The sequence below is a fragment of the Ruegeria sp. AK11 genome, assembly GCF_056541095.1.
In genome coordinates this window covers 1-48,373 of record NZ_JBQFXU010000015.1, presented here as the reverse complement: position 1 = coordinate 48,373, position 48,373 = coordinate 1, and the positions used below count along the sequence as shown (strand labels likewise).

Genomic DNA, 48,373 nt, shown 5'->3' with positions numbered 1-48,373 from the left:
TAAAGGGCTGATGCTACCCTGCGGCAGACCAACCCATCCCAACATCCAAACACGCTAAATAAGACCTCACCACCAAACCCACAACCAAAACCAAAAAACTCAACCAAGCCAATACCGCTATTGAACGGCTAATGGTTCAGCAGGTTCTTGAGGTATTCGCCGTAGTCGTTTTTGCCGAATCTTTGGGCGCGGGCTTCGAGGTCCTGGTCGCTGATCCAGCCCAGCGTATGGGCGATTTCGTCAGGTGATCCGGTTTGCAGGCCTTGCCTGTCCTGAAGCGTACGCACAAAGTTTCCGGCGTCCAGCAGGCTTGCGTGGGTTCCGGTATCCAGCCAGGCATAACCGCGCCCCATGCGGTTGACGCTGAGCAACCCGGCCTCAAGGTACATTTCAAGCAAGGTGACAATCTCAAGCTCGCCGCGTGCAGACGGTTTTACGGCGCGGGCCCGTTCAGGGGCAGAGCCGTCCAGAAAATACAGCCCGGTCACGGCGTAGTTCGATGGCGGCACTTGGGGTTTCTCGACAATCTGGGTGACGGCGCCAGCCTCGTCATAGGCCACGACCCCATAGCGTTCGGGATCAGCGACCCGATAGCCGAAGACAGTGCCACCCGTCTCTTTGGCGTCTGCCGATTGCAGGATCTCGGGCAGGCCGTGCCCAAAGAAGATGTTGTCGCCCAGCACCATGGCCGAGGGGGCACCATCCAGAAAGTCTTCTGCCAGAATATAGGCTTGCGCTAACCCGTCAGGAGAAGGTTGAACAATCCAGGTCAGGGACAGGCCCCATTGGCTTCCGTCACCCAACAGGCGCTGAAACTGCTCCTGGTCCTGCGGCGTCGTGATCATCGCGATGTCGCGGATCCCGGCCAGCATCAGCACCGAAAGGGGGTAATAGATCATCGGCTTGTCATAGATGGGCAAAAGCTGTTTCGAGACGCCCATCGTGATCGGATAAAGTCGGGTGCCTGACCCGCCTGCCAGAATGATACCTTTGCGTTTCTTGCCGTTCCGGGTCGTCATGTGCCGAGTTCTCCAAGGTCTTCAAGTATGCTGTGCAGGCCCGCCTTCCAATCCGGACGGGGCACGCCCAGTTCCGTTGTCAGTGTCGTGCAGTCCAGGCGGCTGTTCAGGGGGCGTTTCGCGGGGGTCGGGTATGCGCTGGACGGGATGTCTTCGACATTGCAGTCAATACCGGCCTGATCGAAGATCTCGCGCGCAAAATCGGCCCAGCTGACATCAGGGCCACCGCTGCAATGGTAAATTCCGGTCTTTTCATCCGGGTTTGTCAAAAGGGCACGGGCCGCGCCGATACAGGCCCCGGCCAGTGCCGATGCCGGGGTTGGACCGCCAATCTGGTCTGCGACGATCGTCAGGTGGTCACGCTCTTTGCCGAGGCGCAGCATGGTTTTGACGAAGTTATGTCCATGTGACGACACCACCCAAGAGGTTCGTATGATGGCATGGGGTCCGCCCGCCGCAATCACACCGGCCTCACCCGCCAGCTTGGTGCGTCCATAGGCGCCCAGCGGGCCGGTCGCGTGGTTGGGTAAGAACGGGGCCGTGCCCGCCCCGTCAAACACATAATCTGTCGAGACCTGAACAAACGGCAATCCGCGCCCGGCCGCAGCTTTGGCCAGCGCCGTGGGCGTGGTTCCGTTGATCAGCAGGGCAAGGTCTTCCTCCGCTTCGGCCTTGTCGACGGCGGTATATGCGGCGGCGTTGATCACCGCATCCGCGTCGGTGTTGCGAACCAGGGCCGCGCACCCTTCAGGATCGGCAAAATCCGCCTTGTCGCGCCCAAGCGCTTCAACCGAGATATCCCCGCCACACCGGGTCAGTTCCCGGCCCAGCTGACCGGTCGCCCCGAAGACCAGAAGTTTCACGCGCTGACCCCCAGCCGTTCGCCAACACCGGACCGGTTCTGTAAAGACCGCCACCAGTCTTCATTGTTCAGGTACCATTCAACCGTTCTGCGCAGACCTTCCTCTACCGTCACGGACGGGCGCCAGTTCATTTCGCTGCGCATCCGCGAGGGATCGATGGCGTAACGCGCATCATGCCCGGGGCGGTCTGTGACAAAGGTGATCTGGTCCGCATAGACCCCCTGCGGTTTCGGGCGCAGGTCGTCCAGGATCGCGCACAGCGTCTGCACCAGTTCCAGGTTGCTGCGCTCGTTCTCGCCACCGATGTTATAGGACCGGCCGACAGTCCCCTTTTGCACCACCAGCAAAAGTGCGTCGGCGTGATCCTCGACATACAGCCAGTCGCGGACATTCGAGCCGTCGCCATAGATCGGCAGCGCCTTGCCCGCGATTGCGTTCAGGATCACAACAGGGATCAGCTTTTCAGGGAAATGATAGGGCCCGTAATTGTTCGAACAGTTGGTCAGCACCACCGGCAGGCCATAGGTCTCGTGCCAGGCCCGGACCAGATGATCGCTGGAGGCTTTCGACGCGGAATAGGGTGACCGCGGATCATAGGGGGTATCCTCGGTGAACTGTCCGGTGGGTCCCAGGCTGCCAAAGACTTCATCGGTCGAGATATGGTGGAACCTGAAAGTGTCCGGTTTTCCTTGTCCGGCCCAATAGCTGCGCGCCGCCTCCAGCATGTTGTATGTGCCCAGGACATTGGTTTCGATGAAAGCCCCCGGCCCGTCGATGGACCGGTCAACATGGGATTCCGCCGCCAGGTGCATCACCGCATCAGGCGCATGCTCGGCAAACACCGCCTTCAGGGCTGCAGGGTCGCGGATATCTGCGTGAACAAAGGCATAGTTCGGGTTCTCTGCAACCTCGGCAACATTGTCGAGGCAGGCCGCATAGGTCAGCGCATCAAGGTTCACGACCTGATGTCCGTCCGCAATGGCACGCCGCACGACCGCGGACCCGATGAAACCCGCACCACCTGTCACCAACAATTTCATATTCTATCCTTCGTAAACAAACGGGCTGTCAAAATCGGCCAGCGCAGGCGCAATCCTGTCCTTGTCGCTCAGCACCGGGTTCCCCTGCAAGGGCCAATCAATACCACAGCTGTCCCAGCGCACACCCCCATCGGCATCCGCATTGTAAGAGCTGGTGCATTTGTAGCAGATTTCGGTGTCGGGCTCTAACGTCACAAAACCATGGGCAAATCCCGCCGGCACCCAAAGCTGCCGCCCGTTCTCAAAGCTGAGCTCGATGCCGAAAGATTGCCCATAAGTTGGCGATCCCTTGCGGATATCGACGGCGACATCATAAAGCGCGCCCCGGCCCGCGCGCACCAATTTGCCCTGCGCATGCGGAGGCGCCTGAAAATGCAGGCCGCGCAATGTCCCCACCGCGGACGACAGCGAATGGTTGTCCTGCACAAATTCCGGCAACACAACCCCAGCCTCCTCCAGCCGCGCCTTGTTCCAGCTTTCGGAAAAAAACCCGCGCAAATCCCCATGCCGCTGCGGGCGAATAACCAACACACCCGACAACCCCGTCTGCTCAATCTCCATAACACCTAACCTCAACAACCTGTTGCCTGTGTTGGGCGAGTATTGTCAGGCTGGGTTTCAATGCAAGGGTGTTGCGCAATTTGCTGCTTAGATGACCGCAGCCGGAGATGGCGGCTCGCTGCCTTCCTGCTCCCTCACCCCACTACGTCACCTGCTGGTCCAGCATCTCAAGCACGGCGTCGCGTTCCGACAGAACCAGCAGCAGTGCTAGATCGCCCGGTTCCACCTGTTTCAGGATCATCGCGGCAGCCTCGGACGGGGATGCGGCCCTTTGGATCTGGGTCTTGTCATACCCTTGTTTCAGGGCCGACTTTTCAATCAGGTCCGGTATCTCTCCCAAAGCGCGACCCCGTAGGTACCCTTCCAGTTCAGCAGCAACGACCACGTCGGGTTGGAAATTCAAGGCGGTTGCGGTGACGTCGCGAATGTCCTGGTCCGAGCGGTCTCCGGCATGGCTGAGCATGATGAACCGCCGTTTTGCCGGCAAGGCCGACAGCGCATCGCACACGGCAGAAATCGAATGCGGATTATGCGCGAAATCCACGAAAACCTGAGCGCCGTTGTGCTGGAATTCGTTGCAGCGACCCGGATTGTCCTTGGCATCCGGTTTGAACCCGGCCAACCCATGCCGCACCGCTTCAAGCGGCAGTTTCAAAGCCAGCGCAAGGCACATAGCCGCCAGAGCGTTCAGGATGTTGTATTTCGCGACCCCGCCCATGGTCAGGGGCACGTCGGACACGGCAATGACCGTATGCTCGGACCGGCCGTCAAAGAAGACGATGTTGCCCTGCGAGACATAAGCGCAGCATGTTCCCGCGTCGCGCGCCCGACGGATCAGATCATTCCCGGCATCCAGTGAAAACCACCAGATATTCGCCGCCGTGTTTTCGGCTTCGGCACGGACAAAAGGATCATCGGCATTCAGGGCCAGAACGCCGCCCTTGGTCAGTGTCCGGTGCACGGCGAATTTCGCCTGAGCCAGCTCGGGCACCGTGTTGACGCCGTATTGCCCCAGATGATCGTTCGCCACGTTAGTGACAGTGGCGGCCATGGCGGCACGCGTCGGCAGGCCGCGGCGCAGGATACCCCCACGGGCCACTTCAAGGCATCCGATTTCAAGCCGCTTGTCGCGCAGCAACATCCGCCCTCCGCCGGGGCCGGAATAGTCGCCGCGATCCAGAATATCGTCGCCCACCCGCACAAACTCGGTCGAGGTCAGCCCTGCGACCTTGCCCGAGGCGCGGGCGATCGCCTCCAGCAACCGGGTCGTGGTGGTCTTGCCATTGGTTCCGGTGATGAAGGCGACGGGGATGTTGTGAAAGGCGGGCCAGTCCACGTCATCCGGGGCGGGCAACGCGTCGACAGGCCAGGTTTGGCTGCCGGTTCCATGCCCGATGGAAATCTCATCATCGTCGCACAGGATATCCACACCATGCGCGTTGGCTGCCGCGATCAGGGCGATCAGCGCAGGATTGGCCTCCTTCGCCATGACGCCTTTGACATCCCGGATCATCTGATCAAAATCGCCCGGTGTGGCCTCCAGCAACTCTGCCGCACAGAAATGCCAGGCGGTCTGAGCCGCAAAGATCGCGGAATAAAGCTGATCCATCGGTGCCGAGATTGCCAGATTGACGCCTCCGGTAAAGGTACGGTGGGTCAGCGCCTGATCCTGCCAGCCAAGCGCATCCAGAACGCGCCGGGCATGTTTTTCCCAAAGTTCAATGACCTGCGCGGGGTCGATAACAGTGAAAAACACATCCATCACCGCGCCGGGGTGATCCCATAACAGGCCGGGGCCGGTCAGTCGCCGCGCGTCATCCACCTGAATATGATCAGCGGTCGCGCTTTCGATGGTCAGCGCGGTTTCAAGCTCTTCGATCCGGTCCATTCCGGTACCTCCGCTCAATCCGCGTCTTCGCTGATTTCACGCGCCAGTCTTACACCGCGTTCGTCCCGGATCAGGTTCTGATCGCTGTCGAACATGTCCTCGAACGTGGTGTCGGCAGGGCTGGTCCTGGGTGCTGCCTCGGTTTCAGAGGTTTCTCCATCGGAGTTGAAGTAGATGATCTGTTTCCAGCAGCGTGTGGTGTCATCTCCGAAGATCACCAGCAGATCGCCCGGTGCCGCCATCTCCAGCGCTGTGGTCACGGCCTCAACCTCATCCGGGATGATCGAGATTGCCTCATCCGGCGTCCCGCAATCGATCAGGGCCTGCCGCATCATTTGCGGCACCTCGTCATGCCCGCGACCCCGGCGGCGGTCATCGGCCTTGCAGATGAAGTGGTCAAAATGCCCGGCCAGCGCTGCGGCCCCATCAACAATGTCTTCATCGCGCCGATCACCGGGCATCGCAACAACGCACAGCCTGCGGCCCTTGACCTCCAACTGATCGGCCAAAGCGGCCATCGCCTTCAGCGCGGCCGGGTTGTGGCCGTAATCAAGGATCACCTTGAAGGGATGTTCATCATAGACATTCATCCGCCCAGGTGCCTGGAAATAACTGGTGTCGAAAGTGCGCAGTCCATGCCGGATATTGTCCAGATCGACCCCAAAGCTATAGGCCATCGCCGCTGCGACCATGGCGTTTTGCACGTTGAAGATCGCCTTGCCCTCAAGGGTGGCGGGGATCAGATGCGACCACAGAACCGGGATGTGAAGCCCTTTGTCATAGATGGTCAGCATGTCGCCATTCATGCCTTTTTCCAGCACGATGGCTTTGCCCCCTGTCTTGATATGTTCCTTGACCAGACTGTGACCGGGGTTGGTCGTGACATAGAAGATCTGATCCGCCCCGGCATAATCGGCCATTTTCAGACAATTGATGTCGTCGGCGTTCAGCACGGCCGTATCGGTCGCGCTTTCCACCACCACCCGTTTGACGACGGCCAGCTCCTCTACCGTGTTGATCCCGCCCAGACCCAGATGATCTGCCGAGACGTTCAGACAGGCCGCCACGTTCGAGCGTTGATAGCCCAGACCCGAGCGCACCAGCCCGCCCCGTGCGGTTTCCATCACCGCAAAATCGACCATCGGATCACGCAGGACGATCTGTGCCGATTTCGGGCCGGTCATGTCCCCCTTGACGCTCAGCTTGCCATCCACATAGACGCCGTCGGTCGAGGTCATGCCAACGATTTTGCCGCTGGTTTTCATGATATGACCCAGCATCCGCGACGTGGTCGTCTTGCCGTTGGTGCCGGTTATGGCCGCAATCGGGATGCGGGTCTGTTCATTGGGGGGGAACAGCATGTCGATGACCTTGCCCGCCACATCGCGCGGCTGACCTTCGGACGGGGCCACATGCATCCGGAAACCGGGGGCGGCGTTTACTTCGACAATCGCGCCACCGATATCCTTGTAGGATTTGGTAATATCGTCGATCAGGAAATCGACACCGCCCACATCCAGCCCGACGGCCATGATGGCGCGTTCGGCCATGTCTCGGTTGTCGGGATGCACCACGTCGGTCAGGTCGATGGCGGTGCCACCCGTTGACAGGTTCGCGGTCGAGCGCAGATAGAAAACCTCGCCCTCGGGCAAGACAGTGTCTTCCGTCACGCCTGCATTCTCCATCAAGCGATTAGCCTGATTGTCCAGCTCGAGCCTGGTCAGTACTTTTTCGTGCCCGATGCCCCGACGCGGGTCTTGGTTCACGATGTCGACCAATTCGGCAATCGTATGGGTGCCGTCGCCTATTACATGGCCGGGGACGCGTTTGGCCACCGCAACCAGTTTGTCGTTCACGACCAGCATCCGGTGATCAAAGCCGGTGATGAAGCTTTCAACCAGAATGGCGCGGCTGCGTGAATGCTCCTTGGCCTCGGCAAAGCCCGCCTCGACCTCGGCATCGGAATTCAGATTGATCGACACGCCGCGCCCATGGTTGGCGTCCAACGGTTTGACCACCACCGGAAACCCGATCCGCGCTGCCGCACGCACGGCCTCGCGGGCTGAATAGACCATGCGTTGCTGCGGTACCGGCAGGCCAAGATCGTTCAGCAGATTATGGGTGTCTTCCTTGTCACAGGAAATCTCGACCGAGATATGCTTGGTCTCGGACGTAATTGTCGCCTGAATGCGTTTCTGAAACTTGCCGTGTCCAAATTGCACAAGCGAGCCGGAATTCAGCCTGATCCACGGAATGTCGCGTTCCTGCGCCGCCTTGACCAGCGATCCGGTCGATGGGCCAAATTCCTTGCGTTGCGCCCGCAGCACAAAGCTGCGCAGTTCTTCATCCCAGTTGAAGTCCGGGTCGAATTCGTAATCCACCTGATCTTTCAGGGATTGCGGCAGCAGGTGCATCAGTAACCGCATCGCCAGATTGCCCGCATCCAGACCGACGTCGCGCTGGCGGTATTCATAGACCATATTGTACTGGCCCGGCTCACCTGTGCCGCGCGTACGTCCAAAGGTCACGTCGGACCCGGCCACGTTCTGAACTTCGATGGCGCAATGTTCCAGCACATGTCCCAGCCAGGTGCCTTCATCCTCGCGCAGGCGGCGGATAAAGCCGCCGGGTTCGCGATAGGAGCAGCCATGTTCCGCCAGACCGGGAAGCGCCTTGATCAAGGCGTCAATAAACTCGGAACCAATTTTTGCCGAGGGCCACTCTTCCAGAACACCCAGATCGATGACGTGGCGAATGACCGGAAAACTTGCCCAGACATTCGGGCCGACAAAGACATTGGTCGAGATTATTTTCATGAGGCTCCCCGTTGGTTAGCTTTTTGTTTTCCCCCCGCTGGCGGCCTCTTGACCGGACATGTCCGGCAATGTGCAGAACGCCAAATGCTCATCCGGCGGAAAAGCCTGGCGAGCCGTCAGATCATAACGGCACCCTTCGCCCAGAACGTCAAGCCGAAGTCCAAGCAGGCTCAGCGCTTCGCCGCGGCGCGCGTCCCACATCGATGAATGGGTCAGATGACTGGCGTCCACGACGGTAACCGATCCGCTGCCCACGACTTCAAGGACATTATCGGGTCCGATGAAGGCTGCCGTGTCTTCGTCGATACCCAGTCCGATCAAAAAAGGGTTGAAAGATGAAGCGGTTAGCAAACGTCCCAGCCGATTGCGTTGTGTGAAGTGCTGGTCGATGATGACGGCGTTGGTCAAACCCATGCCCGGAGCCAGCGTGATATTGCCCTCAGCCGGGGCCGAGTTGCTGCTGCCCCCGGCCACCATATGTTCGGACATGATCGACGCCCCGGCTGAAGTGCCGGCAACCGGCACACCGGCCGCATTCCGGCGGCGTGTTTTCTGCGCCACAAGCGTGCCACCCAGAATCGCCGACAGCCGCAGCTGGTTGCCACCGGTCATGAATATCCCTGTGGCGCGGTCCAGCATCTCGGCATAATCGGGATTGTCGCAATCGGCACGCCGCGAGATGGGCAGAAATTCGACTTTGCCTGCACCCAGTTCGGAAAAGATGCGATTGTAGTCCGGTCCGGTTTCTTCCAGCATCGAGGCTGTCGGGATCACGACAATATCGGCGTTCTCACCCCCTGAAAGCTCTACGAACTTGCGGTGAATCTGCATTTCCTTAACGCGGTCTTCGCCGCCGCCGATCGGGATGATGAACCCGCGCGGGGTCTCTGCATCAACGGGTGCAGGGCACATATCTTACTTACCTTCCGGTATAAAAGCAGCCAGCCATCGGGGCCACTCGGACGCTTAACCTGTTCATACATGCCGTGTCGGGCCATCTGACCCTATCGGACATGCCGTTCCCCCCCCCAGCGACATCACATGCCGCACGGCAGGGATTTCGTCAAGAACCACCGGTTTTGTGCCTGCTTCAGCCTGCCAGTGCCAAACCCTGCACGACAAAAGCGATCCCCCCGAAACATCAAAGCTCCGGGGGGATCAGATTGCCCGTCAGTTTGCGCGCTGGTTCAGATGTCGAATTTGACACCCTGCGCCAGCGGGAGCTCTGCCGAGTAGTTCACGGTGTTGGTCTGGCGGCGCATATAGGCTTTCCACGCGTCCGAGCCGCTTTCGCGTCCGCCACCGGTTTCCTTTTCGCCACCGAATGCGCCACCGATCTCGGCGCCCGAGGGGCCTATGTTGACGTTGGCAATACCGCAATCCGACCCCGCCGCAGTCAGAAACTGCTCGGCCTCGCGCATGTTCAGCGTGAACACACAGGATGACAGCCCTTGCGGCACATCGTTTTGAAGCTGGATCGCATCGTCAAAGTCGTCGTAGCCCATAACATAAAGGATTGGCGCGAAAGTTTCGGTTTTCACGACCGCGCTTTGGCCGGGCATTTCGACAATTGCGGGCTGCATATAGACACCCGCAGGAAGCCCTTCGGTTACACGTTCGCCGCCAAACACGGTGCCGCCTTCGGCCCTTGCGGCCTCCAGTGCGGATGTCATGGCGGCACCCGATGCCTCATCCACCAGTGGCCCGATCAACGTGCCCTCAGACAGCGGATTGCCGATGGCCAGACCGGCATAAGCCTTTTTCAGGCGGCCCACCAGTTCCTCACGGATCGAGTTGTGCACGATCAGACGGCGCAGCGTGGTGCAACGCTGACCGGCGGTCCCAACGGCCGAGAAGACAATGGCGCGCACGGCCATTTCCAGATCCGCCGAAGGGCCGACGATCATCGCGTTGTTTCCGCCCAGTTCCAGAATGCACTTGCCAAAGCGTGCCGCAACAATGGGCGCAACCGCACGGCCCATTCGTGTGGACCCTGTGGCCGAGATGATCGGAACATCTTCGCTGGCCACCAGCGCCTCGCCCAATTCCGCGCCACCGATCAGGACCTGAAGCAACCCTTCGGGGGCATCGCCAAACCGCACCAGCGCGCGTTCAAAGATCTTCTGGCAGGCCATCGCTGTCAGCGGGGTCTTCTCGGACGGTTTCCAGATCACCGGATCGCCACAGACCAGTGCCAAAGCGGCATTCCACGACCAGACCGCAACTGGGAAATTGAAGGCCGAGATCACCCCGACCGGACCCGCCGGATGCCAGGTTTCCATCATCCGGTGACCTGGGCGTTCCGACGCGATGGTCAGACCATAAAGCTGACGCGACAGACCAACGGCAAAGTCGCAGATGTCGATCATCTCCTGCACTTCGCCCAGACCTTCGGAGGTGATCTTGCCGGCCTCCCAGCTGACAAGCGCGCCCAGTTCGTCCTTGGCCGCGCGCAGCTCTTCGCCCAGCAGGCGGATCAATTCGCCCCGACGCGGGGCCGGCACAACGCGCCACGCCTTGAACGCGTTTTTGGCGCGGGCAATGATCGCGTCCATTTCGGTGGCCCGAGTTTCGTGCACTTCGGCCAGCAGGCAGCCGTCAATCGGCGACGTCACCTTCAGAGTGCCGCCCTTCAATGCAGCATCCGTCAGATCCAGATTTGCAAGCGTGGTTTGGGCTGTCATTACGATGTCTTTCATATCTCAGGCCGCCTTGTTCTGCCGGGTCACGTCACCAGCACGAAACAGCTGGCCAAATTCCGTATTCAGGAAGTCGTTCAGTTTAACCTGTTCCTGCCGGACGAACCCTTTCGAAGGCAGCGTGCCGGTGCGCATCAGGTCAACAACGCCCAGAATACCCGCAGCTGTGGTGACCTGAATGGCACTCCAGACCTGTCCGTTGATGGTGCGGGAAAAGCTCTTGTTGATCAGAGATTTCTCGCGCAGAACGCCGTTGATCATGCCCTTGGCCGTGCAATAGACCAGCACAACGTCCTGATCGGTGCGGGGCAGGGCGGTCTCGAAGATCTCTTTCAGCAGATCGCGGCGGCGTTCCAGTCCCAGATCGTGCAGCAACAGTTTCAGGATTTCACAATGGCCGGGATACCGGATCGTGCGATAAGACACGGCCCGCGCCTTGCCTTCCAGTGTTTCCGGGAGCGTGCCCAACCCGCCCGAGGTGTTGAAGCATTCGTATTCCACGCCATCATGACCCAGAATCTCGAAATCTTCCAGCGGCGCGGTCTTGACCAGTTTGCCGTTCACAATGGCGTCGCAGGGATTGCAGTACTCGTTGATCAACCCATCGGTCGACCAGGTCAGATTGTACTTCAGCGCATTGGTCGGATAAAGCGGCAGCGCGCCCACCCGCATATGCAGGCTGTCCAGCTCATCAAACTCCGCTGCAAGCGCGGCTCCGGAGATACCCACAAAACCAGGTGCCAGACCACATTGCGGCATGAAAGCCGTCTCACTGCCTTCGGCCAGCTGGCGTACGGCCTCGGTGGCCGCGACGTCTTCGGTTAGGTCAAAATAATGCGCGCCCGCCTCTTTGGCGGCCTTGGCAATGTTTGGGGTAAGAAAGAACGGTGCCGCTGAAACCACGGCGTTAAACCCGGTCAGTTCCTTTGCCAGATTGTCCGCATCCCGGGCATCAATCTGCTTTGTTCCAATCCCAAGCCTTGTGATTTCACCCAATGCTTTCAGGTCATGGTCGGCCACAGTCACTGTATAGTTTGGCGAGGCCCTCAGCAGCGTCGCGATCATCTGACCGATCTTGCCAGCCCCGATTACGCAAATATTCCAGGACATCAACGTCTCCGTAAATTTCTGTTCCTGATATTATGGTGCAAGGCTGGCCAGACATTTCATAGGCCGCAATTTGACGAAGTGATCGACTTATCCGACATTATGCCGGAATAATTGTCATTATGGCGTGACCGCCATCAGGGGTTGAAATCGGCCGGCACCCCGAAAGGAGGAGAGCCAACGCCGGTGCCCGTCAAGGAATGCAGAAATGCGACCAGGGCGGCGATTTCCACATCCGACAGCGTCACTGGCACAATGTCGATCCTGCTGCGCTGGCGTTCCATCTCGAACCGGTCGTCCCACACCACGAAATCCACCTCTTGCAGCCAGGGAACCTTGGGCAACGCAGCCATTTCGGGTTTCCATTTGGCAAGGCTGGTCTGTGGGTCAAGATGGTGACGGATCATGCTTTCGAGGTCCGTAAAAGCACCGTTATGCCCGTAGGGCGCAGTCAGGGCGACATTGCGCAGCATCGGAGTGCGAAAGCGATAGGCGTCTTCCAGGCGGTTGCTTTCCGCCATCCGGCCAACGTCCCGCGCATATGGGTCCCATTGCCGGGTCCGACCTGGCCCGAAAGGGGGCAAACCCAGCGCGTGAAACTCTTGGTCCGACATCAACGATCCCGCATGGCAGGTCGCGCATCGCGCTTTGCCATAAAACAGGTTCATCCCGTCTTTCTGGACGTCTGACAGCGTATCCCTGTCCCCGGCCAAGTACTGGTCGAATGGGCTGTCGGTGCTGCGCCATTCAATGGCCATGAAGGCCGCCAGCGCGTTGGCGATCTGGGTGATAGTGATGTCTTCGGTGGTCTCGATGTCGTCAAAAGCCGCGACTATGGCAGGGCCATAGCGCGGATCGGTCCGCACGCGTTTGGCAAGGATCGGCCAACCCTTGTCGATCCTGTCGTGAACCGCGCCGGTCACCTGGTTTTCGGCGACATTACCGGCCATCTCGAACTGAGCGGTCAGCGGGAACAAAGCCTGCGCTGCCAAAAGCGAGTTCAATCCCCCGGGCAGCCATTCCTGTGCAGGCGAATTGAACCCGTTGCCATAGATGTTCGAGATGCTCAGGCGGCCATCGTGGAAAACGGTATGAATGTCCTTTGCCCCGAGGTTCCACAACCCCGGCGCGTTTCGGGGAATGCGTTTGCGGATCCTGTCCGCGCCGTTGCCCGGTGTGCGGTCCGGCCCCAAACCCTGTCCGCCTTCGCCGATCCCCAGGGACAACCCGTCAGAGGTGCCGAAATCGGGGTGATGGCAATGGGCGCATGAAATGTTCTGATTGCCTGACAGGATCGGATCGTAAAACAGTTGATGACCGATAGCGGCCTGTTCCATATCAAATGGGATAAAGTCATCATCTGTCAGCGGGCGCGGCAGGTCCTGCGCCACCGCGGCCCCCGCCCAAACGAGGACAATCGCCCAATGCGCCAGTTTCTCTTTACCCTTTGTTTTCTTGCGACCCCGGCTCTGGCTGAGCTGGAACAGGCACGTGATATGATGGAGGCCGGAGAGTTTGAAGCCGCGCGCGCGGAACTGCTGCCCGCCGCCCGGTCGGGCAATGCCGAGGCCGAGGAACTGATCGGTGTGATGTACGGGCTGGGTCTTGGGGTCGAGCAGGACCATGAAAGGGCGTTTGAATGGTATCTGCGTGCCTCGATGAAGGGGCATCCGGGGGCGCAGTCGGGGGTCGGCTGGTACTATGAACTGGGTCTGGGAATGCCCGCGCCCGATCTGGTGCGGGCCTATATGTGGTACACGCTCAGCGCCATTGGCGGCGATCCCGATGCAGCGATCAGCCTTGAGGAAGTGATCAAGAAAATGTCGCCGGAGCAGATCGAGAAGGCGCATGTTCTGGTCAACGACTACAAAGGGTGGATGTACCCGTTTCGATAAGGGCCGGGCCACAAGGCCCGACCCTTCCATTTAGTTCAGGTCCGCATTGCGCGAGGCGTTCACGTCCGCCTCAGCCGCCGCGACCGCTTCGGTCAGCGCGGCAAAGATTTCATCACCACGGGCAACATTGGTCTGGAACCAGTCATAGACAGGCGAAGCCGCAGCTTTGAACGCTGCCTTCTGCTCGGGCGTCGGGACATAAAGGTCGCCGCCACCTGCGACGAAGTCCTCATATGCCTGGATCGACTTGCGCTTGGGCGAGGCAAAGGTGGCCTGTTGCAGGGCGTAGAACCCATCGACAACGACCCGACGCATATCTTCCGGCATCGCCTGGAACTTGGCGTTGTTCATCCACCACAGCGCACCCATATAGGCGTGCCCGTCCAGGGTGACATACTGCAGGCCGGCATCCGGGAACTTCATGCCCATGATGTCGGTGATGCCGTTCTTTGACCCCTCGACAACGCCGGTCTGGAAGCTGGTGAAGAGTTCCGGCCACGGGATCGGTGTAGGTGACGCGCCCAGGGCCTTGACCAGTTCCTGCGGCAGGTCGGCAACGACGGTGCGGATTTTCAGACCTTCCATGTCGGCAGGCTCGGCGACGCGGTGTTTTGTGTTGGCGAAGTTGCGCCAGCCACCGGTGTTGCCGATGGTCATCAGGCGGATCGCGCCACCGGAATCCTCAAGCGCCATGTCGCGCATGGTGCGGGTGAAATCGCCCGACAGAACATGCTCGGCGATCCGGTCATCGGCCATCAGATAGGGCAGGTCCAGAACCTGCACATAGGGGAAGATGCCCGAGGCCCCGCCCGAGGTAGAGATATAGATATCGATGGTGCCATCCGCCACGCCTTGCAGGCATTCTGCACCGTTCGAACACAGCTGGGTGCCGATGAACAGCTCAACCTCGATGGCGCCGTTCGACGCCGCCTCGACATAGTTCTTGAAAACGATCAGACCGTCGTAATCCTCGTCATTTTCGTTCGAATTGGCTGTGGCGCGCAGCGTATAGTCAGCGGCCGTCGCCGCGACCACAGACGCGGCCACAAGCGATGTGGCAATCGCCGCTGTTTTTATGAAGTTTCCGAGCATGCGTTTCCTCCCTGTGATACTCAGTCAGTTTGCAAATCCCGTTATCCTCGGGATCGTCATGGATAGTGCGGGGATGTAGGTGATCAGAAAGATCACGATGATTTCGACAGCCAGGAATGGCAGGATCGCCTTGGCGATTGTTTCGACCCGCTCCCGCGACACGGCGGCGGCCACGAACAGCACCAGCCCCATGGGGGGCGTGGCAAGGCCGACGGTCAGATTGACGCTCATGATGATGGCGAAATGGATCGGGTCTACACCGAGACTGGTGAAAATCGGGCCAAGGATGGGCCCAAGGATGATGATCGCAGGGCCTGCATCCAGAAACATGCCAACGATGAACAACAACAGGTTAATCAGGAACAACAGGATCAGTGGATTTTCCGACAGGCTGAGGATCAACGAGGCCAATTGTTCCGGGGCGTGGCTCAGGCTGACGACGGTCTTGAACGCCATTGCTGCGCCAACCAGCAGCAGCACCACAGCCGACGTCATACCTGCATTGCTCAGAACATCCGGAATTTCCCTCAGGGTCAGTGTACGCAGAACGAAAAATCCGATGATAAAGGCGTAGCCCACAGCAACAGCGGCGGCCTCGGTCGGAGTAAAGATGCCCCCCAGAATGCCGCCCAGAATGATCACAGGCGTCATCAGCGGGAAGAACGCCTTGAGGCTGGCTTTGCGCCGCTCATCCCATGTGTATTTCCGGCTGGCGACGGGAAAATCGTACTTGTCGGCCATGAACTTGATCATCACCATCAGGCCGACACCCACCATGATTCCGGGCACGATCCCCGCAAGGAACAAGGCGGCCACGCTTTCACCCATGACATAGGCATAGATGATCATAATGCCCGAGGGCGGGATGATCGGCCCGATCACCGAACTTGCGGCTGTGATGGCGGCGGCGAATTTTCGGGTGTAGCCCTGTTTTTCCATCGCCGGGATCAGCATCGACCCCAGGGCGGACGTGTCAGCCACCGCAGATCCCGAAAGGCCCGCGAACAGGATCGAGCTCAGCACATTTACATGCGCCAGCCCGCCGCGCAGATGGCCCATCAGGGCCTGGCTGAATTCGACAAGGCGGATGGTTATGCCGCCACGGTTCATCATTTCCCCGGCCAGCATGAAGAACGGGATGGCCATCAGCGGAAAGCTGTCCATGCCGTTGTAGACATTGCGATAAAGCAGGGTGATGTCATTCGTCTGTCCGTTCAGCCACAGCAGGATGCCGGGCGCCGCCAGAAGCGCGAAAAAGACCGGCAGGCCAATCAGCAGGAAAATCAGGAACGTAGGCAGGAACCAGATCAGCATCTATTCGGCCCCCATCGCTGCGTCGGGAATGTCCGGCAAAAGATGCGCGCCGCCAAGCAAGGTGACCACGGAACGCAGGATAAGCTCGATATTGACCGAGATCAGCAGAATGATGCCCACCAGCAGCGAAGCCATCATCCAGCTGCGCGGAATGCGATACCACTCGTCAAACCCAAGCGATGTCGGCAGGTACAGGGCGGCGGTGGCGAACCTGCCGCCAAAGCCCGTGACCTCGGACCAGCCGATATTGACCGCAACCAAAAGCACGGCCAGCGAGATCAGCAGGAGGAACAGATTGAGCGACAGGCCGAGCATACGCGGCAGAAACCGTTGCAGCATGTCGATAGCTACAAAACCGCCGCGCCGAAAGGCCGTCGGTGCCATCAACCCGGTCATCCACAACATGCAGAACCGCGCGGCCTCATCCGGCCAAGGCAGGGCGTTGCCCAGAACGTATCGGAAGAACACCTGAATCAGGATTGCGATGACCATGAATGCAATCGCAACAACGCCAACCGCGCGGCCCAGACGCAGCACGGTTTCGTTTACAAATGCAATCGGCGCAAGCACCGATGCCAGTCCGCCCATGCGGATCCTCCCTTGTTCAGCCGCAGGTGTGTCCCGCGGTCGTCAGATCGCGCTTAGTGCTGCGCGAATTGGCCCATTTTCCCGGCATAGAACGTCAGCGCGTCGCCGTCGCTCATGCTGGCCTTCAGGACTTTGCCCACCACGATCACGTGATCGCCCGCGTCGTGATAGGCATGTTGTTCGCATTCAAACCGTGCCAGACAATCCGACAGCAGCGGGGTGCCGTTTGCACAGCGCTCGTGCCGGATGTCGCGCAGGGCATGGGCATCTTTCGAGCAGCCAAAACACAGCTCAGCCTGCGCAGACGATAACACATGCACCGTGAAATGCGGTGCCGCGCGAAAATAGGGGAACCGGCGCGAGTTGCGGTCGCCGGCCCACATGATCAGTGGCGGGTCCAGCGACAGCGACGAAAAGCTGTTGGCTGTGATGCAGATCGGGCCATCACCGCTGTCGCATGTCACGATGGTAACGCCGGTTGCAAACCGACCAAAAGCATCCCGCAGGGTCCGGGTGTCGTCCTTATGTGGCACAAAGGTGTGGGTCATGTTTCTTGAGATTGCGTTCATCATGCTACCTCATGCCCCAGCGCCGCCTCGTACAGGCGGAACCAGGTTTCGCGATCAATTGTGACTTTCAGCGCGTCCGAGATGCGTTTGATACGGTTCAGGTTGTTGGTGCCCAGAACCGGCAGAATGCCCGCCGGATGAGCCAGCAGGAAGGCGACGGCCACAGCGGCCCGGTCTACACCGAACTCCTCCGCGATTTCATCAGCAACAACCCCGACGGGCGGGTTTCCGGCCATCAGCAGCCCACCCCCCAGCGGCGACCACGCCATAAGGTGGTGCCCATGCTGCTGGTGAAACGCCAGATCGCCATTGGTGAAAGGGGCGATCGCGCCCAGTGAGATCTCGATCTGGTTGGTGACCAGCCGGGTTTTCATCGCCGATTGCAGCAGGGTCCAGTCCCACGGGCGGAAGTTCGAAACACCAACCGCGCCCACCTTGCCACTGGCGACAGCCTCATCCAGCGCAGCCCCGGTTTCGTGGTGGTCCATGAACGGATCAGGACGGTGGATCAGCAGCAGATCGATGTGGTCGATGGCCATTTCCGACAGGGACATGTCGATGGATTTCAGGATATGCGCGCGTGAGGTGTCATAGTATTTGACCTTCGCATCGGAATGCCGCCCCACAGGTGCGACGATGTCACATTTGGTGACGATCTCCATCTTCTGGCGCAGGCCGGGATTGGCGCGCAAGGCGTTGCCCAGAACGGCTTCGGCCGCGTAACCGCCATAAATATCGGCCTGATCGAAGGTGGTGATGCCCTGATCAAGACAGGCCTGAATCTTGGCCTCGACATGCCCTGCCGAGGTGTCGCTATCGTCACCCAGCCGCCACATGCCATAGACAAGGCGGCTCATTTCCAGCGTCGGGGATAGTTTCACGCGTTGCATCAGCGGCGCACTCCGTTGCCCAGCGGTGTGGCCGGGGGTGTCTTGGGCACACGCCCGTAGGCTTCGGGAAGCGAGCAGGTTTTCAGATGCGGCATCACACGAGCACCGAAATGCATGGCCTCATCCATGTGCGGATAGCCTGAGAAGATGAACGCGCGAATGCCCATCTTCCGGTAATCTTCGATCTTTGACATGACCTGATCGGTTGATCCAACCAGTGCCGCACCACAGCCCGAGCGGGCGCGGCCGACGCCGGTCCACAGACCGGGTTCCACATACCCGTACTTATCCGCCAGATCACGATTCCTGGCCTGATGCGCTACGCCAAGCGACGTTGCATCCAACGCCCGTTCGCGGATCGCGCGGCCATAGTCGTCATCCAGTTTTGAAACGATGTAATCCGCGTATTCCTGCGCCTCGGCTTCGGTATCGCGAACGATCATGTGAACCCGCAAGCCATAGTCGAGCGTACGGTCATAATTTTCGGCCACTGCATGAACAGCTTTCATCCGCTCGGCCAGTTGATCCTTGGTTTCCGGCCACATCAGGTACACATCGCAATGCTCGCCGCACAGCTCCAGCGCCGAGGGCGAATAACCGCCGAAATACAGCAGCGGCCCGCCAGTCTGATAGGGTCGCGCCGGGTCGGTTGTCAGACCTGTAAAGTTGTAGACCTCGCCCGCATGGTTGATTTCCTCCTGCGTCCAGGCCTGTTTCAGGATCTCGACCACTTCGCGCGACCGTTGATAACGATAGGCACTGTCGGCCTTTTCGCCGGGAAAATCGGATGAAATGATGTTGACGGTCAGCCGCCCCTTCAACATGTGATCCAAAGTCGCGATCGTGCGGGCCAGCATGATCGGCTGCATCTCGCCGCAGCGCACAGCGGCCAACAGGTTGATCTTCTGCGTGATCGGCGCGCAACCGGCGACAAAGCTCAGCGTGTCCTGCCCAACCTGATACGATGACGGGCACAGGATGTTGCGGAACCCCTGCGCCTCGGCCTCCTTCACGATGGCCGAGCAATGCTCCCAGCTGGACCGCAGATCACCATCAGGCACACCCAGGAACTGATAATCGTCCGAACATAAGGCGGCGAACCACGAAACCTCGGCCGCATCCAGATCAGGGGATGTGATGGGGACGATGGTCATTTGATTCACGCTCCGTGCATCTTTTACTTTCCTCTTGCGTAGCAATCACATTGATGTAGATCAATAGTGTATCAATTTTTCCTGCGACCGAATGAAGCGCCTGAAATGCCCCCCAACACCCGAAACCCCAATGCCCTGCCTATCTACGTTCAGATTGCCGAGCTGCTGATCCGCGATGTCGCTGCGGGCCGCTTGATCGATGGTGAGCGTCTGCCCCCGGAACGCGATATGGCGGCCGAGCTGAACGTGTCGGTCGGCACGCTGCGAAAATCTCTCGCAGAGCTTGAGAAAAAAGGCATGTTGGAGCGTATTCAGGGGTCAGGAAATTACATCCGCGAGACCGGAACTCAGAACAGCGTCTACGCGATGTTCCGGCTGGAATTGCCCCAAGGGGGCGGGTTGCCGCGTGCGGATATCCTGTCCGTCGATCATCTGAAGAAACCTTCCGATCTGCCGGATTTTGGCACTTCAGACACCGGATCGCGCGTACGTCGGATGCGCTATCTGAATGACACAATCATCGCGGTCGAGGAAATCTGGCTGGACGAATCAGCCGGCCTGATCAAGCGAAGCCTGCTGTCGGACTCGCTCTACCGCTATTATCAGCACCAGCTGGGTTTCTGGATATCACGGGCCGAAGATCGCGTATCGATTGGCCAGTTGCCCGATTGGACGCCCGCGGTGTTCACCAAAGCCGCCGGTGAAACGGTGGGCTATATCGAACGGTTCAGCTGGTCGGACAAGGCCGAACCTGTCGAATTTTCCAAGACCTGGTTCGACCCGGACCGGGCCACCTATGTCCAACGTCTGAAGTAAAAGGAAACGCGCATGACCCGGACCATCAATTACGGGCTGATCGGATGTGGCATGATGGGGCAGGAACACCTGCACAACATCGCCCTGCTGGACGGCACGCGTGTCGCAGCGATATTCGAACCCGATCCCGGGATGGCAAAAGCCGCGCAGGCGATTGCGCCGGGTGCGGTTATGGCACGCTCGGTGCAAGAGGTGTTGGATATCGAAGACCTGGACTGCTTGGTCATCGCCAGCCCAAACCACATGCATGTCGACCAGATCTGTGAAATCGCGCAAACGCGCCCCTTGCCGCTATTGGTGGAAAAGCCCCTGTTCACCAACCCCCAGGACGCCGCAAGGCTAGAGAAGGTTCAGCGCGACTATCCACACCCGATCTGGGTCGCAATGGAATACCGCTATATGCCGCCCATCGCGACCCTGATCGACAAGATCGGGGACACTGGCGGGGTCCGGATGCTGTCGATCCGGGAACATCGCTTTCCGTTTCTGCGCAAAGTCGGCGACTGGAACCGGTTCAACCGCAACACCGGCGGCACTTTTGTTGAAAAATGTTGCCACTTCTTCGATCTGATGCGGCTGATCCTGCAATCCGACCCGGTGCGAATCACCGCAAGCGGCGGGCAGGCAGTGAACCATCTGGACGAAACCTACGGGGGTGAAACACCCGATATACTGGATCATGGCTATGTTCTGGTCGATTTCGCCAATGGCGCGCGCGCGATGCTCGAGCTGTGCATGTTCGCCGAAGGCGCCCGTTATCAGGAAGAGATTTCGGCCATCGGACCCAACGCCAAGGTCGAGGCTCTGGTGCCGGGGCCGGGGCGGTTCTGGCCCGACCATCTGGGAACGCCGCCAGTGCCGCAGGTCATCGTCAGCCCGCGGGACCCCAAGGGGCCAATGTCGCAGGATATCCCTGTCGATCCCCGTTTGCTGGCTGCCGGAGATCACAACGGCTCGACCTATTATCAGCACAAGGGGTTTCTGGATCTGGTGCGCGGGCACAAGGCCGAACCGGATGTGACAGTGCATGACGGTTTGTGGGCGGTGCGAATGGGATTGGCAGCGCAGCAGGCCCTGCAAACCGGCGAAACGGTTCACCTAAAGCACCCTTAGACTGACCCCGGGCAAGTTCAGTGTAGACAGGTCTGCGGCGACAAATGTGTCGCTTGCGGGCCAATCTGTCGTAAATCAGCTAGTGAAGCGGGGCGCAGTAGGGGACAAAACTGTATGACCTGTCAGTGTATTCCCACCCGCCTTGATCGCCGTGCGACCGGCTGTGATCTGGTCACAACGCGCCGGTAACCGCCCTGCGGGGCCGTTCTGCCTGCCTGCTTTCAGACGACAACGGAATACCTCATGACAACCGCTCTGCGCCTCGCCATCGATATTGGCGGCACTTTTACCGACACGGTCCTCGTCTCGGGTGATGAGACGATACTGGCCTCCACCAAAACCCTGACCACCCACCAGAACCCGGCAGAAGGCGCACTGGAAGGCGCGCGGCGCGTCATGGCGCAGACTGGCCGGTCGCTGAAGGATGTCACCGGATTCATTCACGGAACAACTCTGGCAACCAACGCGCTGATTGAACGGCGCGGAGCGGTCGTGACCACGGTCTGCACCGAAGGGTTCCGCGATATTCTCGATATCGGGTACGAGCGTCGGTATTCCCAATACGACATCAACCTTGAAAAGCCGGACATGCTGGTGCCGCGCGAATGCTCGTTGACCATAGGCGAACGCATGTCGGCAGAAGGCAAGGTGCTGATTGAACTGGATGAAGGGAAAGTAGACCGGTTGCTGGCCGAGATTGACGCCAGCGGGGCCGAGGCGGTGGCCATCTGCCTGATGCACTCTTACGCCAACCCGACCCACGAACGGCGCTTGCGCGATCTTCTGGCGCGACACCGCCCCGGTTTGACCGTCTCGATCTCGTCCGATGTCAGCCCCGAAGCGCGAGAGTTTGATCGGCTCTGCACCACTGTGGCCAACGCCTATATTCAGCCGTTGATGGAAAACTATCTGACCCGGTTTGTGGATCAGTTCACGGCCGAGGGCGTAACCTGTCCGATCCTGATGATGACGGCAGGCGGAGGTATGTGCACGATCGGCACCGCAACGCGTTTCCCCATTCGTCTGGTGGAATCCGGCCCCGCCGGAGGGGCCATTCTGGCCGCCCGCATCGCGGCGCGTGCCGGGTTGGATCAGGTCCTGTCATTTGACGTCGGTGGCACCACGGCCAAGCTCTGCCTGATCGACAAGGCGCGCCCCCAGACCTCGCGCTCATTCGAAATCGCCCGCGCGGCACGGTTTATCAAGGGGTCGGGAATGCCGGTGCGCATTCCGGTGATCGAGATGATTGAAATTGGTGCTGGTGGTGGTTCGATCGCGGGTGTTGACCGTCTCGGGCGTCTGACGGTCGGGCCAAAATCGGCAGGCTCGGAGCCCGGGCCGGTCGCTTTCATGCGCGGCGGCATCGATCCGACCGTGACCGACAGTGACATCACTCTGGGCTATATCGTGCCCGACACCTTTGCCGAGGGGCATATCCAGCTGGACCCTGCTGGCGCCAAGGCCGCCCTGAGACGTGTGATCGGGGACGAACTGGGGCTGGATGCGACAGGTGCGGCAGATGGGGTCAGCCGCATCGTTGTCGAAAGCATGGCCAGCGCCGGGCGGATGCATGCGGTTGAAAGCGGCAAGGACCTCGGCCCGCGCACCATGATTGCCTTTGGTGGCAACGGGCCGCTGCATGCCACCCGCGTCGCCCGGTCCGCCGGGGTGTCGCGTATCGTGATCCCGCCCAATCCCGGTGTCGGTTCGGCGGTTGGGTTCCTGTTTGCCCCGGTATCCTTCGAAATCGTCCGCTCGCGCTATTCCCTGCTCGACAGCATGGACATGGACGGGGTGAACGCCCTGTTCGATACGATGATTGCCGAAGCAAAAGAGGTCGTCGCCCAAGGGGCAGGGGATGCACCCACCGAAACCCTGCGCACCGCCTTCATGCGCTATAGCGGGCAAGGGCATGAGATCGAGATTACCTTGCCGGACCGCGCCCTGACGCACCGGGATATCGCCCCGCTGACGGCTGCATTCGAAAGGGAATACCGCAAACAATTCTCACGCCCCGTGCCGGGGATGAAGATCGAGGTTCTCAACTGGGCGGTTCGCGTTGCCACCCCGGACAAGGCGGTGCCCGCGGTGTCGGAAACACCCGGCCAAACCGCATTTCAGGTCACGCAGACACGCCCCATCACCTGTGATCTGGATGGCACGGTAAAACAGGCCGCCTTTGTCGCCCGCGCCGATATGCGCCCCGGAGACTATGTGGCAGGCCCCGCGCTGATCCATGAACCACAAACAACCACACTCGTATCCGCCGATTTCTCGGCCCAGATGGACGCAATCGGCAACCTTGTCCTGATACAGGATCAGAAAGGAGGCGCATAATGACCGCTGATCTGTCCCCCGCCCGCCTGCAAGTGATGTGGAACCGCCTGCTGGCAGTGGTCGAAGAACAGGGCCAGACCCTGATCCGCGCGGCTTTCTCGCCCATCGTGCGCGAATGCGGCGACATTTCCGCCGGGATATTCGACGTGAATGGCCGGATGCTGGCGCAGGCCGTGACCGGTACTCCGGGCCATATCAATACCATGGCCGAGGCCGTGCTGCACCTGCGCGCCCGTTTCGCGGTGCAGGACATGCGCCCCGGCGACATCTACATGACAAACGACCCGTGGCTGGCCTCGGGGCATCTGAACGACTTCCTGTTGATGATGCCCGCGTTCAAGGACGGCAAGGTGGTGGGCTTTACCTCCTGCACCTCGCATCTGGTGGATCTGGGCGGTCTGGGTATGGGACCTGAAGGCTCGGACATCTATGACGAAGGCCTGCTGATCCCGCCTTGCAAACTGGTCGAGGCCGGAACGCCCAATGCGCTGCTGATGGATATCATCCGCGCCAACTCGCGCGAGCCTGTGGCCAATGAGGGCGACATCTACGCCCTGATCGCCTGTTGCGAGGCCGGGGTGAACCGCCTTGTTGCGATGATGGAGGAGTTCGGGATCGAAGATCTGGACAGGCTTGGCACCTATATCATCGACACCTCGCGCAAAGGCGCGTTACAGGCCATCGCCGAGGTGCCCGAAGGCGTTTACAAAAACGTGCTGCACATGGACGGCTATGAGGCCGAGCTGGAGCTGCACGCGACGCTCACCGTCACCAAAGACGGGATGCATGTTGATTTCACGGGCACGTCCGGGTGTTCGAAAAAGGGCATCAACGTGCCTTTGAACTATGCCACCGCCTATACGGTCTTTGCCCTGCGTTGCATCGTCGGGCCGGATATCCCGAACAACGCAGGCTCGTTGGAACCTTTCACGGTGGAAGGCCCCAAGGGTTGCATCCTGAACGCCCAGCATCCGGTGCCAGTGGCCATGCGGCATACGCTGGGACAGGTCACACCGGATCTGGTTCTGGGCTGCCTGCATCAGGCGCTGCCCGAACAGGTGCCTGCCGAAGGGGCCTCGTGCATGTTCGACCTGCCAATGCGCCACGCTCCCGAAGTGGCGTCGAATGGCGGGCGCGAATTTGCCATCGAACCCGTTCACAATGGCGGCACCGGGGCGCGGCCCCACGCGGATGGCCTGTCTGCGACGGCCTACCCTTCGGGGGTGTTCGGCTCGCAGGTCGAAATAACCGAAAGTGTCGCCCCGGTGATCATGTGGCGACGAGAATTGTTGCCCGACTCGGGCGGCGCGGGCCAGTACAGGGGAGGATTGGGTCAGCGGATCGAGATGACGTCTGCCAACGATGCCCCCTTCATCGTCTTCCTGTCGGTCGAACGTCTGAAATTTCCGGCTCTGGGCCGCATGGGTGGCCTGCCCGGCGCGCCGGGGCGTATCCGGTTCCGCGATGGCGGCGCAGACATTCCGGGTAAGGGTGAGCTACGTGTGGAAAGTGGCGACTACCTGATCTTCGACACACCCGGCGGCGGCGGCTTTGGCGATCCGGCCGCGCGCGACCCAGAGGCGCTGGCGCTGGACCTCAGGCGCGGGCTGGTCACGGAAGAAGGGGCTAAAGCCTATGGGGGTGCCTCATGATCCGCGCAGTTGATCACATTCGTGCCATGGCGGCCTATGCGCTGGCCGATCTGGGCGCGTCGGACACTGTATCTCTGGCCCAGAATGAAAGCGCCTTCCCGGTCAGCCCTGCCGCAATTGCGGCGGGGCAGGCGGCATTGCACCGGATGCCGCTTTATCCCGATCCCGACTGGTCGGACCTGCGCGCCGCCATCGCTCAGGGGCACGGGGTACCAGCCGACAACATCCTGTGCGGTGCCGGGTCGATGGAGTTGATCGGCTGCCTGATCCGCGCCTATTCAGGGCCGGGCGACCATGTATTGGGCACGGATTACGGCTATGCCTATGTGGCCTCAGCCACGGCGCAGGTGCGGGCAGACTATGTGAAAGCGCGCGAGGTCGATCTGACCGTCTCGGTCGATGACATTCTGGCCGCTGTCACGCCTGATACCCGGATCGTCTTTGTCTGCAACCCCGGCAACCCGACCGGCACCCTGATCCCGAATGCCGAGGTCATCCGCCTGCGCGACACCCTGCCCGGGAACGTGCTGCTGGTGGTCGATCAGGCCTATGCCGAATTCACCGATCGCGATCACGACCCGGCTGAAATCTTTGCCCTCGTTGCACGTGGGGATACCGTGGTCATACGCACCTTCTCAAAGGCTTACGGTCTGGCGGGCGCACGCGTGGGATGGGGTCTTTTCCCGTCAGAGGTCGCGATTGAGCTGCGAAAGCTGCTCAACCCCAACAACGTATCGACCCTCTCTCAGGCCATGGCAACGGCAGCGATGCAGGATCAGCCCCACATGCGCGACACGGTTGCCAGAACCGCCGCCATCCGGGATGGCTTTGCCGATGGGTGCCGGGCGCTGGGATTATCTGTTCCGCGCAGCCACACCAATTTTGTCCTGATCCGCTTTGCCGATGCCGCGACGGCGCAAGAAGCGGATGCCGCGTTGCGCAAAGCGGGTTTGCTCATTCGCGGAATGGGCGGCTATGGCCTCGCGGATTGCCTGCGCGCCACGATCTGCGACACGGCAGTGATGGAGCGCTGCCTGACTGTTCTGAAAGAGGTTACGTCATGACCTTTGAAACCCGGACACGGGCCAAAATCGGGGTGCTTGTGCCCTTTACCAACACCAATCTCGAAGCTGACATGATGCTGATGCGCTGCCCGGACACGACGGTGCATTTTCAGCGAATGGGTGGCTATGACGTGGATGAGATCCCCGGATCGGATCAGATGGCGGGTCTGGGGGCCTCGGATATCAGCCACGACCTCAAGATGATCTCGGGCGTTCGGCCCGATGTGGTGCTCTATGGCTGTACCTCGGCCACGCTGACCCATGGCCCGTCCTTTGACCACCAGCTGGCGCAGGACATCAGGGCCGCGTCGGGCGCCGTGTGTATTACCGCGGCAGGGGCGCTGGTTGGCGCGGTCCATGCGCTTGGCGTGTCCAGGGTCGGTTTTTCCTCACCCTATCTGGGCGAGATCAACACGCAGGCCATGGATTTTCTGACGCAGAACCGGATCGCAACGGTGAAATGCGCCGATATCGGCCGCGAGCTGGGCAATTACGGGCAGGGCGAACTGACCCCGGACGAGGTTTTCGACCTTGCCATGCAGGCCGACCACCCAAAGGCCGAGGCCATCATACTCAGCTGCACCGACATGCGCGCGGTCGAGGCCATAGACCGGATCGAAACGGCCCTTGATAAACCTGTCGTCACGTCCAATCAGGCCATGATGTTTGCCCTGATGCGGGCGCTTGACCTGCCAAGGCACGGGACTGTTCCGGGGCGGTTGTTTGATCTGCTATAGCCTTGGGTCAGGCAAAAGCATGGAACCCGCCCCGGTCGGCTGCCCGCATCAAAGGCGGGTGCGCACCGGCATATGGGGCGGGTATTCCAGCCCACCCAACGCGCCGTGTCGCAGATGTGACTATATTTACGTCGCAAAGGAACAAGATACCGCGCCCTCTACGCCATAGTCGGAATAAGGGCCGCTCGGGATTGAAGCACATGTTGAACCAGCCGCACAGTCACGGGAGATTTGGCCTGCCCCGCGGGGAAACCATCTTGGGCTTGTCTGAAACATCAAACGTTCACAAAATACAAAGGTGCCGCTTTTCATGAGCCAAATTTCGGAAAGCCTGCTGAACCGGATCCGCAACCGTTTTGCCCAGATCGATCACTGCCCCGAACAGGGCGAGCGGATATTTTTCGAAAACGCCGGTGGGGCTTTGACACTGAAATCCGTGCTGGACAGCTCGGCGCGTCATGCCGCAATCCCCGACAATCAGGGGCGCGACAATCCGGGGTCTCATGCGCTGGTTGCCACGATCAACGCGGCCAAGGCCGATATGCGGGATTTCATGAATGCACCCGGTGGTCAGTTCTTTGTCGGCGAAAGCGGCACCGAACTTCTGTTCCGGCTAATCATGAACGCCTGTCTGGGAACCGGTCCGGGGATTGTGCTGGGGTCGACACTGGAACACCCCGCCACACGGTCAGCCTGTGATCGTTGGGCCCGTATTGCCGGGCAGGCCCATGTGCTGGTGCCCCATGATGACGACACCGGCACCGTAACAGCCGGGGCCTATGCCGCAGCTGTTACCCCCAACACCAAAGTGGCGACAATCCTGCACACCTCACCCGTGACGGGCATGGGCGTCGATGTGGCCGCTGTTTCGCAGGCTATTCGCGCCGTGGCGCCAGACTGTTTCATCATTGTCGATGGCATCCAGCACGCCGCCCATGGCCAGATTGACCTGAGCGCGTATGACGTCGACGGCTACGTGATCTCGCCCTACAAGGTGTTTTCGCGCCATGGCTACGGCGTTGCGTGGATTTCCGACCGGCTGACGCGGCTTGAACACAATGCCCTGTTGGACGGTCCGGCAGATAACTGGGAAATGGGCACGCGCGATACAGGGGCCTATGCGACCATGTCCGACGTTGTGTCTTACTTCGAATGGCTTGGCAGTCAGGTCAGCGACGCCACCGACCGGCGTGCCAGATTTCTGGCAGCGGGCGAAGCCATCCACGCGCAGGAAAAGGCACTGACCGACGCGATGATCCACGGCACCGGCAACCTGAGCGGTCTGGCCGAGATGGAGAAGGTCACCATTCTGGGCGGTGCCGACAACCCCGCTCGCGAAGGGCTGGTGTCGCTGCGCGTGCAGGGCGTGGCCTCGGCGGATGTCGTCAAACGGCTGAACGATGAGGGTATTCGCACCCATTTGCGCAAGGCCGACCACTACTCTGGCAACATATTGACGCCGCTGGGTTATGACGCCTGCGTCCGGGTCTCGATGTGCCACTACAACTCGATCGGAGAAGTCGCCAGATTTCTGGCTGTCATGAAAGAAATCGCCGCCTGAGCTGCGGCGGACCAAGGGACAAGCACTCATGAAAACCCATGCACAAGCTGTCGTGATCGGAGGGGGCCTTGCCGGCTGTTCGATCCTGTACCATCTGGCCAAGCTTGGCTGGACCGACGTTGTCCTACTGGAACGGAACGAGTTGACCTCCGGCTCGACCTGGCACGCAGCGGCGAATATCCACGGGCTGCACGACAACAACAACATCACCCGCATCCAGCACTATACGATGAATCTGTATAAACAGCTGGAACAGGAAACCGGCCAAAGCTGCGGCGTATTCCAGCCCGGCTCGCTCTATCTGGCCCAGACCGAAGAGCGTGAGCACCAGCTGCGCCTGCAAGAGGCGAAAGCCCGGTTTTATGGTCTGAACTTCTACGAAGTCAGCCGTGAAGAAGCCAAGGAACTGCACCCGCTGGCGCAGTTTGATGACATCCGCTGCATCATGTATGAACCCGAAGGCGGCAATGTCGACCCGTCGGGCGTGCCGCACGCCTATGCCGCCGGGGCCCGCGCCATGGGGGCCACCATCGAACGGTTCTGCCCGGTGACAGGCACCGAACAACAACCCGACGGCAGCTGGATCGTGCGCACGCCCAAAGGCGACATTCACACCCAGTGGGTTGTCAACGCCGCCGGTCTCTGGGGCCGCGAGGTGGCGGCGCTGGCGGGTCTGACCCTGCCGCTGCAACCGACCGAGCATCAGTATTTCGTGACCGAAAGCATCGACGAGGTCGCCAGCCTGGGGCGCCGTCTGCCCTCGATCGCCGACCGCGACGGCGAATATTACTTCCGGCAAGAGGGCAACGGCCTTCTGATTGGAGCTTATGAGAAAGATATGAAATTCTGGGCCGAAGACGGCACGCCGCTGGATTTTGCCCATGATCTGTTCCCCGACGATCTGGACCGGATCATGGAAAACGTGATCCGCGCCACCGAACGCGTGCCGGTCGCGGCCACGGCCGGGGTGAAACGCGTGATCAACGGGCCGATGATCTGGTCGCCCGACGCCAACATGCTGTGGGGGCCGGTGCCCGAGCTGAAGAACTATTTCCTCTGCGGCGGCCTGATCCCCGGTTTCTCGCAATCCGGGGGGTTGGGTCTGCTGGCGGCGCAATGGATGATCGAGGGCGAGCCGCAATATGACATGTTCGCCTGGGATCTGGCCCGGTTTGGCGACTGGGCCGACAAGGCATTCACTAAGGCCCGTGTTCAGGATGCCTACACCCACCGCTTCAAGATCCATTTCCCCAACGAGGAACGCAGCGCAGGCCGTCCGGCCCGTGTGCGCCCCGCCTATGAGATGCAGAAGCAGATGGGCTGCGTCTTTGGCCTCAATTGCGGCTGGGAACATCCGCTCTGGTTCGCCGATGAGCCCGAGGTGGAAGAGACCACCGGTTTTACCCGCCAGAACTGGTGGGAGCCCGTGGGCCGAGAGGTGCAGATGCTGCGCGACAGCGTGGGCGTGATCGATATCTCGAACTTCGCCAATTACGTGATCAAGGGCCCCGGTGCCCATGACTGGCTGGACCGTCTGGTGGCCAACCGGGTGCCCACCGAAGTGGGGCGCAGCTGCCTGACGCCGATGATCTCGGTTCGCGGTGGCGTGGCGGGTGATTTCACCATCACCAAGCTGGCCAAGGATGAATACATGATGATTGGATCCGGCATGGCCGAACGCTATCATCAGCGCTTCTTTCAGATGGTGGAAATGCCTCAGGGCACAACTCTTGAAGTCGCCACCGACCGCATCGCAGGGTTCAACATAGCAGGCCCCAGGTCACGCGAAGCGCTGGCACGCCTGACCAATACCGATCTGTCGAACGAGGCGTTCCGCTTCATGCGGTCGCAGAAAATCACGGTTGCTGGTGTCGAATGCGTGGCCATCCGGGTCAGCTTTACCGGCGATCTGGGCTGGGAACTGCACTGCGCCGAGGGGGATCAGGTGGCGCTCTACACCGCCCTGCTTGAGGCTGCCAAAGACTGTGGTGGCGGTCCGGTGGGCGGGCGCACGCTGGGGGCGCTGCGGATCGAAAAGGGCTATGGCTCGTGGGGGCGCGAGTATTCTCAGGAATACTGGCCGCAAGAGGTCGGGCTGGCCGGCCTGATCAAGCTGGACAAGGATTTCCTGCACAAAGACGCCTATCTGTCCGTCAAGGACAACCCCGCGCGCGAGGTGCTGTCCGTCTTCGAACTGGATGTGACCGAAGATGCCGACGCAACCGGGGGTGAGCCGATCTTTACCCCCGACGGCGCGCCCGTGGGTCGTGTCACGTCGGGGGCGTTCGGCTATTCGGTCGGGAAATCGCTGGCGCTGGGGTTCCGCAATCCAAACAGGGCACAGCCGGGCGATGAGGTGGTCATTCAGGTCATCGGTAAACCGCACAAGGCGCGCGTACTGGCCGAGGCACCGTTTGACCCGACAGGCGCCAGACTGCGGTGTTAACGCTCAAAACCCGTCTACAGGCAGGCAAGGCCAATAAGACGCTCCTAAAGATGTCTCGTCTCGGCCCTTCAGGCGACTTCATCTTTTTCCAAATACTCCCGCCGGAGGCGTCCGAACTCACCCACCAGCGCATTGCGGGCGCCACTCTTGCGCCACCGGGTCACAAATGCGCAGGCAGTCCACCGCGCGTGCAGCGATCTGGGACACGATATCCATCAGGGTGTCGGGCTTCAGATAAAACGCAGGAACCGGGGGCAGGATGACGGCCCCCATTTCTGCCGCCGCCGTCATGTTGCGCAAATGGGCCAGCGTCAACGGTGCTTCGCGTGTCAGTAAAACCAACGGCCTGCGTTCCTTGAGCTGAACACTGGCGGCGCGCGTCAGCAGGTTATCGTCCAGCCCATGCGCAATTGCGGCAAGCGTTCGCATGGAACAGGGCGCAACGATCATGCCGGATACCGGAACCGACCCGGACGCAATGCTGGCACCGATATCGGCGCTCGGGTGATGCCGCGTCACCAGTTGCCGCAGGTTTGGCAAAGCGTCCGGGCCGCATTCCTGCGCAAGGGTCCGCATCCCGGCTGCGCTGACCACAAGATCGGTCTCGATATCCGATGACGCCAGACACCGGGCCACGGCAAGGCCCAACGCCGCGCCCGACGCACCGGATACCCCCAAAACAACACGGGCGTTTGTCATGCTCTCAGCTCCGGCATCAATCGGTTTACAAGGTCTTCCGCAAAGGTGTGATCGGCATCCGCAGTGCGCATCACCGTCCCCCATTCCCGCAGCGTTTCACTGCCCAGTTTCGTCGTGGCGTCGATGCCGATTTTTCCGGCCAGACCGGGTTCGGGCGATGCAAAATCCAGATAATCCATAGGTGTCCTGTCCAGCACCATCACATCCCGGCCCGGGTCCATGCGTGTGGCAAGCGCCCAGGCTATATCCTCCCAGTTTCGCGGATCGATATCGGCATCGACTGCGATGATCATTTTCGTATAGCTGAATTGCGGCAGCATTCCCCACAGGGCCATCATCACGCGCCGGGCCTGCCCCGGATATCGTTTGTCGATGGCAACGATTGCCATACGATAGGAACAGGCGGCGGGCGGCAGCCAAAGATCGTGGATTTCGGGGATCTGCGCACGGATGGTCGGCAGGGCCAGGCGGTTGAACACCTCCCCAATGATTGACGGTTCGTCCGGTGGCCGCCCGGTATAGGTCGAAAGATACAGCGGCGCGTCCCGATGGGTGACAGCGCTGACCTGCATCACCGGAAAGGGTTCAGCCGGATTGTAATAGCCGGTGTGATCCCCAAAAGGCCCCTCGGGGGCGGTCTCGCTTGGTGAAACCCAACCTTCCAGCACAATCTCGGCGTCGGCAGGGACCAACAAGGGGATGGTTCTGGCCGGGATCAGAGGTGGGCGCTTCTGGTTCAGGGCACCGGCAAATGTCAGCTCGGATACCGTTTCTGGCAAGGGCAAGGCCGCCGATAACAAAGTCGCGGGGTTTGCGCCCAGTACAATGGCGACGGGCATCTTTTCGGCGCACCTCGCCCAGCTTCTGTGATGCGCCGCGCCGCCGCGATGAGGCAGCCAGCGCATGATGACACGGTTCCGGTCCAGCACCTGAACACGGTAAACCCCCGCGTTATAGCCTTGCGCCGCGTTTGCATCGCTGCCGTAGGGCCGGGTAAGGACCACGGGCCATGTGATCAGCGGCCCCACATCACCGGGCCAGTGGGTCTGGACCGGCAGTGCGGTCAGGTCCACATCCACCCCGCTGTGGCAGTGGCTTTGAACCGGGGCCGTTCTGACCAGTTTCGGTCGGGTCGACAGGGCCGCCTTCAGCATCGGCCATCTGGCCAGCGCGTCCCGCACCCCGTCCGGCGGCGTCGGGGCTCGCAGCGCGGCCAGAAAGGCCCCCAGATCGTCCAGCCCGTCGGGTGTGACACCCAGCCCGGCGGCAACCCGTTCCGCCGTTCCGAACAGGTTGACGACGACCGGGGTATCGAGCCGATCAGTGGACACGTCTGTCGGGTGGTCAAATTGCAGAACCGGTCCGCCCGCCTCAAGCACGGAGCGGTGAACAGCGGTCATCTGGTGGCGCACGGAAACCGGATCAGGGATGCGCCTGAACTGTCCGGTGTCCTCGCACCATTTCAGAAAATGCCGTAGGCTGGGATATTGCGGCAGGGTGCGAATGGGGCTGCTCCGACGGTGGTGTCCACCCTCTAGCAACGAAAGTGAGGGGTCGAATTGACAACCGTCAAGTCACCCCTGCCGCGATCGTCCTAGGAAGGCATCCAAGGTCACAATGTTGAGACAGCAGGAGGTCTTATTGCCCGTTCCTGAGAACACGATACCGCGCTGCCCGGCGGCTTTGGCGGCCACGCTTCGGATAGCGCCGCTTGCCCCCTTATCACTGTCGCTGACGGTCTTCACGCGCCGGATCGCAAAGAAAAATCCGGAAATGTTTCAACGGCTTGGCCTATACGGAAGATCAGTTTTCGTTCTTGATCCGACGGATTTGCCTGTTGCCCTGCTGCTTGATCCGAATGGCGGTGCCCCAAAGGTGACACTGACCCGGCGCAGCGGGACAGGGGTTGCGCGTATTTCCGGCCCTCTGGCGGCCCTTCTTGGGCTGGTTCACGGCGCGTTTGACGGCGATGCGCTGTTCTTCTCACGTGATCTGGTGATCGAGGGCGATACGGCCGCAGCGCTGGCCCTGCGCAATGCAATCGACGACGCGGAACTGGACCTCGCGCACGAGGCCGAAGCCCTCTCCGGCCCGCTTGCGCGCCCGCTCAAGCAGCTCATCGCGTTGGTGGAACGTCGAACCGGCCTGTACCTGACCCGACCGGAAGACGCTGTACTATGGTAATGGAAATCGTCTGCCCGGCAGGAACGCCCGCCGCTTTGCGCGCAGCCGTCAAGGCCGGGGCGCATACGGTCTATTGCGGCTTCAATGATGAAACCAATGCGCGCAACTTTCCCGGTCTGAACTTTGACCGGGCCGAAATGCGCGCGGGCGTTGCCTTTGCCCATGACCACGGGGCCAGGGTGCTGGTTGCGATCAACACGTTTCCCCGCGCCGGCAACGAAGCAATCTGGCATCGCGCGGTGGCCGACGCGGAAACCTGCGGCGCGGATGCCGTGATCCTCGCCGATATCGGGCTGCTGGATTATGCCGCGCGCAACCATCCGGGGCTGCGCAGGCACCTGTCCGTGCAGGCCGCGGCGGCGAATGCCGATGTGATCAACTTCTATGCCGAAACCTTCGGCGTCAAACGTGTGGTCCTGCCGCGCGTGCTGTCGGTTCCCGAAATCGCCGCCATCAACGCCGAAACAGAAGTCGAGACTGAGGTATTTGTGTTCGGCGGGCTCTGCGTGATGGCCGAAGGTCGCTGTTCACTGTCCTCTTACGCCACCGGGCTGTCTCCGAACATGAACGGCGTCTGTTCGCCCGCCAGCCATGTCGAATACCAGAACGATCAGGGCGCGTTGAACACGCGCCTGGGCGGTTACCTGATCCACCGGGTCGAACGAAATCAGCCTGCACCCTATCCGACATTGTGCAAAGGGTGCTTTTCCGCAGGTGAAAAGACGGGCCATTTGTTCGAAGACCCCGTCAGCCTGAATGCGGAACGGCTGATCCCGCAATTGCAGAAGGCCGGTGTCACCGCGCTGAAAATCGAAGGGCGCCAGCGCTCGAAATCCTACGTTGCGCAGGTGGTTCGGAACTTCCGTGCCGCTGTCGACGCGCTTGAGGCCGGGCGCCCTCTGCCCGAGGGGATGCTGGCCCGTTTGTCCGAAGGGCAGGCCATGACAACCGGCGCATACAAAAAAACCTGGAGATAGCGCGATGGAACTGACCGTTGGCCCCAACCAGTTTTTCTGGCCCGCCGATAGCTGGACATCCTTTTACGAGGATTTGGCCCAAACCCCCGTCGACCGCATCGTGCTGGGTGAGCTGGTTTGTTCCAAGCGCCTGCCGTTCTATCAGGACCGGATCCCCGACGCGATTGCCCGGCTGGTTGAGGCTGGCAAACAGGTTGTGCTGACCAGTCTTGCACTGGTGACGCTCAAGCGTGAACGCAAGCTGACCGCCGATCTGGCGGATCTGGGGGTCACGGTCGAGATCAACGACCTGACCGCGCTGGCGCATCTGCCCGAAAACACCGATTTCGATGTCGGACCGCTGATCAATGTCTATAACGAAGGCACATTTGCATGGCTGGCGTCACGCGGGGCGCGTCGCATATGCCTGCCGCCGGAACTGCCAATCGCCTCGGTCAGGGTTCTGGCACAGGCCGCCGCCAGTTTGGGTGTCGCGGTCGAGGTTTGGGGCCACGGTCGCCTGCCGCTGGCCATCTCCGGCCGGTGTTACCATGCGCGCCTGCATGGGCGCAGCAAGGATAATTGCCAGTTTGCCTGCGAAAACGATCCCAACGGGCTGGATGTGCTGACCGGCGATGGACAGCCGTTCATGGCCATGAACGGCGTGCAGACCCTGTCAGACAGCTATGCCTGCACGGATCACCAGATCGAGTTGCTGCAAAGCGCGGGCGTCTCGGCCCTGCGCCTGTCGCCGCAATCTCAGGGGTTCCCAAGGCTCTGCGCGCTCTACCGACAGCGGCTGGATGGTCAACTTGACCGGGGCGATCTGGAACATGCCCTGCGCACGGACGATCCCGGTATAAGGCTAAGCGATGGGTTCCTGACCGGCGCATCCGGTGCTGAATGGTCGGGTTCGGCACGCGTGTCCACCGAAGCGGCACGCTGATCATTCTGGAAAAGTCCGGCATCCGTGGGCGAATGTTTGAGGCGACCAGAGGAAGCGATCCGAAACATCCACGGATCGTCCTGCGCAGTCAGGTGGTCACTGGCAGACGTTGCCGCACCAGTTCGGCCCACAGGTTTGCCCCCAATGGCAGCAGCGCGTCGTTGAAATCATAATCGTCCGCGTGCAGGGGGCGGCCATTCGACCCCTCGGTTCCATTGCCGATCAGCAGAAAACACCCCGGAACCGCAGCCGCAAATTCCGCGAAATCCTCGGAAAACGACATGGCGGTCCGGTCGCCGTCAACCTCCAGACCCAGCGTTTTTGCTGCTGAAACCACATGGGTTGCGGCGTCGGTATCGTTGATTGCCTCGATGAATTCGGTCCGGAATTCCACCGTCACCGCGACACCGTGGCTTTCCGCCACGCCCGCCGCGATCTGCCGCATATGGTGTTCAATCCGCGCGCGGTCATCGGGGGACATCGCCCGTGCGTCCCCTTTCAACACTGTTCGACCCGGCAGGACGTTGCGCTGCCCATCGGTGATGAACTCGGTCACGGAAACGACCGCGCCAGACAATGGGGCAAGCTTTCGCGAAACGATGGTTTGCAAGGCCAGAACAAGCTCTGCTGCGGGCGTGATTGTCTCGCGCCCGACATGGGGCATCGAGGCATGGCCGCCCTGACCGGTGATGGTGATCTCGAATAGGCTTTCGCTGCAACAAATGACACCGGCGCGGGTTGAAACCCGCCCGACGGGTTCGCCCGGCAGATTGTGCGCGCCATAGATTTCGTCAATCGGAAAATCCCGCAGGGCGCCTTCCTCAATCATCGCCCGCGCGCCCAGCCCGTGCTCCTCGTTGGGCTGGAACAGGAAGACAACGGTGCCGTCAAAGCCCTGATCCCTGGCCAAAAGCTCGGCCGCGCCCAGCAGCATCGTCGTATGGCCGTCATGGCCGCAGGCATGCATCACGCCCGGGTTCCGAGACTTGTAGGCAAAGCTGTTGGCTTCGGTAATGGGCAGCGCGTCGAAATCCGCGCGCAGACCGATGGACCGGTTGCCATGGCCCGCGCGCAGAACACCAACAACGCCGACACCTTCATGCACCTCGATGCCAAGGCTTCTCAAGTGATCGGCGATCCGGGCCTTGGTCCAGTCCTCCTGAAAGCCAAGCTCGGGGTTACGGTGAAACTCATGCCGCAGGGCGCGCAGGTTTTCGGAAAAACTCGTCATGGCAACACTCCTTCATCCTGCTTTCTTGCGCCCTTGCTACAGGGTTTTGCAATCCCGCTCAAAGATCGGTTCCGATTGATGCACGTTGTCCCCGGATGAGCGCCCTGAACAGTTTCGATCCCGCGAGGGGAACACCAGCCCACGCATCACAAGACGGCAGGTCTGTAAACCATTCTGCGCCTACATCCCGTTGCGGGGGATGACATAAGACTGTTCGTCCTCAAAGATCAGGTCGTCACCCGACCACGCCTTTAGGCGAGCGGTCAGGTGAAATTCGGTCGCTGTCGCCCTTTGTTCGGAATGGGTCCAGATCTTGGCTGACCACCCTTCGCGGTCGAAACCGGCGGTTTGCTCCATTGTGGCCACTGCCGACAATGGATCACCCGGCTGGATGGTGTAGCGTCGATCCGACATATCGCTCAGCACCGTGCCGATATCGTCAAGGCGAATATCGCCCACCGGCCCAAAGACACCCCCGTCAAGGAAATACCTGTGTGTCACCGCGCCATTGGTCAGATCGGTGTGAACCGAACGCTCCATCGAGCCGGAGCGAACGTTCGTCTTCCGCGGGGCGACGTCGGAACCCTGAGGTTCCGGCAGCGGGCGTGGGGCTGGCGCGTCATCTCGCTGGCTGCGCGTGGGCAGGATCAGCCGCGACGTGCCGGGTCGGATCGTCAGCGTAACCGGCTCCGGCGCTGGCCACAGAACCGGCCAATAGGCAGACGCGATTTGCAGAACGATGCGATGACCCGCCAATACCCGATAACCGGTTCCATAAAGCGGGACAGTCACGTGCAAATCTTCGCCGGGTGTAATCGGCGTCGGGTCAGTGTCGCTGATCCGGTGCGTCAGGTTGCAGAACCCGCGTGCAATCAGCGTCTGTGCGCCGTCCGGGGCCTCATCCACCAGCAGGGCCGCAACAAAGCCCTGCGCCCGATCGGCAGAAACTGTCAGGTCTACCGAGGGCTGGCCCAGAATATCTATGGGCTTTTCCAAGGGCTTTGCTTTGAATTGCAGCGCCCCTGCGGCCTCGATCCGGCAATCTGCTGCCATATCTCCGGGTATTGCAAAGGAACACATGTCGCCCGCTGCGGCCCCGAAATTCTGTGGCGAACAGACCGACATCTCCCCGCCCGACCCGGTGGAGGCGTCCAGCGTTCCGTCATTCAGCCACAAGGGCTGGTCCTTGACATTTGGCGATGGCCAGCTCGGCTCTTCGATCCACCGCCCCTCGCGGTGTACATGAGTTCCGGACGGGGCGGCACTGTCTTGCAGGAAAAACCGCAGCGGCGGCTCGTCCATCAGGCCGGTGTCGATCCCCTTCAGCCAATGGTCCCAGAACCGGATTACCTCGCCGACGAAATCGACCCGGGGCCCCGGCACCCCTTCTTGCGGATACAGATGCGCCCAGGGGCCCATCAGGATCTTGACCGGCCCGCTCAGGTGTTCCGCGATGCGGAACGGCGTGTCGCGATACAGGTCCATCCATCCGCCAAAGAAATACACCGGCACATCGACATCCGCATAGTTTTCGCAGATCGAGCCGCGCCGCCACATGTCATCATGGGTCTGATGTTCCAGCCACATGGCGGGCCAGAATTCGACCCCCTCCAACCGTGCGCGCCACATGTCGATCCAGCGATCCGCGCCCACAATCTCGGGGTCGGGCGGCATGGCATTGTACAGCTGCATGATCGAGCCCCACCAGAAATTGTCATTGGCCAGACAGCCGCCGTAAAAGTGAATATCCTCGCGCCAGCGGTCATCCGTTCCCATCACCGGCGCAATCGCCTTCAGCGCAGGCGGGCGGGTCGCGGCCACCTGAAAGGCGTTATACGCCCCCCAGCTTTTGCCGAACATTCCGACATTTCCGTCGCACCAGTCCTGATCGGCAATCCACTGGATGATGTCGTGCCCATCCTGAATCTCCTGATGCGAATACTCGTCTTCGGGAATCCCGTCGCTGTCGCCATAACCGCGGATATCTACCCGGATCGACGCATAGCCCGCCGCGGCGAAATGCGGATGCATGCTTTCATCTCGCATCCGGGTGCGATCCCGGCGGCGATAGGGGATGTATTCCATAACACAGGGAACAGGCGTTGTTCGCGCCGATCCGGGCAGCCAAAGCCGGGCCGCAAGTTTTGCGCCGTCCGGCATGGGAATCCAAACGGTTTCGATGACCTCTGTGTTGCTCATGTCCGTTCCTTTGACTGACTGTCAGGTGAAAGGCTGCTTGTGGTGTGCTTCATTGATCTCACCACCGAAGCCCCAAGCGCAGCGCATCGTAAATGGCGGCATGCGTGTTACGTGATGAAACGGCATCTCCGATCCGGTACAGATCAAACCCGGCCTCTGGGACAGATTGCGGAAACACGGGGCCGGACCCGCTAACCAGCGCTTCATAATCCACGGCGCCCAGGTTGCGCGACAGCGGTTTCAGGTCGAAGTACAGATCATCCAGCGGCAAAACACCCTGATTGACAACCACCTGATCATACAGGCGCTTTTCTGTCAGGTCCGAGTAATCCGTTCCAATGGCTGCCTCCAGCTGATTGCCTGATCGCACCAGTGATTTCAGCGTCCGGGCGACTGTGAACACGGCTCCGGTCTTTTGCAGGGCCCGCATGTAGGGCACCAGGTTCATTCCCATGATTTCGGGGGCAAAACTTCGGTCGCGGGTCATGATTTCTACCCGCCCGCCCGCTTTTGCGATAGCCTCAGCCGCCATCAGGGCCGGGTGATCCCCCGCATCGTCATAGATAAGGACATTGTCGCCGGGGCGCACATCACCGGTCAGGATATCCCAGGCAGTAACCGCCAGATCGTTACCCGCCTCCAGAACCGTCACCTCGGGCAACCCGCCGGTTGCGATCACCACCATGTCCGGCGCAAGCGCGGTTACAGCATCGGCGTCCGCAAAGGTGTTGAACCGAAATGTCACGTCGCGCGCCGCGCATTGGGCCATGCGCCAGTCGATGATCCCGATCATCTCGGCCCGGCGTCGGGATTGCGCGGTCAGCCGCACCTGACCGCCGGGTTCGGGCGCGGCCTCAAGAACGGTGACGTCATGCCCGCGCTCGGCCGCAACCCGCGCGGCCTCAAGCCCGCCGGGGCCTGCGCCCACAATCACCGCGCGGCGGCGCGTTTCAGCGGCGGGGATCACATGCGGCATCGACAATTCGCGCCCGGTGGCCGGGTTGTGGATGCACAGCGCCTCACCCGCCTGATAAATGCGGTCAAGACAATAGGTGGCGCCAACGCAAGGCCGGATGTCCTCTTCCCGTCCGGCCCGGATTTTGGCAACGATCATCGGATCGGCCATATGTGCGCGGGTCATGCCGACCATGTCCAGCAGGCCCGAGGCCACCGCATGCCGTGCCGTTGCCACATCGGGAATGCGCGCGGCGTGAAAGGTCGGCATCCCAACCTCGGCCCTCACGCGCCCGGCGAAATCCAGATGGGGTGCGCTTTTCATGCCCTGAACCGGGATCACGTCCGTCATGGCCGGGTCGGTATGAATACGCCCGCGAATAATGTTCAGGAAATCGACCTGACCACTGTCACGCAGCCTTCGGGCAATCTCCAGCCCTTCCGCTTCGGTGATGCCGCCCTTTTCCACCTCGTCGGCGGTGTAACGGACCCCTATGATGAAATCGCGCCCGACGCGGTCGCGGATTGCATCCAGAACCATGAAGCCAAAGCGCAACCGGTTGTCCAGATTGCCCCCAAAAGGCGCGTCCATCCGATTGGTCATCGGCGACCAGAACTGATCGATCAGATGGCCATAGGCCTGCAATTCAATTCCATCCAGCCCGGCGGCCTGCATCCGTTCGGCAGCATCGGCGTAATCGGTCACAATCCGCGCGATGTCGAAATCTTCCATCTTCTTGGCAAAGGCCCGGTGCGCCGGTTCCCGGTCGTGCGACGGCGACAGGGATGGCAGCCAGTCACCCTTGTTCCAGCCCGTGCGCCGCCCCAGATGGGTCAGCTGGATCATCACCGCACAGCCATGGGCATGGCAGGCATCCGTCAGCTCCGCCATCCAGCGGACCACCTCGTCCTTGTAAGCTAGGATATTGTTGAACGCAGGCGGGCTGTCGCGGCTGACAACGGCCGACCCCGCCGTCATGGTCATCGCAACCCCCGCTTTGGCCCGCACCTCGTGATAGGCACGATAACGTTCCGTCGGCATCCCATCTTCGGGATAGGCGGGTTCGTGACTGGTCGTCATGATCCGGTTCTTCAGCGTCAGGTGCTTTAGCTGATAAGGTTGCAGCAAGGCATCGCGGCTCATGATAGCGCCTCGTGATCGGTTTGAGTGCGCAAGGCGGCAACAGGGTCGGATGACATGCGGCTCTCCGGTTGTCTGGGGGCAAGAGGTGTGGGTCTTTGCTGATTGAAATCAAACTGGAATTGCCAAGTCAAACTTGTTTTCAATCAGACGTTTTGGACCCATTTTCCTCATGCCTTACGCCCGAGTGGACAGGACAAGCGTGGCCGCGCGCACCCGGTTGGCGCATGCCTTCGGTGAACAAATCCTCTTGCGGGGTGCCACGCGCAAACAGGCGGCGAGGCCGGGTTCAAGGCGTCTCGGAATGAACGCTCAGCAGGGTTTCCAGAAACAGCTTGGCCGCACGTGTCGGATCCGGATGTTTCCGTGTCACCGCCGCAAAGCGCGTTCTGTATTTGATTTCCTGCGGCATCACCTGCCTCATAAGCCCCTGTTCGACAAATTCCTGCGCCAGATGGTCCGGAAGAAAGCCCAGATAGCTGCCTGACAGAATAAGAATTGCAAGGGCCTGTTCGTTCTGCACTTTGGCAGCGCGCCGAAACCCCAGTTGCTGGCCATATATCAGGTTGGGCGAGTTCACGTTCAGACCCGCATAGTTGTACGCCTGAATGTCCCGCAAACTCAGCGTGTCAGCGGACTGGCTGAACAACGGATTGTCCTGCCCGCAATACAGAAACATGTTTTCCCCATAAAGTGGCGCATAATGCAGGCTTGCCGAGGGGCGGTGCAGGGCGATGATCCCGACATCCAGCTGCCCGCTGATAACCATGGTCTCAATGACGTTGGGCGGTTCGATCGACAACTCGATCTGGATGGCAGGGGCGGCTTCGTTGAACCTGTGAATGGCGCGGGCAAGGCGCGCTTCTGGGTTCGTGGTACACTGATCGAACAGCGCCACGCGGATACTTCCTGCCAGTTGCTGCTTGATCTCGTTGACTTCGGTTCTGAACTGAGAAACCGAAATCAGCAGGTCTTCTGTCGCGGCCAGCACTTTTTCGCCGTCTTCAGTCAGGGAAAAACCCGCCGGGCCACGGTTGCAAAGCTTCAAATCCAGCCGAAGCTCCAGATCCGATATGTGTTTCGAGATTGTTGATTTCCCGATGTTGAGCTCATTTTCCGCCGCTGAAAACCCTCCGCTTTCCGCAACGGTTTTGAAAACCCGAAGAAGGCGGATGTCCGTGTCCCCGATGCGGGTGGCCAGTGGGTTCTGTCTCATATTAAAAGTTCGACATTTGTGAAACCTTTCACGCAAATATTAACAACGACGAAACCATGTTGGCAAGATAGCCTCTTGTGGCCGAGGCAGAATCGGACTGGCCACCTTCTCCCCAGGCCATCGCGCACCTCGAAACACGACAAATGGGAGGACATCCATGTCATTTATCAAAAAGCTTGGCACCATCAGCGCCGCCGTTTCCGTTGCTGCACTGATGGTTGCGGGCACGGCTGATGCGAAGAACTTCAAGATCGCGGTGGGCGATAGCGCAGGAAGCGCACAGGAAGCTCTGGGCATCGCCTTCGTCAAGGCGCTGGAAGAGAAATCGGGCGGTGCACATACCGCAACGCTGTTCCTGAACGGTCAGCTGGGGTCCGAACAGGACACCGTGAACGAGGCGGCGATCGGAACGCTGGATATGTCTCTGCTGGCGATCAACAACATCACGCCGTTCTCGCCTTCGGTCGGTGTTTTCACGCTGCCTTACGTGATCCTCAGCCTGGAAGATGCCGAAAAGCTGACCCAGGGCCCAATCGGTCAGGAACTGGTCGAAAACACCATCCGTGATGCCGGCGTGCGCATCATCGGCTGGACCTATACCGGTTTCCGCCGCCTGACCAACTCGAAAAAACCGGTCAAATCGGTTGCTGACCTTCAGGATCTGGTCATCCGCGTTCCTAAGAACGAGATCATGATCGAAACCTACAAGGCATGGGGCATCAACCCGACGCCGATGGCATGGTCGGAAACCTTCACCGGTCTGCAAACCAAGGTGGTCGACGGGCAGGACAACCCTTACCTGACCATCAACGCGATGAAGTTCTACGAGGTTCAGGACCATGTCACCAACCTGCGCTACATCTTCTCGATTGAACCGCTGATCGTTTCAGAAGCGGTCTTCCAGGACCTGTCCGCAGAAGATCAGGCAATCCTCCTTGAAGCAGGACAGGAAGCCACCCTGGCATCCGCACAATTCCTGCGGGATTCCGAGGCCGCCATCAAGGAAGAGCTGACCGCCAAAGGCATGGAGATCATCGATCCCGAAAACGACGAAGCCGAGTTCATCGAACTGGCGACCGGTGCCGTATGGCCCCAGTTCTACGACTCCATCGGTGGCGTCGAAAAATTGAACACCGTGCTTGAAGCCATCGGCCGCGAGCCGGTGCAGCAATAATCGCCGCAGAGCGATACCGGGAAGAGCGCCACGGCGCTCTTCTCATCTCAGGGAGGAGTGAAACCACATGTTCTGGAAATTTCTGGACAACATAGAAAGTGTCATCTGCCGGATACTCTTATCCGGCTTTGTCTGCCTTTTGTTCGTGCAGATCATCGCGCGCGAGGTCTTCGGCTTTTCGGTCAGCTGGATCGAAGAACTCTCGGTCTACATGTTCGTATGGTTCGTCTATTTCGGTGCAAGTTACGCCGCCCTGAAAGGGGCGCATAACCGCGTGACGTTCCAGTTCAAATTCCTGCCTGACGGGTCGATCAAATATGTCGAAGCCTTTGCCGACCTCTTCTGGCTCTTCTTCAATGTCTACTTCCTCTATCTGGCGACAGACTTTGTTTTCAACAAGATGAACAAGTTCTGGAAATCCCAGACACTGGGCATCGAGATGAAGTATATCTACATGGTGCTGCCCATCGCATTTGCGCTGATGACCTTCCGCATCATTCAGGTGAATTACCTCCGCCTTGTCAAAGGCGAGGACATTCACGATCCCGACCAGATCGATCTGGACGAGATCAAGGCCGCTGCCGAAGCGGCCAAAGACCACTGAGACCGGGAGGGGTAACCATGGAATCCGAAATCGTCACGGTCCTGTTTGGATCATTTCTGTTCTTGCTGCTCATTGGCGCGCCGATCACGGTGGCGCTGGGTGTCGCGTCGCTGATCTCGTTTCTCTATCTGGGCGACAACCCGATCAAATTCGTGCAGATCGCCTTTACATCCGTGGGCTCGTTCCCGCTGATGGCGCTGCCAGCCTTTATCCTTGCCGGGGCCCTGATGGAGGCCGCCGGTATCTCAAAACGCCTGATCAACGTTGCCGAAAGTCTGGCCGGTCCCTTCACCGGTGGTATTTCGGCGGCAACGGTCATGGCCTGCCTGTTCTTTGGTGCAATTTCGGGCTCGGGCCCGGCAACAACCGCGGCTGTTGGGATGCTGATGATCCCGGCAATGATCGACCGCGGCTATGAGCGCGGCTATGCCTCGGCGATCACTGCGTCCTCTGGCGGCCTCGGGATTATCATTCCTCCCTCCATCCCGATGGTGATCTTCGGCATTGCCGCGCTCGGTATGGCCCCGCCGCCCGAAGCGGTCGAGAAATTCGGCACCTTCCAGTCGGTTTCGATTTCGAAACTGTTCATTGCCGGGTTCGTACCCGCCTTCCTGATCGCCACAAGCCTGCTGATCCTGAACTATTTCATGTCGAAAAAGCGTGGCTACAAAGGTGTCGCCGAGGGCTGGTCGATCCGCAATGTCGGGTGCGAGATGTATCGCGGGTTCTGGTCGCTGATGGCTCCGCTGGTGATCCTGGGCGGTATCTATACCGGCTTCTTCACCCCGACCGAGGCTGCAATCGTCGCGATCTTCTACACCCTGTTCGTGGGTGTTGTCATCTATCGCGAACTGACCTGGCAGTCGCTGTTCCAGTCGCTTGAAGCCACCACATGGCTAACCGGCCGCGTTCTGCTGATCCTGTTCACAGCAACGGTGTTTGGTCGTCTGCTGGTGGAAAACCAGATCCCGGCAATCATCGCAGAAGGGATGCTCAGCTTTACCGACAACCTCTATGTGATCTGGGCGCTGATCATCTTCTTCCTGCTCTTCGTCGGCATGTTCATGGAAACACTGGCCACCATCCTGATCCTTGTTCCGGTGATGCTGCCGGTGGCCTATTCGGTGGGTATTGACCCGATCCATTTTGGCGTGGTGATGGTCTGTACGCTGGGCATCGGGTTCCAGACCCCGCCGCTGGGTGAGAACCTGTTCATCGCATCCGGTATCTCGAACATCTCGATCGAACAGATCTCGCTGCGCGCGCTGCCTTTTGCGGCGGCCAACACGGTGGCGATCTTCATCATCGCCTTCTTCCCTGAACTGTCGCTGTGGCTCCCACGGCTGTTTGGCTACTGATCTGAAAGGATGACGACATGAAACAGATGGTCACCAACATCCTGTTTGCCACCGACCTGTCCGAAAACTCGGGTCACGCCATGCGCCATGCCGCCAGCATCGCGCAGGCCACCGGGGCGGAGATTCACGTGCTGCATGTGAATGAACCCCTGTCGGAGGATGCCAAGATCACGATGGAAATATTCATCATGAACGAAGAGACCCGCAAGACCGCGATTGAGCGTCGTCACGAGATGGTGCGCAAGGTTCTGGCCGAACGCCAAGCCAAGTTCTGGGCGCAGTTCGACGGCGACGACGGAAAAATTCGCGATCAGGTTACCTCGGTCGAGGTGACTGATGGCCATCCGGCCGAAGTGATCCTGCGCCGCTCGGTCGAACTGGGCTGTGATCTGATCGTGCTGGGCGCGCATGATCACGGCTTTTCGCACACCTTTCTGGGCACGGTCGCAAAACGCGTTTTGCGGCGCTCGAGGATCCCGACACTGATCGTTCCGAACCCGGACGAAATGTAACAACCCCACTGACAAGGAAGTACAAAATGAACAAAACCCTGACCGCGCAGGACCTGGCGGATACGTTTGACGCGTTTAACCGCCACGACATCGACGGCGTGATGACCCACTTCGCCGACGACTGCGTGTTCTACACCGTGGCCGGTGACGAGAAATACGGCAACAAGGTTGAAGGTGCCGCCGCCATCGCCGCCGCGTTTTCGGGCGTCTGGGCAGGCATGAAAGACGCCCATTGGGATCATCACAGCCACTTTGTCCACGGTGATCGTGCGGTGTCCGAGTGGACCTTCTCGGGAACCGATGCAAACGGTATGCGGATCGAAGCTGAAGGTGCGGATCTGTTCACCGTTCGTGACGGTAAAATTGTTGTAAAACAGGCGCTTCGCAAAACGCGCCCAATGTTCAAAGCCTGATCCGCCGCCCTGCGCGCAGCCTCGGAGAAAAACAAGAATGGTGGATAACAGCATCCCGCGTCACTGGCCCAAGGCCAGCTATGACCCTAAATATGACCCGATCATTGATGCGGGTCCGGGTCACAATCGCGACCACGCGCCCACATATTGGATTGGAACGGCCGGAACACCTCCGGCCGATGATGGACCTGTGTCCAGCGATATGGATGCAGATGTGGTGGTGATCGGATCGGGGTATACCGGCCTGTCCACTGCCATCCATCTTGCCAAGGAACACGGCATTCAAGCCATTGTTTTAGAAGCAAATACCGTCTCTTGGGGCTGCTCCACCCGCAATGGCGGGCAGGCCCAGATCTCATCCGGGCGGCTCAAGCGGTCGCAATGGATCGAACGGTGGGGAACGGACGTGGCCAAGCGCATGCATGCCGAGGTCACAGAAGCGTTTCAGCTGTTCAACGATCTGATTGCGTCCGACGATATCGATTGCGACCCCCAGCCGGGTGGCCACTACTACATCGCGCATCGCGACAAGGTCATGCCGTCCCTCAAGAAAGAGAGCAAGCTGCTCAACGATGTGTTCGGCTATGGCTCGCGCATCCTCTCTCGGGAAGAGCTGCATGAAAAACACGTGCGCGATATGGAGGCCGCAGGTGCCATGTGGGAACCTGACGGGACCTGTATCCATGCGGGTAAACTGGCGTTCGGATATGTCAACATGGCACGCCGTCTGGGGGTGAAAATTCACACCGGTAGCCCGGTCATGGGATGGCAGACGAAGAACGGTGTGCATCACCTGCGAACACCGGGCGGCATCGTCCGCGCCAAAACAGTGGCCCTGGCAACCGCGGGCTATACCCCGCCGGGCCTGAACACGCGCACAAAGCACCGCCTGATGCCCATCCTGTCGAACTCGATGGTGACACGGCCGCTAACCCAGGCCGAACTGGATGAGTGTGGCATTCAGACCAAATCACCCCTGACGGACACCCGCACCTTGCGCCATTACTATCGTTTGTTGCCCGACAACCGGATGCAGATCGGCAGCCGCAGCGCGGTAACGGGGCGGGACGCCGAGAACGAAAGACATCTGGAGCTTCTGAAAAAGGGTCTCGCCCGAAAGTTCCCGGCGCTGACGGATATCAACCTCGACTATTCGTGGTGGGGCTGGGTCGATGTCAGCCACGATATGATGCCGCGTATCTTCCAGCCGGACCCGGAACAGCGCGTGTTCTACGCGATGGGATATGGTGGCAACGGCGTGATGTACTCAGCTCAGGCCGGGCGTCGTATGGCACAGCTGATTGCGGGCAAGAAAGACAAGGCCTTTGCCCTGCCGATCTTCACGTCCCCGCTGCCCAGCCATGGCATCCTGACACCCTTCCGCCGCCTGGGTCAGCGTATAGCCTACGTCGGCTATTACCTCCGTGACGAAATACTGTAATTTACCAACGCTTTGGCGTTCCGAAGATAAGGAAACACCCCTATGAAGATGACGACGGAAGAGGCCTTTGTTAAGGTTTTGCAGATGCATGGTATTGAACATGCGTTTGGGATCATTGGCTCTG

The 48,373-nt window shown here is 60.2% G+C and carries 40 protein-coding genes; 18 read left to right on the top strand and 22 right to left on the bottom strand.

What is annotated here, in order from left to right; translation table 11 throughout:
- Positions 1–128: 128 nt before the first annotated feature.
- The 10 genes from rfbA to ACR0D9_RS19540 form a co-directional block, all read right to left on the bottom strand.
- Positions 129–1,019 (bottom strand): glucose-1-phosphate thymidylyltransferase RfbA, encoded by an 891-nt coding sequence (gene rfbA, locus ACR0D9_RS19585; RefSeq protein ID WP_480484785.1) that lies wholly within the window; start codon positions 1,017–1,019, stop codon positions 129–131.
- Complete coding sequence (rfbD, locus tag ACR0D9_RS19580; protein WP_480539956.1) at positions 1,016–1,882, bottom strand: dTDP-4-dehydrorhamnose reductase; 867 nt, start codon at positions 1,880–1,882, stop codon at positions 1,016–1,018. The genes rfbA and rfbD overlap by 4 nt, the downstream gene beginning before the upstream one ends.
- The gene (gene rfbB / locus ACR0D9_RS19575; RefSeq protein ID WP_480539954.1) at positions 1,879–2,922 is read right to left on the bottom strand and encodes a dTDP-glucose 4,6-dehydratase; all 1,044 of its coding nucleotides are present in this window, start codon (positions 2,920–2,922) and stop codon (positions 1,879–1,881) included. The genes rfbD and rfbB overlap by 4 nt, the downstream gene beginning before the upstream one ends.
- A 3-nt stretch (positions 2,923–2,925) precedes the next feature.
- Positions 2,926–3,483, bottom strand: a complete 558-nt coding sequence (rfbC, locus tag ACR0D9_RS19570; RefSeq protein ID WP_480488984.1) for a dTDP-4-dehydrorhamnose 3,5-epimerase — start codon at positions 3,481–3,483, stop codon at positions 2,926–2,928.
- A gap of 142 nt (positions 3,484–3,625) precedes the next feature.
- Positions 3,626–5,371, bottom strand: a complete 1,746-nt coding sequence (locus ACR0D9_RS19565; protein ID WP_480539952.1) for a Mur ligase family protein — start codon at positions 5,369–5,371, stop codon at positions 3,626–3,628.
- 14 nt (positions 5,372–5,385) lie between these two features.
- On the bottom strand, positions 5,386–8,187 hold the full coding sequence (cphA, locus tag ACR0D9_RS19560) for a cyanophycin synthetase (protein WP_480539950.1): 2,802 nt from the start codon (positions 8,185–8,187) through the stop codon (positions 5,386–5,388).
- A 15-nt stretch (positions 8,188–8,202) separates the two neighbouring features.
- Positions 8,203–9,099 (bottom strand): cyanophycinase, encoded by an 897-nt coding sequence (locus ACR0D9_RS19555; protein ID WP_480539949.1) that lies wholly within the window; start codon positions 9,097–9,099, stop codon positions 8,203–8,205.
- Positions 9,100–9,374: 275 nt separating this feature from the next.
- A complete protein-coding gene (gene amaB, locus ACR0D9_RS19550; RefSeq protein ID WP_480539947.1) occupies positions 9,375–10,886 on the bottom strand; it encodes an L-piperidine-6-carboxylate dehydrogenase in 1,512 nt (503 codons plus the stop codon).
- A 3-nt stretch (positions 10,887–10,889) separates the two neighbouring features.
- Positions 10,890–11,996 (bottom strand): saccharopine dehydrogenase family protein, encoded by a 1,107-nt coding sequence (locus ACR0D9_RS19545; protein WP_480539945.1) that lies wholly within the window; start codon positions 11,994–11,996, stop codon positions 10,890–10,892.
- 134 nt (positions 11,997–12,130) lie between these two features.
- Positions 12,131–13,384, bottom strand: a complete 1,254-nt coding sequence (locus ACR0D9_RS19540) for a cytochrome-c peroxidase (protein WP_480539943.1) — start codon at positions 13,382–13,384, stop codon at positions 12,131–12,133.
- A 33-nt stretch (positions 13,385–13,417) separates the two neighbouring features.
- Between ACR0D9_RS19540 and ACR0D9_RS19535 the strand changes: the two genes are divergently transcribed.
- Positions 13,418–13,888, top strand: coding sequence for a tetratricopeptide repeat protein (locus tag ACR0D9_RS19535; protein WP_267365609.1), 471 nt, complete (start codon positions 13,418–13,420; stop codon positions 13,886–13,888).
- Between the two features lie 30 nt (positions 13,889–13,918).
- On the opposite strand, the gene ACR0D9_RS19530 is transcribed toward ACR0D9_RS19535, so the two are convergent.
- Genes ACR0D9_RS19530 through ACR0D9_RS19505 form a run of 6 tightly spaced genes read right to left on the bottom strand, consistent with a single transcriptional unit; the run spans position 13,919 to position 19,495 of the window.
- A complete protein-coding gene (locus tag ACR0D9_RS19530) occupies positions 13,919–14,980 on the bottom strand; it encodes a TRAP transporter substrate-binding protein (RefSeq protein WP_267365607.1) in 1,062 nt (353 codons plus the stop codon).
- Positions 14,981–15,004: 24 nt separating this feature from the next.
- The gene (locus tag ACR0D9_RS19525; protein ID WP_209599366.1) at positions 15,005–16,294 is read right to left on the bottom strand and encodes a TRAP transporter large permease; all 1,290 of its coding nucleotides are present in this window, start codon (positions 16,292–16,294) and stop codon (positions 15,005–15,007) included.
- Positions 16,295–16,882: a TRAP transporter small permease gene (locus ACR0D9_RS19520; protein WP_480484795.1), complete on the bottom strand. Its 588-nt coding sequence runs from the start codon at positions 16,880–16,882 to the stop codon at positions 16,295–16,297.
- Between the two features lie 53 nt (positions 16,883–16,935).
- Complete coding sequence (locus ACR0D9_RS19515) at positions 16,936–17,451, bottom strand: flavin reductase family protein (protein WP_480484813.1); 516 nt, start codon at positions 17,449–17,451, stop codon at positions 16,936–16,938.
- Positions 17,451–18,341, bottom strand: coding sequence for an aldo/keto reductase (locus ACR0D9_RS19510; RefSeq protein WP_480539941.1), 891 nt, complete (start codon positions 18,339–18,341; stop codon positions 17,451–17,453). Before ACR0D9_RS19510 ends, ACR0D9_RS19515 begins: the two co-directional genes overlap by 1 nt.
- Positions 18,341–19,495, bottom strand: a complete 1,155-nt coding sequence (locus ACR0D9_RS19505) for an LLM class flavin-dependent oxidoreductase (RefSeq protein WP_480488968.1) — start codon at positions 19,493–19,495, stop codon at positions 18,341–18,343. The genes ACR0D9_RS19510 and ACR0D9_RS19505 overlap by 1 nt, the downstream gene beginning before the upstream one ends.
- A gap of 105 nt (positions 19,496–19,600) precedes the next feature.
- Here ACR0D9_RS19505 and ACR0D9_RS19500 point away from each other — a divergent pair, with 105 nt between their 5' ends.
- From ACR0D9_RS19500 to ACR0D9_RS19465, 8 genes are all read left to right on the top strand, one after another.
- Positions 19,601–20,311: a GntR family transcriptional regulator gene (locus ACR0D9_RS19500; protein ID WP_480488966.1), complete on the top strand. Its 711-nt coding sequence runs from the start codon at positions 19,601–19,603 to the stop codon at positions 20,309–20,311.
- Between the two features lie 12 nt (positions 20,312–20,323).
- Positions 20,324–21,424, top strand: a complete 1,101-nt coding sequence (locus tag ACR0D9_RS19495; protein ID WP_480488965.1) for a Gfo/Idh/MocA family protein — start codon at positions 20,324–20,326, stop codon at positions 21,422–21,424.
- A gap of 243 nt (positions 21,425–21,667) precedes the next feature.
- The gene (locus tag ACR0D9_RS19490) at positions 21,668–23,761 is read left to right on the top strand and encodes a hydantoinase/oxoprolinase family protein (protein WP_480539938.1); all 2,094 of its coding nucleotides are present in this window, start codon (positions 21,668–21,670) and stop codon (positions 23,759–23,761) included.
- Positions 23,761–25,413 carry a hydantoinase B/oxoprolinase family protein gene (locus ACR0D9_RS19485; RefSeq protein WP_480539936.1) on the top strand — a complete coding sequence of 551 codons (1,653 nt, stop codon included), beginning with the start codon at positions 23,761–23,763 and terminating at the stop codon, positions 25,411–25,413. Before ACR0D9_RS19490 ends, ACR0D9_RS19485 begins: the two co-directional genes overlap by 1 nt.
- Positions 25,410–26,477 carry a pyridoxal phosphate-dependent aminotransferase gene (locus ACR0D9_RS19480; protein WP_480539934.1) on the top strand — a complete coding sequence of 356 codons (1,068 nt, stop codon included), beginning with the start codon at positions 25,410–25,412 and terminating at the stop codon, positions 26,475–26,477. Before ACR0D9_RS19485 ends, ACR0D9_RS19480 begins: the two co-directional genes overlap by 4 nt.
- Positions 26,474–27,214 (top strand): maleate cis-trans isomerase family protein, encoded by a 741-nt coding sequence (locus ACR0D9_RS19475; RefSeq protein WP_480539932.1) that lies wholly within the window; start codon positions 26,474–26,476, stop codon positions 27,212–27,214. Before ACR0D9_RS19480 ends, ACR0D9_RS19475 begins: the two co-directional genes overlap by 4 nt.
- 310 nt (positions 27,215–27,524) lie before the next feature.
- Positions 27,525–28,775, top strand: coding sequence for an aminotransferase class V-fold PLP-dependent enzyme (locus tag ACR0D9_RS19470; RefSeq protein WP_480539930.1), 1,251 nt, complete (start codon positions 27,525–27,527; stop codon positions 28,773–28,775).
- Positions 28,776–28,803: 28 nt separating this feature from the next.
- Positions 28,804–31,221 carry a GcvT family protein gene (locus ACR0D9_RS19465; RefSeq protein ID WP_480539928.1) on the top strand — a complete coding sequence of 806 codons (2,418 nt, stop codon included), beginning with the start codon at positions 28,804–28,806 and terminating at the stop codon, positions 31,219–31,221.
- 117 nt (positions 31,222–31,338) lie between these two features.
- Here the strand turns inward: ACR0D9_RS19465 and ACR0D9_RS19460 are convergent, their stop codons facing one another.
- Together ACR0D9_RS19460 and ACR0D9_RS19455 are read right to left on the bottom strand one after the other, a co-directional pair.
- On the bottom strand, positions 31,339–31,920 hold the full coding sequence (locus ACR0D9_RS19460; protein WP_480539926.1) for a UbiX family flavin prenyltransferase: 582 nt from the start codon (positions 31,918–31,920) through the stop codon (positions 31,339–31,341).
- Positions 31,917–33,425, bottom strand: coding sequence for a UbiD family decarboxylase (locus ACR0D9_RS19455; RefSeq protein ID WP_480539960.1), 1,509 nt, complete (start codon positions 33,423–33,425; stop codon positions 31,917–31,919). Before ACR0D9_RS19455 ends, ACR0D9_RS19460 begins: the two co-directional genes overlap by 4 nt.
- 136 nt (positions 33,426–33,561) lie before the next feature.
- Here ACR0D9_RS19455 and ubiT point away from each other — a divergent pair, with 136 nt between their 5' ends.
- Genes ubiT through ubiV form a run of 3 tightly spaced genes read left to right on the top strand, consistent with a single transcriptional unit; the run spans position 33,562 to position 36,006 of the window.
- Positions 33,562–34,104: a ubiquinone anaerobic biosynthesis accessory factor UbiT gene (ubiT, locus tag ACR0D9_RS19450; protein WP_480539924.1), complete on the top strand. Its 543-nt coding sequence runs from the start codon at positions 33,562–33,564 to the stop codon at positions 34,102–34,104.
- Positions 34,104–35,081, top strand: coding sequence for a ubiquinone anaerobic biosynthesis protein UbiU (ubiU, locus tag ACR0D9_RS19445; RefSeq protein ID WP_480539958.1), 978 nt, complete (start codon positions 34,104–34,106; stop codon positions 35,079–35,081). Before ubiT ends, ubiU begins: the two co-directional genes overlap by 1 nt.
- Positions 35,082–35,085: 4 nt before the next feature.
- On the top strand, positions 35,086–36,006 hold the full coding sequence (gene ubiV, locus ACR0D9_RS19440; RefSeq protein WP_480539923.1) for a ubiquinone anaerobic biosynthesis protein UbiV: 921 nt from the start codon (positions 35,086–35,088) through the stop codon (positions 36,004–36,006).
- Positions 36,007–36,094: 88 nt separating this feature from the next.
- Here ubiV and ACR0D9_RS19435 read toward each other — a convergent pair whose 3' ends face one another.
- The 4 genes from ACR0D9_RS19435 to ACR0D9_RS19420 all read right to left on the bottom strand — a co-directional run bounded on the left by ACR0D9_RS19435 (position 36,095) and on the right by ACR0D9_RS19420 (position 42,747).
- Entirely contained in the window at positions 36,095–37,237 is a 1,143-nt protein-coding gene (locus tag ACR0D9_RS19435) for an amidohydrolase (protein ID WP_480539921.1), read from the bottom strand.
- Positions 37,238–37,417: 180 nt separating this feature from the next.
- Complete coding sequence (locus tag ACR0D9_RS19430) at positions 37,418–39,436, bottom strand: CocE/NonD family hydrolase (RefSeq protein WP_480539919.1); 2,019 nt, start codon at positions 39,434–39,436, stop codon at positions 37,418–37,420.
- A 58-nt stretch (positions 39,437–39,494) separates the two neighbouring features.
- Positions 39,495–41,534, bottom strand: a complete 2,040-nt coding sequence (locus tag ACR0D9_RS19425; protein WP_480484810.1) for an oxidoreductase — start codon at positions 41,532–41,534, stop codon at positions 39,495–39,497.
- A gap of 286 nt (positions 41,535–41,820) precedes the next feature.
- Positions 41,821–42,747, bottom strand: coding sequence for a LysR family transcriptional regulator (locus ACR0D9_RS19420; RefSeq protein WP_267366015.1), 927 nt, complete (start codon positions 42,745–42,747; stop codon positions 41,821–41,823).
- 157 nt (positions 42,748–42,904) lie between these two features.
- On the opposite strand from ACR0D9_RS19420, the gene ACR0D9_RS19415 reads away from it, so the two are divergent.
- From ACR0D9_RS19415 to ACR0D9_RS19390, 6 genes are all read left to right on the top strand, one after another.
- Positions 42,905–43,921 carry a TRAP transporter substrate-binding protein gene (locus ACR0D9_RS19415; RefSeq protein ID WP_267366014.1) on the top strand — a complete coding sequence of 339 codons (1,017 nt, stop codon included), beginning with the start codon at positions 42,905–42,907 and terminating at the stop codon, positions 43,919–43,921.
- A gap of 67 nt (positions 43,922–43,988) precedes the next feature.
- Entirely contained in the window at positions 43,989–44,525 is a 537-nt protein-coding gene (locus tag ACR0D9_RS19410; RefSeq protein WP_209599380.1) for a TRAP transporter small permease, read from the top strand.
- A gap of 17 nt (positions 44,526–44,542) precedes the next feature.
- Complete coding sequence (locus tag ACR0D9_RS19405) at positions 44,543–45,883, top strand: TRAP transporter large permease (protein ID WP_480477501.1); 1,341 nt, start codon at positions 44,543–44,545, stop codon at positions 45,881–45,883.
- A 17-nt stretch (positions 45,884–45,900) separates the two neighbouring features.
- A complete protein-coding gene (locus ACR0D9_RS19400) occupies positions 45,901–46,395 on the top strand; it encodes a universal stress protein (RefSeq protein WP_209507926.1) in 495 nt (164 codons plus the stop codon).
- Between the two features lie 26 nt (positions 46,396–46,421).
- Positions 46,422–46,808 carry a nuclear transport factor 2 family protein gene (locus ACR0D9_RS19395; protein ID WP_480488946.1) on the top strand — a complete coding sequence of 129 codons (387 nt, stop codon included), beginning with the start codon at positions 46,422–46,424 and terminating at the stop codon, positions 46,806–46,808.
- A gap of 37 nt (positions 46,809–46,845) precedes the next feature.
- Positions 46,846–48,249 carry an NAD(P)/FAD-dependent oxidoreductase gene (locus tag ACR0D9_RS19390; RefSeq protein WP_480539917.1) on the top strand — a complete coding sequence of 468 codons (1,404 nt, stop codon included), beginning with the start codon at positions 46,846–46,848 and terminating at the stop codon, positions 48,247–48,249.
- Positions 48,250–48,373: the final 124 nt, after the last annotated feature.

Excerpts from the sequence above, each read along its gene's own strand:
- rfbA (WP_480484785.1), bottom strand. The coding sequence starts at position 1,019 with ATGACGACCCGGAACGGCAAGAAACGCAAAGGTATCATTCTGGCAGGC.
- rfbB (WP_480539954.1), bottom strand. The coding sequence starts at position 2,922 with ATGAAATTGTTGGTGACAGGTGGTGCGGGTTTCATCGGGTCCGCGGTC.
- rfbC (WP_480488984.1), bottom strand. The coding sequence starts at position 3,483 with ATGGAGATTGAGCAGACGGGGTTGTCGGGTGTGTTGGTTATTCGCCCG.
- ACR0D9_RS19565 (WP_480539952.1), bottom strand. The coding sequence starts at position 5,371 with ATGGACCGGATCGAAGAGCTTGAAACCGCGCTGACCATCGAAAGCGCG.
- cphA (WP_480539950.1), bottom strand. The coding sequence starts at position 8,187 with ATGAAAATAATCTCGACCAATGTCTTTGTCGGCCCGAATGTCTGGGCA.
- ACR0D9_RS19555 (WP_480539949.1), bottom strand. The coding sequence starts at position 9,099 with ATGTGCCCTGCACCCGTTGATGCAGAGACCCCGCGCGGGTTCATCATC.
- amaB (WP_480539947.1), bottom strand. The coding sequence starts at position 10,886 with ATGAAAGACATCGTAATGACAGCCCAAACCACGCTTGCAAATCTGGAT.
- ACR0D9_RS19545 (WP_480539945.1), bottom strand. The coding sequence starts at position 11,996 with ATGTCCTGGAATATTTGCGTAATCGGGGCTGGCAAGATCGGTCAGATG.
- ACR0D9_RS19535 (WP_267365609.1), top strand. The coding sequence starts at position 13,418 with ATGCGCCAGTTTCTCTTTACCCTTTGTTTTCTTGCGACCCCGGCTCTG.
- ACR0D9_RS19530 (WP_267365607.1), bottom strand. The coding sequence starts at position 14,980 with ATGCTCGGAAACTTCATAAAAACAGCGGCGATTGCCACATCGCTTGTG.
- ACR0D9_RS19525 (WP_209599366.1), bottom strand. The coding sequence starts at position 16,294 with ATGCTGATCTGGTTCCTGCCTACGTTCCTGATTTTCCTGCTGATTGGC.
- ACR0D9_RS19520 (WP_480484795.1), bottom strand. The coding sequence starts at position 16,882 with ATGGGCGGACTGGCATCGGTGCTTGCGCCGATTGCATTTGTAAACGAA.
- ACR0D9_RS19515 (WP_480484813.1), bottom strand. The coding sequence starts at position 17,451 with ATGAACGCAATCTCAAGAAACATGACCCACACCTTTGTGCCACATAAG.
- ACR0D9_RS19510 (WP_480539941.1), bottom strand. The coding sequence starts at position 18,341 with ATGCAACGCGTGAAACTATCCCCGACGCTGGAAATGAGCCGCCTTGTC.
- ACR0D9_RS19505 (WP_480488968.1), bottom strand. The coding sequence starts at position 19,495 with ATGACCATCGTCCCCATCACATCCCCTGATCTGGATGCGGCCGAGGTT.
- ACR0D9_RS19500 (WP_480488966.1), top strand. The coding sequence starts at position 19,601 with ATGCCCCCCAACACCCGAAACCCCAATGCCCTGCCTATCTACGTTCAG.
- ACR0D9_RS19495 (WP_480488965.1), top strand. The coding sequence starts at position 20,324 with ATGACCCGGACCATCAATTACGGGCTGATCGGATGTGGCATGATGGGG.
- ACR0D9_RS19490 (WP_480539938.1), top strand. The coding sequence starts at position 21,668 with ATGACAACCGCTCTGCGCCTCGCCATCGATATTGGCGGCACTTTTACC.
- ACR0D9_RS19485 (WP_480539936.1), top strand. The coding sequence starts at position 23,761 with ATGACCGCTGATCTGTCCCCCGCCCGCCTGCAAGTGATGTGGAACCGC.
- ACR0D9_RS19480 (WP_480539934.1), top strand. The coding sequence starts at position 25,410 with ATGATCCGCGCAGTTGATCACATTCGTGCCATGGCGGCCTATGCGCTG.
- ACR0D9_RS19475 (WP_480539932.1), top strand. The coding sequence starts at position 26,474 with ATGACCTTTGAAACCCGGACACGGGCCAAAATCGGGGTGCTTGTGCCC.
- ACR0D9_RS19470 (WP_480539930.1), top strand. The coding sequence starts at position 27,525 with ATGAGCCAAATTTCGGAAAGCCTGCTGAACCGGATCCGCAACCGTTTT.
- ACR0D9_RS19465 (WP_480539928.1), top strand. The coding sequence starts at position 28,804 with ATGAAAACCCATGCACAAGCTGTCGTGATCGGAGGGGGCCTTGCCGGC.
- ACR0D9_RS19460 (WP_480539926.1), bottom strand. The coding sequence starts at position 31,920 with ATGACAAACGCCCGTGTTGTTTTGGGGGTATCCGGTGCGTCGGGCGCG.
- ubiU (WP_480539958.1), top strand. The coding sequence starts at position 34,104 with ATGGAAATCGTCTGCCCGGCAGGAACGCCCGCCGCTTTGCGCGCAGCC.
- ubiV (WP_480539923.1), top strand. The coding sequence starts at position 35,086 with ATGGAACTGACCGTTGGCCCCAACCAGTTTTTCTGGCCCGCCGATAGC.
- ACR0D9_RS19435 (WP_480539921.1), bottom strand. The coding sequence starts at position 37,237 with ATGACGAGTTTTTCCGAAAACCTGCGCGCCCTGCGGCATGAGTTTCAC.
- ACR0D9_RS19430 (WP_480539919.1), bottom strand. The coding sequence starts at position 39,436 with ATGAGCAACACAGAGGTCATCGAAACCGTTTGGATTCCCATGCCGGAC.
- ACR0D9_RS19425 (WP_480484810.1), bottom strand. The coding sequence starts at position 41,534 with ATGAGCCGCGATGCCTTGCTGCAACCTTATCAGCTAAAGCACCTGACG.
- ACR0D9_RS19420 (WP_267366015.1), bottom strand. The coding sequence starts at position 42,747 with ATGAGACAGAACCCACTGGCCACCCGCATCGGGGACACGGACATCCGC.
- ACR0D9_RS19415 (WP_267366014.1), top strand. The coding sequence starts at position 42,905 with ATGTCATTTATCAAAAAGCTTGGCACCATCAGCGCCGCCGTTTCCGTT.
- ACR0D9_RS19410 (WP_209599380.1), top strand. The coding sequence starts at position 43,989 with ATGTTCTGGAAATTTCTGGACAACATAGAAAGTGTCATCTGCCGGATA.
- ACR0D9_RS19405 (WP_480477501.1), top strand. The coding sequence starts at position 44,543 with ATGGAATCCGAAATCGTCACGGTCCTGTTTGGATCATTTCTGTTCTTG.
- ACR0D9_RS19400 (WP_209507926.1), top strand. The coding sequence starts at position 45,901 with ATGAAACAGATGGTCACCAACATCCTGTTTGCCACCGACCTGTCCGAA.
- ACR0D9_RS19395 (WP_480488946.1), top strand. The coding sequence starts at position 46,422 with ATGAACAAAACCCTGACCGCGCAGGACCTGGCGGATACGTTTGACGCG.
- ACR0D9_RS19390 (WP_480539917.1), top strand. The coding sequence starts at position 46,846 with ATGGTGGATAACAGCATCCCGCGTCACTGGCCCAAGGCCAGCTATGAC.